Source organism: Pedobacter sp. MC2016-24 (assembly GCF_015223055.1).
Taxonomy (GTDB): Bacteria; Bacteroidota; Bacteroidia; order Sphingobacteriales; family Sphingobacteriaceae; genus Pedobacter.
In genome coordinates, this window is record NZ_JADFBX010000005.1 from 346029 (window position 1) to 403699 (window position 57671).

A 57671-nucleotide genomic window follows, 5' to 3' on the forward strand; every position below is an offset into this window, starting at 1 on the left:
TTGCATTTTCATATTCAGGACGATAGTCAAGCATAAATTTCTCCAGGCTTGCTCCTTTTAAATCGGTATTTTTCTGAATTAAATATTCGTTAAAAAAACCATCGATCTGCGTCTGTTGCAACTCCGTTTCATAGAAACGACCAAATCTTCGGGCATTTTTTGGTGTTCGTCCGAACAATTCATAAACTGCCGTTAAAGGTTTAAAAAGAAAGGCAAGAAAGGGCGGCTTACCTTGATAAAACGATCCTTTATTCCGGTAATCCCGTTTCAAATCGTTCAGCTCTTGTCTTTTACTCTGTCCTTTAATATTAACCTCTTTAAGCGTTCGCCCCCCATTTAGATAAATGATGATGTCTTTGTCTGACACAACAGCAGTCTCGGCATCAGTGTAGCCAGCCTTGATAACCAGCAGGGTATCGCCAACTTTTGCTTTAATCTGGAACAAGCCGAAATCACTACTTGTCACATTTATACCTGTTTTCTTATTGATGACCTGTGCCCCGGCGATCCGATTGGTGGTTCCCCGCTCAAAAATAGCGCCTCCTAAGGAAAAATCCTGTGCAAATAATGAGGCTACAGGACCGAAGATTAGCAACAAAAAAAGAAAAATATGGTGGGGCTTGAATTTCATAACAATGGAATATCAGGTAAAATTAACCATTGTTTGCCAATTCCCTTAGTTAAAAAAAGTTAAATAGACAGGAAAACGCAATAAATTATATCTTTGCACATGATAAAATCAATGACAGGATATGGCCTGGCCTCTGCAGATCATGAGAATGTAAAATTTGCAGTAGAGATCAAATCCTTAAACAGCAAGTTTTTAGAGCTGAGCATTAAGCTTCCTAAGTCTTTTTCAGATAAGGAGCTCTTTTTACGCAACATTTGTAGTAAAGAGATTGAACGTGGTAAAGTAAACGTTTCGATCAATATTGAACGCGGCGAAGAGGCTTTGAAGGGAGCAACCATCAATGCAGCGCTATTGAGCCGCTATTACAAGCAATTGGAGGAAATCAATGTCAATTTAGGGGCTAACTCAACCAACCTGTTACAAGCAGTTTTAAGTTTTCCAGATGTAATTAGTTATGTAGAAGATGAGGTCAGTGAAAATGATTGGAACATCCTTTATAGTACTTTCAACAAAGCATTGGAGAACTTCAATCAATTCAGAGCTGACGAGGGCAATGTTTTAAAACTTGATCTGGAATTGAGAATCAAGAATATTCTTCAGTTTTTTAGTGAGATTGAAGTCCTTGAACCTCTAAGAATCCCGCAGATCAGGGCGCGGTTGAATCAATTTTTAGAAGATAATGTTGGAAAAATAAGTGTAGACCAGAATCGCCTTGAGCAGGAGTTGATCTATTACATTGATAAATTAGACATTACTGAGGAGAAAATCCGATTGAGAAGTCATTGCAATTATTTCATCGAAACCTTAAAAAGCAAGGATGCAAATGGTAAAAAACTTGGATTTATTTCGCAGGAAATTGGTCGGGAAATCAATACCATGGGCGCAAAAGCGAACGAAGCACAGATACAGCAGCTGGTTGTGGGCATGAAAGAAGAGCTGGAAAAGATTAAAGAACAACTATTAAACGTATTGTAAGCCGGAATGAAACAAGGTAAACTGATCATATTTTCTGCACCATCCGGAGCAGGTAAAACCACCATCGTTAAACACTTACTGAAGAAGTTTCCTTCTTTATGTTTTTCTATTTCGGCAACTACCCGGGAATCAAGAGGAGATGAAGTAAACGAAAAAGACTATTATTTCATTTCCAAAGAAGATTTTTTACATCGTGTTGCAAGACAGGAATTTGTAGAGTTTGAAGAGGTTTACAATGGCACATTTTATGGCACTCTAAGGTCAGAAATAGAGCGGATCTGGAACGATGATAAGCATGTTATTTTTGATATTGATGTAGAAGGCGGTTTACGCCTGAAGCGCAAATATGAACAAGATGCCCTGGCCATATTTGTACAGCCTCCATCCCTTGAAGTACTGAAAGAACGCTTAAGCGGCAGAGGTACGGACAGTCAGGAAAAACTACAGGAGCGGTTTATTAAAGCCGAAAAAGAGCTTGGATATGCCGATAAGTTTGATGTTATACTTAAAAACTTTGACTTGGAAACTGCGTGTGCAGAAGCTGAAAAATTGGTTGGAGACTTTATAAAAAGATGAAAATCGGACTATTCTTTGGATCTTTTAATCCCATCCACATTGGCCACTTAATTATCGCCAATTACATGGCTGGTTTTACCGGACTTAAAGAGGTTTGGCTGGTCGTTTCTCCACACAATCCGTTAAAAAATAAAAATGGCCTTTCTAACATGTACGACAGGTTGGAAATGGCCAGATTGGCAATAGAACAAGCGGAGGGGATAAAGGTAAGCGACATTGAATTTGGTTTACCGCAGCCTTCCTATACCATTGACACGCTAACTTATTTACAGGAAAAGTATCCTGGAAAAGAGTTTGCATTAATTATGGGAGCAGATAACCTTGCCTCTTTTAAAAAGTGGAAAAATTACGAAGTAATTTTGAAAAACTATCATTTGTATGTCTACCCCAGACCCGGGGTAGACCTTACTGAATGGCGTGATCATCCGGCGGTTACCGTAACCGAAACCCCGCAAATGGACATTTCATCTACTTTTATCAGAAAAGCTATTGCAGCAGGAAAAAACGTACAGTATTTTGTTCCCGATAAAGTAATCTCATTTATTGAGAGTAAAAATATGTATCGCTAATTGCCTTTATATAAAAGGAAAATTGTTGGCTTCTTGTGTAGGTCTATCCTTTCTTTGCGCCATAAAGCAATTGGCAGAGTCTTCACATATTCTTCCTCAGCAGTCAGGTTGCTGGCAACACAAAGCTGCGTGTGAGCAGAAGTATTTTTTAAAATATCTTCAAAAAGATGGTTGTTTCTAAAAGGGGTCTCGATAAAAATCTGTGTTTGGCGGTTTTTCTCTGAAATTTGTTCTAATTCCTTGATTCTTTTTGAACGATCGGCCTTATCAATGGGAAGATAACCATGGAAAGTAAAGCTTTGTCCATTGAAACCAGAGGCCATTAAAGCTAATAAGATGGAGCTTGGGCCAACTAATGGCACGACCTTAATCCCCCTTTTGTGTGCTTCTGAGACGATCTCGGCTCCTGGATCTGCGACTCCAGGACAACCTGCTTCACTCATCAGACCCACATCTTTTCCAGTCATCAGTTCCTTAAAATATGGAACCATAGAATTTCCACGTTTATGTTTACCGTAATCATGTACTACAAGTTCACTTTGTGGCGTTTTTATGCCTGCTTCCTTTAAAAATTTCCTGGCAGTTTTTTCATTTTCAACAATATACGTTTGTATGGAATTGATGGTTTCTCCTAAATAAGCTGTAAACGATTTCTGCGCTGCATTTTCTGCCAGGGGAACCGGGATCAGAAATAAAGTGCCTTTTGTGATGGGTGTAGTCATTTTTTAATAAAATTAGCCTTGTTAAAATTCAGCAAGTATAATGAGCGTGGATTAACCTACAAAAGAATAAAAATATTTGCGGTAAAGGGCATCTTTCAAAATATAAATCAAAAACTCCTGACAGAAAAGTTATCTGGAAAATATTTTTACGCCATAAAATACGTAATTTTAATGCTACAGTCTTTAACGAAAAATTGGCTTAGACCACGGATAGACTAATATTATTGCGAAATGAATTCCAATGCCAATGTAATATTTTGCAAGCGTGTTAAACTTTAACCCGGTTTTGGAACTCAAATTGATATCATTAAAACGTTAGGTAAATTAAACACACACAAATGAGAAACATGATCAAATTACCGGCTATCGTGCTGGGGCTACTGCTCCTGCTAACCGGGACAACACAAAAGATTATGGCGCAGGGCGAAGACGTATCGCTTCAATCATTTTATGATGAACTGTCGCCTTATGGCACCTGGATACAGGATCCGCAGTACGGATACGTATGGCGTCCCGACGTAGATCAGGCGGATTTCAGACCGTACTATTCGAATGGCCGCTGGGCAATGACTGAATACGGAAATACCTGGGTTTCCAATTACGACTGGGGCTGGGCTCCATTTCATTATGGAAGATGGGTATATAACACTTACGGTCAGTGGGTCTGGATTCCGGATACAACCTGGGGACCAGCATGGGTAAACTGGAGAAGTGGTGGTGGATATTATGGCTGGGCACCTATGGGACCGGGCATGAACATCAACGTCAATATTAATATTCCTTCGCTATGGTGGGTATTTGTTCCACAGAGAAATATTTATTACGATAATTTCCCACGCTACTATTCGAGGAGGAACAACGTATACATTAATAATACAACAATCATTAACAATACCTATGTAAATAATCGTCATACGTATTACAGCGGACCAAGAGCCGATGACATCAGACGTGCTACCGGAAGAGACGTACGGGTTTACAATGTAAATAACTCTGGCAGGCCAAGCCGAAGCAGCATCAATGGCGATAATTTGAATATCTATACACCTAGGCCAACCCGTGGCAATAACAACACCAACCCGGCACCTAGAGATGCCATCAGGGGTGAAGGTTACGCCAGTCCGAGACCTGATCGTGGAACATCGATGCCCGATCGAGGAAATAATGGAAGTGGAGTTACAAGCGGACGTCCATCGAGAGAAACAAATACAGGAAACACAAACATTCCTTCAAGAAACAACAACGGTGGAAACATGGAGAGGCCTCCAAGACCTACGCAAATGAGTAACGATCCGGACCAAAATCCAGCAAGACCTGGCAGAATTGACCGCGGAAATGTAGGCAGCGGAACCACTCAGCCTGTACGTGAAGCCCGCCCGGAAAGGCAACAGAGACCTGAGCAGGTTCAACCACAGCAACAGGCTCAACCACAACAGCGCCCGCAACGTAGTTATGAGGCTCCAAGGCAACAACAACAGCCACAGCGGCAGGAACAACAACCTCAGCAAAGGCCCCAAAGGCAAGAGCAGCCGCAACGACAGGAACAACCACGTCAGGCACCGGTTCAACAATCCAGACCTGAACGGATACAACAAAGTGCCCCACCTGCTCAAAGAAGTGAAGGTGGATCCAGATCGGAAGGATCCCGGTCATCTGAAGGTGGTGGCAGGCCGACGCGCGGAGGACGTTAAAGATTTATAATTTTCATATAAAAACCGGTCAGATCATTGACCGGTTTTCTTTTATATATTTATAATTATCTTTGCAGCTTCATCAAGCACAGATGCTTAATTCTTTATGATCCATCCAGAAATAGAAAAACGAAAAACATTCGCCATTATAAGTCACCCCGATGCAGGAAAAACAACCTTAACAGAAAAATTTCTTTTGTTTGGCGGGGCAATCAATACCGCCGGAGCTGTAAAGCGAAATAAGGCCAACCAAAGCAATACCTCAGATTTCATGGAAATTGAAAAGCAGCGTGGTATTTCTGTTGCCACCTCAGTTATGGGCTTTGAGTACAGTGGTAAACGCATCAATATCCTGGATACTCCGGGTCACAAAGACTTTGCAGAAGATACCTACCGTACTTTATCTGCAGTAGACAGTGTAATTCTGGTGGTCGACTGTGTAAAAGGTGTAGAAGAGCAGACGGAGAAATTAATGGCGGTGTGCCGCATGCGGAATACCCCTGTAATCATTTTTGTCAATAAAATGGATCGGGAAGGTAAAGATGCTTTTGATTTACTGGATGAAATTGAAAGTAAACTCAGCATCAGCTTATGCCCCCTATCCTGGCCTATCGGACAGGGACATACTTTTAAAGGGGTTTACAGTATATATAACAAACATTTAAATCTTTTTGAACCAGATAAGGCAAAAATCAGCGCCCCGGTTATCGAGGTAAGCGACCTGAATGATGAGAACCTGAACAACTTTTTAAAGCCTAAAGAACTGGACGGCTTAAAAAGCGATCTGGAACTGGTTCATGGCGTATATGGTGACCTGGACAAAAGTATGTACATTGAAGGCTTACTTGCTCCTGTATTTTTTGGAAGTGCCATCAATAATTTTGGAATCAAAGAATTACTGGATACCTTCATTAACATCGCACCTAGTCCAAAGAGTCGCGAGGCGGAAGAGCGCGAAGTATTGGTTGAAGAGAAAAACTTTTCTGGCTTTGTATTTAAAATACATGCCAACCTTGATCCAAAACACCGCGATAGGATTGCTTTTTTAAGGATTTGCTCTGGTAAGTTTGAACGCAACAAATTTTATTACCATACCCGCCAGCGTAAAAAACTAAAGTTCTCAAATCCCATGGATTTCATGGCCAATGAGAAAAGTATCGTGGATGAAGCCTGGCCTGGCGACGTTGTAGGCTTATACGACAGCGGAAATTTCAAAATTGGCGACACCCTTACAGAAGGAGAACAATTGCAATTTAAAGGCATTCCTAGCTTCTCTCCTGAAATATTTAAGGAAGTAGAGAACAGAGATCCACTGAAAACAAAACAACTGGAGAAAGGCATCCAACAGCTTACAGAGGAGGGTGTAGCACAGCTGTTCACTGCTCAGCCTGGTAACCGCAAAATCATTGGTGCCGTTGGAGAGCTACAATTCGAAGTAATTGCTTTCCGCTTAGAACACGAATATGGCGCCAAAGCACATTTCAGAACCCTATCTTATGGCAGATCGAACTGGGTGACCTCAAAGGATAAAAAGAAACTGGAAGAATTTCTAAAACGTAAGCAACAACATATTGGTGAAGATAAAGATGGCAACCCGGTATTCCTTGCAGACAATGATTTCATGATCAATATGACCATGCGCGATTATCCGGATATTGAATTCCATAAGACTTCAGAATTTAAATAAATGCATAAAAAACCGCCGGCTATTTGTATGACCGGCGGTTTTTTTATGATAAGTAAATTGACTATTTCAATTTACTTAGCGCCAGTTTAATTCTGGGCATCATATCAACAATATCCTGTAAGGCGCAAGCTCCTACAGATGCGCGGAACCAAGGCATGCTATCTTCATTACCAAAAGCAGAGAATGGCACCAAAGCCGCCTGAGCTTCTTTAATCAAATAAAAATTCACATCAGCACTGTCTTTTAAAACCTGACCCTCAGGTGTGGTTTTACCAATGTAATCAATCTTAATGGTTAAGTAAATGGCACCCATAGGCTCTACAGCTTCAACTTGAAAACCTTCTGACTTTAAATCATTAAAACCTTTATACAAAGCATCCAGACTATCCTGAATCTTTTGTTTAAAGCTATTTAGAAAATCGTCTACCTGAGTTTTATCCTTAAAATATTCCGCCATGGCAACCTGCTCAGCTTTAGGTGCCCAAGCCCCCATGTGCCCAACGAGGGCCTTCATTTTATTAATGATATCGGCCGGTCCAAAACCCCAGCCAACACGTACACCTGTTGCAGCAAGGCATTTTGAACTGCCATCAATAAATATCGTATAATCACGCATTTCCGGGCGTAAGCTTACCGGATTTACGTGTTCCTTACCAAAAGTCAGTAAAGCATACATTTGATCATACATCAGGTACAAAGGCTTCTCGCCGGCTGCCCTGCTTTTATTTTCTTCCAGAACAGCATCACAAATTTCTTCCAGCTGAGTTTTACCAAACATTGTCCCGGTAGGATTCAATGGGGAACACAAAGCCAATAAAGTCGCTCCTTTAAAATGCGGTTTTAATTGCGCTGCAGTTGGCATAAAGTGATTGGCTTCATCCGTTTCCACAGCAACAGCCTTAGCTGATGTCAAATGGCAGTAATGATTGTTATTCCATGATGGCGCAGGAAAAATGACCGTATCACCTGGATCAATCAGCGCCAGATACGTTGCATAGATCAAGGGTCTGGACCCGCCAGAAATTAAAATACTATCGGTCGCGTAATCCAGATCGAAACGGTCTTTCAGCAAGTCTGAAACTGTTTCTCTCAAAGCCAATACGCCATCTGCAGGTGGATAATTGGTCTGATTGTTATGATAAGCTTCAACAATACCTTGTTTTAACGCTGAGGGTATTGGATAGATTGAAGAATCGAAGTCACCAATCGTTAAATTGGCAATTTTCGCTCCTTTACGCTTCATTTCATTGACTTCATTGCCAATTTTAATGATCTCCGAACCAATAAGTGAGCCAGCTAGTACCGATACATTCATTTCTTTTTTTATGATTATGATTAAATATTTAGGCCAGCAGTTCAGCTATAGCCTGGTTAGTTCTCTCAAATTTAAACTGAGCAAGCACTTCTTCCATCATCGATGTAATCTCTTCATTGCAAAGATTTCCGATACTACCTTCATGAGTATGGCTTACTTTCATTTCTGGAGAGAAAGTTCCATTTTCAATGGTTTCACCGACAATCTTATAAGCTTCCCTAAAAGGAGTTCCTTTCAAAGCCAGTTCATTCACCACTTCGACACTAAACAGGTAAGCATATTTCTTATCGGTCAGGATATCGTCTTTAATACTGATGTTTTGCAGCATAAAAGTGGTCATTTCCAGACATTCGTTTAAAGAAGTAATTGCCGGAAACAGGTTTTCTTTGAGCAATTGTAAATCGCGGTGATAGCCAGAAGGCAAATTGGTGGTCATCATGGCAATTTCATTCGGCAATGCCTGTATTTTATTGCAGCGTGAGCGGATCAGTTCAAATACGTCAGGATTCTTTTTATGTGGCATAATGCTCGATCCAGTAGTCAGTTCGTCAGGAAAACTGATAAAGCCAAAGTTCTGATTGATAAACAAACACACATCCATAGCCATTTTTGCTAAAGAAGCCGCTATAGATGACATAGCCTGAGCCAGAATGCGTTCTGTTTTACCACGTCCCATTTGCGCATAAACTACGTTGTAATTCAAGCTTTCAAAGCCAAGCAGCTGAGTAGTCATGGTTCTGTTTAAAGGAAATGACGAACCATATCCGGCTGCAGAACCCAATGGGTTTTTATTGCAAACCTTCCATGCGGCAAGCATCATTTCCATATCGTCCACCAAACTCTCGGCATAGGCACCAAACCACAAGCCAAATGAAGACGGCATCGCAATCTGTAAATGCGTATAACCTGGTAACAATTTTTCTTTATGTGTATTGCTTAACTCAACAAGCTGTGAAAATAATACAGACGTATTACCAACCATTTCGGCTATGCAACTTCTAAAATAAAGCTTCAAATCGACCAGAACCTGGTCATTTCGTGAGCGTCCGCTATGTATTTTCTTTCCGGCTTCGCCGATACGTTGCGTCAACAACCATTCCACCTGAGAATGAACGTCTTCTACAGTATTTTCTATTACAAATTTGCCTTCAGCAATTTCCTTATAGATATTTTTAAGTTCCTTTTGAATCTGTTCCAGTTCATCGGCACTTAACAGTCCGATACTTTCCAGCATTTCCACATGGGCCAGTGATCCTAAAACATCAAAAGCAGCCATCTGCAAATCGAGTTCCCGGTCTTTACCTACCGTAAAAGTTTCAATATCCTTATTTACATCAATATTTTTTTGCCAGATCTTCATTTATTCATCAATTTTGCAGCTCCGGTTTTAGAAGCCAAGCAGGTTACAAAAATACAATTATCGGCCAGAATGTCTAATCCCCGTTAATTACCGGTTTTAACATTTCGATATAGAGCTTTATTCCCTCTTCTATCTCGTTAATATAGACATATTCATCGGCCATGTGTGATCTTGCAGAATCACCAGGGCCAACCTTAAGGGATGGAATACTTAACAAGGCCTGATCAGAGGTTGTTGGAGAGCCGTAGGTTGTTCTTCCCAATGCAATCCCCGATTGTACAAGCGGGTGCTGTTTATCAATAGAAGATGGTTTCAAACGCACAGAACGCGGTTTAACCTCAGCATCTACATTTGTCCGAATAATTTTCAGCACTTCTTCATTGGTATAAGCATCTGTTACACGTACATCAACGGTAAAGGTACAGGTAGCAGGAACCACATTGTGCTGAGAGCCCGCATTGATAATGGTTACTGACATTTTCAATGGCCCAAAAACCTCCGAGATCTTAGAGAACCGGTAATTACGGAACCATTCAATGTCTTTAAGTGCTTTATAAATCGCATTATCACCTTCCTCACGTGCAGCATGACCAGCTTTGCCAGTCGAGGTGCAGTCCAAAACCAATAATCCCCGTTCTGCAATGGCCAATTGCATTTGTGTAGGCTCACCTACGATAGCAAACTCAAGTTGCCCTAAATCCGGGAGTACACACTCCAAACCGTTGTTTCCAGAAATCTCCTCCTCCGCTGTGGTGGCCAGACAGATGTTATAACTCAGGTCTGTCTGCTCATTATAATATAAAAACGTTGCTATGAGCGATACCAAACATCCTCCGGCATCATTACTACCCAATCCATACAATTTGCCTTCTTCTACAGCAGCATCGTAAGGATCACGTGTATAACCTGTATTGGGCTTTACGGTATCGTGATGGGAATTTAAAAGCAAGGTAGGTTTTGCAGCATCAAAATGCTGATTATATGCCCAAACATTATTCAGTTTACGTTTGGTTTTAATGTTGCGTTGCTGCAAAAAACGTTCTATTACATCCGCGGTTTTATCTTCTTCTTTACTGAAAGACTGAATTTTGATCAATTCTTTCAGTAATGCTATACTGTCTTCTTGCAGTTGCTCTATCATGTGCTTATTATTCTTTTGTATATAAAGCTCCTGCTTTAAGGGCAGAAAGCTTGATTCCTTTGATGAGTGAAGAACTGAAGCCATTATGTTCCATTTCATTCAATCCGGCAATGGTACATCCTTTTGGCGATGTCACTTTATCTATTTCCTGTTCCGGATGCGATTGCATCAACAACAACAGATCAGCAGCCCCTTTTGCAGTTTGCACAGCCATTTTAAGTGCTTCATCAGCATGAAAACCAATTTCTACGCCACCTTGTGAGGCAGCTCTGATTCCACGCAGAAAAAAAGCAATGCCACAGGCACATAGAGCTGTTGCAGCCGTCATCAGATCTTCATTAATCTTAACCACAGCACCAACCGTTTCAAACATACGCGTTACCTCCGCTACATTTTCTTCACTGGCGTTATCGGTTGCCACACAAGTCATAGACTGGCCGATGGCAATTGCAGTATTGGGCATTGCCCGAATCACTTGCACATTTTCGCCCAACTTATTCCTGATGTCCTTGCAGTTTACCCCCGAAGCAACGGATATGAAAACCTGTTTTTTAGCATCAACTACCGACTCAATTTCTGCCAAAAGGTGATTTAGCTGTTGTGGCAATACGGCTAAAACAACAATATCAGCAGTAGAAACCACCGTAGCATTATCCTTACTGATTACAAACCCTTGTTCAGCCAGCGTGCTCAAATGGGAAATATTTCTTCTGGTCAGGCTGATCTGACCGGGGCTAGCATAATTTGCCTTAACCAATCCTTTCGCTAAAGAGATACCGATGTTTCCACTTCCCAATATGGCAATACTGCCTGTAAACTTGTTCATAATTATTTGATTAATCTGGTTCCAAAATTATTTCCATTAATTTGAGGCAATTCGTCTGCTTTGCCTATATATACTGCTGTAACTCCACTTTTTATGGCTTCAAAAGCATTGTGCAGTTTTGGAATCATGCCTCCCGAAACCACGCCTTCCTGCTTTAATGTTTCAAATTGACCCATGGGAATTTCAGGCACCAGGGAGTTATCATCATCAATATTGCGCATCACGCCACGCTTTTCAAAGCAATAGATTAAAGTTGTGTCGTATAAGCCTGACATTGCGACTGCGACCGCTGAAGCGATGGTATCTGCATTGGTATTGAGTAATTGCGAATCGCCATCATGTGTAATTGCACACAACACAGGAACTAAGCCTGCCTTTAACAGGCTGTCTAGTGTCCCGGCAGCTACCGAAGCGGCATCCAGATCCCCGACATAACCGTAGTCAATATCTTTTACCGGCCGTTTTACCGCTTTAATGATATTGCCATCGGCACCGGTCAGGCCGATCGCATTACATCCCTTCGCTTGTAACTGGGCAACCATATTTTTATTGATCAGTCCGGCATACACCATGGTCACAATGCGCAACGTCTCGATATCTGTGATTCGTCTGCCTTCTACCATTTTAGATTCAACACCTAAAGAAACACCCAGTTCAGTGGCAATTTTACCTCCGCCATGGATTAAAATTTTATCTCCCGGCAAGGCCTTAAAATCAAGTAAAAACTGATGTAGCTTTTCAGAATTATCGATTACATTCCCTCCGATTTTGATGACGCTTAGTTTCTTCATTTGTTTATTACTTTATTGATAATGTCTTAACTACGCCTGATTAAATTAAGCCTTCCAGCATTTGTTTCAGTACAGCCTGAGCTGCCCATAAACGATTTCCGGCCTCATGAATCACCAGTGAATTGGGGCCGTCCAGAATTTCAGAAGACAACTCCAAATCTCTTCTAACAGGCAGACAGTGCATTACTTTTGCATCATTTGTACCAATTAGTTTCTCATTATTGAGCATCCAGCCTTCAGGATAGGTCAACACTTTTCCATACTCCTGATAGCTCGACCAGTTTTTTACATAAATATAATCAGCTCCGCTTAAGGCCTGATTCAATTCATGTGTAATCGTTGCCCCAGGTGTGAAGTCAGGGTTCAACTCATACCCTTTGGGTTGAGCAATGGTGAAATCAAGCAATCCGTCCTGTTGTGCTTTACACATCCACTCTGCAAATGAATTTGGAACAGCCTGTGGCAAAGCTTTGATGTGTGGTGCCCAGGCCAATACTACCTTTGGCTTTCCTGTACCTTTCCAGGTTTCCTGAATGGTCACCAAATCGGCTAAACTTTGGAGCGGATGACGTGTTGCACTCTCCAGGCTCACTACCGGTACACCACAATATTTGATAAACTTATTAAAAAAGTCTTCATTGTAATCCTCATCTCTATTCAAGAGTTTAGGAAAAGAGCGCAAACCCAGGATATCGCAATACTGCCCCATTACTGCAGCAGCTTCACGGATGTGCTCTACAGTAGATCCGTTCATCACCACACCATCCTGTGTTTCAAGTGCCCATCCTTCTTTATCCATATTCATGACCATCACATTCATTCCCAGGTTAAGCGCAGCTTTCTGCGTGCTTAAACGGGTACGCAGACTTGGGTTTAAAAAAACAAGCCCCAGGGTCTTGTTTTTTCCCAAATGCTGATTAACGTATGGATTTTCCTTTAATGCCAAGGCGTCTTTAACCAATTGGCTGATGTTCTGCACATCATTTACTGAAGTGAATTGATTCATCCTTTTAAAGCAATTTTGAATTTATTTAAGAATTGATCAGCTTGATCTTTAGTTAAATTCAGAGCAGGCAAAAGTCTGATGACATTGGGTTTTGCCTCTCCGGTAAATATGTGGTGTTTAAAAAGCAAGTCTTTCTTCACGCCGGATAAGTGTTCAGGAAGATCTATTCCGATCATCAAACCTCTTCCGCGCACTTCTTTGATTGCTTCTATTTTCTGTAATTCCGAGATCAGATAACTACCAACTTCTTCAGCATTTTGAAGCAGGTTGTCTTGTTCAATAATTTCTAATACGGCTAAAGCAGCAGCACAAGCCAGGTGATTGCCACCAAAAGTGGTACCCAACATACCATGCCAAGGTTTAAACTTAGGTGCGATGGCAATCCCGGCGACAGGAAAACCGTTACCCATACCTTTAGCCATGGTATACACGTCTGCATCTACGCCAGCATAATCGTGCGAATAGAACTTGCCCGTTCTTCCGTAACCACATTGTACACTATCAGCAATATATACAGCATTGTATTGATCACAAAGGCTACGGATTAGCTTTAAAAAACTAACCGATGCTTCTTTAATACCGCCAACACCTTGAATGCCCTCTATAATTACTGCAGTAATCTCATTACCATAAGCTTCAAAAGCAGCAGCTAAAGCAGCCTCATCATTATGAGGCAAAAATAACACATTATCTGTTTCATTAACCGGGGCAATGATTTTTGGATTGTCGGTAGCCGAAACAGCCAGAGATGTTCTGCCATGAAAGGCGCCTTTAAAGGCAATGATCTTTTTTCTTCCATTGTAGAAAGAAGCCAACTTTAAGGCATTTTCGTTAGCTTCCGCACCAGAATTGCATAAAAACAATTGATAATCTGCTTTTCCTGAAACCTCGCCCAGTTTTTTAGCCAGTTCAACCTGCAATGGAATTTTAACAGAATTGGAGTAAAAACCAACTCTGTTGAGTTGATCTGTCACACGTTTTACATAGTGTGGGTGCGTATGACCTATGGAGATCACTGCGTGACCACCATATAAGTCCAGGTATTCTTGCCCTTCGGCATCCCATACGGTACTGCCTTGTGCTTTTGTAATTTCTATATCGTTGAGTGGATAGACATCAAATAAATTCATTTTTCTAGATTTTAAAGGTTAAAGATAAAGCTGGAACTACTCTCCAGCAGGGCGGATCAATGCGCACCGGGTTTAATTAAAACGCCGATGCTTTAAGCCGCAGTCCTGTACCCTCTTCCAATCCGAAGATCAAATTCATATTCTGTACCGCTTGTCCACTGGCTCCTTTTAACAGATTGTCTATAATACTGACAATAAATAGCTTATTGCCATGTTTTTCTACATGTACCAAGCCCTTGTTGGTATTTACAACCTGTTTAAGGTCTATATTGGCTTTACTTACATGCGTAAACACATGTCCGGCGTAGTAATTTTCATATAATACGATGGCTTCAGCTTCGCTCAGGTCACTTTCCAGATAAACTGCAGCCAATATTCCCCTGGTAAAATCACCACGTTGCGGAATAAAGTTAATGGTCTGATCAAAACCTGCATCCAATTTCACCAAACTTTCTCCGATTTCATTCAAATGCTGATGTTCAAAAGCCTTATAGACAGAAAGGTTATTGTTACGCCAGCTGAAGTGGGAAGTTTTAGCCAAACTTTGTCCGGCGCCAGTAGAGCCCGTTGTTGCATTGATATGAACCTCACTATTCAACAAGCCTTTTGCTGCCAGTGGCAATAGCGCCAACTGGATACAAGTAGCAAAACAACCTGGATTGGCAATATAATCTGCTTTAATAATTTGTTCACGGTTCAATTCCGGCAGACCATATACCCAGTCTGTACCGGCATTCGCTTTCAACCTGAAATCCTGACTCAAATCAATGATCTTAATGCCCCTGGCGATTTCATTTGCATCCAGAAATTTTCTGGCATCACCATGACCTACACATAAAAAAAGTACATCAATTTCCTGTGATAGCTGCGCTGTAAAACGCAATTCAGTATCGCCTAAAAGATCGGTATGCACATCTGAGATGAGGTTGCCGGCATTGCTATTGCTGTGTACAAATACAATCTCAACAGCGGGGTGATTGATCAGTAAACGAAGCATCTCGCCGCCTGTATATCCGGCACCGCCAACTATACCTGCTTTAATCTTCATTGCCGTTCACTTTATGCCAGATCATCACCTGATTACCAAAAATCTTAGAGAAACCCTTAACATCTTCACCACTCCAGGCATTGTTCATTTCACCGTAGCTACCAAACTTATTGCTCATCAAATCATGCTCAGACGCTATACCGATGATATTGAAGCGATACGGTAACAGCTCTACAAATACTTTTCCACTCACAACCTTTTGGGTATCTGTCAAAAAAGCTTCGATGTTACGCATAATCGGGTCATGGAACTGACCTTCATGCAACCAGTTCCCATAGAAAGAAGACAATTGCTCTTTCCATGACAATTGCCATTTGGTGAGGGTGTGTTTCTCTAAAGTATGGTGCGCCTTAATGATCACAATTGGTGCTGCAGCTTCGAAACCTACACGACCTTTAATGCCGATAATGGTATCACCAACATGAATATCTCTGCCAATACCGTATGGTTGTGCTATGGCTTGCAATTTTTGTATCGCCCTAACTGGCTCAAAGGTTTCGCCATCAATAGCTACCAATTCTCCTTTTTCAAAAGTTAAAGCCAGTTTACGCGGCGCGGTTTCTGACACCTGTGTTGGCCAGGCCTCTTCAGGAAGGGTTTCATTAGATGTCAAAGTCTCTTTACCACCAACAGATGTTCCCCATAAACCTTTATTAATCGAGTATCTTGCTTTTTCAGCACTATATTCTACACCGTGTTCATTTAAATATTCTATTTCTGCTTCACGGGATAATTTCAAATCTCTGATTGGAGTTATGATTTCTACATTCGGAATGATGATGTTAAAAATCATATCAAAACGCACCTGGTCATTTCCAGCTCCAGTACTACCGTGAGCTACATAATCAGCACCAATTTTCTTTACATAATTGGCAATTGCTGTAGCCTGGCTCACACGCTCGGCACTTACAGAGAGTGGATAAGTCGCATTTTTCAATACGTTCCCGTAAATCAAATATTTAATACAGCTGTTGTAATAATTTTCAGTTTCGTCAACTACCGCATGTGAGGCAACGCCCAAAGCATAAGCACGTTTTTCAATTTCCTGCAGTTCTTCATCAGAAAAACCACCGGTGTTTACAATTACTGAGTGCACTTCCAAACCACGGTCCTGCGCCAGGTAGATACAACAAAACGAGGTATCCAAACCTCCGCTAAAAGCTAAAACTACTTTCTTCTTCATCTTAATATAACAGCTATTTAAATAAAACGGTAAACATTAACAACAGGGACTTCAATCCCCCTTTATTTTGAGGTTTGGCCTTCAAAACCAATCGTTGCTTAATGCGCATGAAACGCTCGTAAAGCTTTGGTTTTTTATTAAGTTCCTCGGCAAATTTCTTAGCTACATCATGTTTTTGCTCAACCGGATCGTACAACATTGCTGTACACATGCAGTTTTTACGTTCTTTCATGGTTAAGATCTCGAAATTCACACAACTCTGGCAGCCCTTCCAAAATTCCTCGTCCTGGGTCAGCTCAGAATAGGTAACAGGCTCATAGCCCAAGTCAGAATTGATCTTCATCACAGCCAAACCGGTAGTCAGTCCAAAAATCTTAGCCTTAGGATACTTCTGTCTGGACAGGTCAAAAATTTTCTCTTTGATGGCATGCGCCAATCCTGCTTTTCTAAATTTGGGGCTTACAATCAAACCTGAATTGGCTACAAATTGTCCGTGCGACCAGGTTTCGATATAACAAAACCCGGCCCATGTGCCGTCCTTATGGAATGCAATCACTGATTTCCCATCGGAAATTTTACCAGCAACGTATTCCGGAGAACGTTTAGCGATACCTGTACCTCGGGCTTTTGCGGATTCAGCCATTTCTTCACAGATCTCTTCTGCAAAAACACGATGTTCAGGAAGTGCAACCTGCACTATAAAATCGTTTATATTCATTAATAGGTTAACGAAAAAAAATAAATGTTCTGATTAATTGTTTTTTGAGAGGCAATCCTCTGTGAAATGCACTGATTTCGAGCATGGTAATCAAATGCGCGGCGTATAGTTTTGCCGGTTCGTGGTCACAGAAAATATGGGTCGCAAACGCTCAATAAACAAATTCCTGGAAGCAATGTTCTTTGCTTCTACGATGGAAAGTTTATGTGTAATGTGCTTGATCATTTTCTGTCTAAAATATTTCTTTGAATAAGTTGAGGCGCAAAGGTTTAAATAAATATTGAGTTACGCAATACGTTTTTTATTTTTTTACATTTTTCAGTTGATTTAAATGCCTTTCTACATCATCCTTAACATTTTAATAATTCTCCCTTTACAATCGTGACGATTCCATTTGCAACATAAACAACTTGAAGCTATAATTGTTATCTAATAAATTCATATCCATGTCTATATTATTTTCCAAACTGAACATTAAAAACGTCATCTTAAAAAACCGGATCGTAGTCTCCCCCATGTGTCAGTATTCCTCAGATGATGGCTTTGCAAACGATTGGCACCTGGTTCACCTTGGAAGCCGGGCGATTGGCGGCGCCGCGCTAATTTTTACCGAAGCAACGGCCATATCACCGGAAGGAAGAATCTCTCCTGATGACCTGGGCATCTGGACCGACGACCATATACAAATGCTCAAACGCATTACCGACTTTATTCATCAGCGTGATGCTGTATCAGGCATCCAACTCGCCCATGCAGGACGAAAAGCCAGTACACAAGCACCCTGGAAAGGCGGAAAACAAATTAATGAAAAAGATGGAGGCTGGAAAACAGTAGCACCTAGTGAAATTGCTTTTCACGAGACCGATGAAAAACCCCGCGCTTTAAGTGGCGAAGAAATTCAAAAAGTGAAATCAGACTTTAAAGCAGCCGCCAAAAGAGCACTCATAGCGGGATTCCAGGTCATTGAGCTTCATGCTGCACATGGCTACCTGTTACACCAGTTTCTTTCCCCATTGAGCAATCATCGTACAGACGAATATGGCGGTAGCTTCGAAAACAGAATTCGCCTGTTACTCGAAATCATTGAAGCTGTACAGGAAGTATGGCCAGCAGAAAACCCTTTATTTGTCCGCATATCGGCAACCGATTGGGCTGAAGATGGGTGGTCGCCAGAAGAATCAGTTCTACTATCCGGTATCCTAAAAACCAAGGGCATAGATCTCGTTGACTGCTCTTCCGGAGGATTGGCAGCACATCAGCAGATTCCGGTAGGACCAGGCTACCAGGTACCTTTTGCCGAAGCCATCAAACAGCAAACCGGTGTATTAACGGGGGCAGTCGGACTAATTACAGAAGCCTCACAAGCAGAAGAAATATTACAAAAAGATCAGGCCGACCTGATTTTCATGGCTCGCGAGCTGCTTAGAGATCCGTATTTCGCTTTACATGCGGCCTCCACGTTAGGAGAAGAACAACAATGGCCAGCACAATATGACCGGGCTAAACCCAGAAAAAGCGACTAGTGCCGGACTGTAGTAAAAGTTCATTTTTCATTTAAATGGAATAGATTAAACCAATTTCCCTTAATTTCGTTTAATATTAAAACACCATACTATGTTCGATAAATTAATGGCGGCACAACAAAAGGCCGATGAAATAAAAAGACGTTTAGATACCGTTTCTGTTTTTGGCGAAGTAGAAGGCGGGGCTATCCGGATTACTGCTACTGCAAATAAAGCCATTACCGCTGTAGAAATTGAAGAAGAATTTTACAAACAAGCCGACAAGGAAGAACTTGAAGAACTCTTGCTTACCGCAATTAACAAAGCTTTAACCCAGGCTGAGCAAGTTAGTGCACATGAAATGCAGGCGGCAACAAAAGACATGCTAGGTGGTCTTGGCGGCATGTTTGGTCAATAATTAAAATCTCATCATTATGAAATATACATATTACGGTCAGTCTTGCTTCCTTCTTGAAGCTGAGGGCAAAAAGTTTTTGTTTGATCCATTCATCACGCACAATCCTTTAGCCAAGCACATTGACATTAAAAGCATACAGGCCGATTACATCCTCGTAAGCCATGGACATGGAGATCATGTGGCTGATCTGGTAGAACTGGCCAATCAGACCAATGCACAAGTTATTGCCATGGTAGAAGTAGCCGGCTGGATAAAAAAGCAAGGTGTAAAAAATGTAGTTGATGTCAACTTTGGCAAAAGCACTTTCGATTTTGGTAGCTTAAGGACGGTTTGGGCTGTTCACAGTAGCAGTAATCCTGACGGAAGCTACGGTGGCAACCCTGCAGGTTTTGTATTGGAACTTGGTGGCAAAACAATCTATTTCGCCGGGGATACGGCATTGACACTGGAAATGAAGCTTCTGGCTGATTTGTACAACCTGGACTATGCCATACTGCCAATCGGAGGCCATTATACGATGGATGTTGACGATGCGATCATTGCGACCAAGTACCTGGATTGCGAGAAAGTGATTGGTGTACATTACAATACCTTCCCTCCGATTAAAATTGACACGGAAGAGGCTACAGCAAAATTCAAAAGAGAAAACAAGATATTGTTACTGCCAGCCATTGGGGAAACAATAGAACTTTAATTATTTACCTTTCCTCGCCAGAAACAGTACCGCTATTTTTGGTATAAGATTTTACAGAAAAGCCCCGATGTGATGAGACGACATACAAAGCTAGCCCTTTTCAGGGCCAAAGCTTTGAGTAGACGAGTCACATGAGGGCTTTTGTTGTCGTATATTATTAAATCCTAATGCGCTTCCAACCAGTTGTTACCCTGACCAATCTCGACTTCGATAGGTACCGTTGTAGGAATCGCAGTTTTCATCCTGTACGCAATAATCTGTTTCATTGCATCAACTTCCGACTTTAATACGTCGAAGACCAACTCATCGTGTACCTGCATGGTCATTTTAGATTGCAGCTTCTGATCCTTCATATCCTTGTGAATATTAATCATCGCTACCTTGATCATGTCCGCAGCAGAACCCTGTATCGGCGCATTGATTGCATTTCGTTCTGCAAAGCCGCGCACTGTCTGATTGGCCGAATTGATATCCCTTAAATACCTTCTTCTACCTAGAATTGTCTCGACAAAGCCGTTTTCACGTGCGGAATTCATCGTGTCTGACATATATTTTTTGATACCCGGATATTGCGCAAAATACTGTTCAATAATTTCAGCAGCTTCTTTACGGGATATACCCAGGTTTTGAGACAATCCAAAGGCCGACTGCCCGTAAATAATACCAAAATTCACTGCTTTTGCGTTTCTCCTTTGCGTACTGTCCACTTCTTCTATTGAAATACCATATACCCTTGCAGCAGTAGCGGTGTGAATATCAATGCCTTTGTTAAAAGCATCCAACATGTTTTCCTCCTTACTGATATCGGCAATGATGCGCAATTCAATCTGAGAATAATCCGCAGAAAGTAACACATGGTTTTCATCTCTTGGGATAAAGGCGCGACGTACTTCGCGACCGCGCGCTGTCCGGATCGGTATATTTTGCAGATTTGGATTATTGGAACTTAGTCTTCCGGTTGCAGCCACAGCCTGATTAAAACTGGTGTGAACACGACCAGTTTTAGGATTAACCAATAAAGGCAAAGCATCTACATAGGTTGATTTGAGCTTCTGCAACTGTCGAAAATCTAGGATGTCCTGTACAATATCACTCTTGTGCGCCAAAGCGAGCAGCACGTCTTCACCAGTCTGGTATTGTCCAGTCTTGGTTTTTTTGGCCTTAGGGTCTAGTTTTAACTTATCAAACAACACCTCCCCCAATTGCTTAGGCGATGCCAGATTAAACTGTACACCACATTTGTCATATACGTTTTGCTCAAACTTCCGGATATCCTGCTCCAGCTCTAACGAGTAGGCATTCAAAGTATCAACATCAATCTTTACCCCCTCTACTTCAATATCCGCCAGCACGTAAATCAATGGATTTTCTACCTCAGCAGCAAGCTTATCGGCATTGAGGGTCTTCAGCATTGGTTCAAATACATTGGCTAGTTGTAGAGTGACATCTGCATCTTCCGCAGCGTAATCCACTACCTTCTCTACCGCAACATCCCGCATGGTACCCTGATTTTTACCTTTTGCCCCAATTAAAGCAGTGATTGAAATCGGAGAATAGTTTAAGTAATTTTCTGAAAGCACATCCATATTGTGACGGGTATCCGGATCAATGAGATAATGTGCCAGCATGGTGTCAAAAAGCTCTCCCTTAACAGAAACACCATACCATTTTAAAATCAACATGTCATATTTAATGTTCTGCCCAATCTTTTTGATGCCTTCATTTTCAAGTACCGGCCTGAATTCTTCTACAATCGCTTGCGCTGCGACGCTGTCTTCCGGTACCGGGATATAATAACCTTCACCAGGCTTAATGCTAAATGACAGACCAACAAGTTCGGCCAGATTGGCATCAGTTCCGGTAGTTTCTGTATCAAACGAAATGCTTTCCTGCTGCATTAAAAGCGCAACCAACGCTTTCCGCGATTCAGGAGCATCAACAAGCTGATAGTTGTGTGGTGTATTTTCAATGGTACTGAGTGGCACAATGGTCTCAGGTACAATTTCTATCGGAGGAGGAGGATGAATTACAACCTGGACAGAACGTACTTCAGTTACGTTTCCAAACAGATCTGTTTGCTGAGAAACCACAACAGAACTACTTCTGATAAAGTCATCCCCAAACACCCTTTTTCCAATTGTTCTAAATTCCAGTTCAGCAAACAGGGGCTCCAGCAATTCACGGCTTGGTTCTTCCAGTTCCAAGGAAATTTCATCAAATTCAACGGGTACATCCAAAATAATGGTGGCCAGCTTTTTAGAAATCATTCCCTGCTCAGCGTATGTTTCTACATTTTCGCGTTGTTTTCCTTTCAGTTCATGCGCATGTGCAATGATATTTTCTACAGATCCATATTGTCTAATCAGTGATTTTGCAGTCTTCTCACCAATTCCAGGAATACCAGGAATATTATCTACGGCATCACCCCATAAACCGAGGATATCAATCACCTGAGTTACATTTTCGATTTCCCACTTCGCCAAAACCTCAGGCACACCCAAAATTTCCATATCATTACCCATTCTGGCGGGCTTATAAATGAAAATGTTGTCTGATACCAATTGAGCAAAATCTTTATCGGGAGTCATACAGAATACCTGAAAGCCTTTTTTCTCCGCTTCTTTGGCTAGCGTGCCAATAATATCATCAGCTTCATAGCCATCTTTAGTGATCACCGGTATCTTAAAGCCTTCAATCAGCTTAAAAATATAGGGAAGGGCTGCAGATAAATCTTCCGGCATAGCCTGTCTGTGTGCCTTATAAGCCTCAAAATCGGTATGTCTTTCTGTTGGTGCTTCCGTATCAAAAACAACCGCGATATGCGTTGGTCTTTCTTTTTTAAGCACCTCCATGAGGGTATTTGCAAATCCCATTACCGCAGAAGTGTTGATGCCTGTAGAGGTGAACCTTGGATTTTTACTGAGCGCAAAATGCGCTCTGTAAATCAGCGCCATACCGTCAAGAAGGAAGAGTTTTTTCATCTTTTTATTTTTGTTTTCAATCGTAATAAAGTGATCATGATGTTTTCATCACAATATTATGTTACCCGATAAAGATACTAATACTCTCCCGATCCCATTAACCAGCAACAAAAAAATATTAAATTGGTATGGAATTTCAGCAGGACTTTCATCTTTATCTAAAACCAACCTCATGAAAAAAACGCTTACCCTATTTATTGCTGTAGCAAGCCTTTGTGCCAAAGCACAGCTACCATCAACAGAATTACTTAAAGCAGCTACTTTTGCCGGACTCACTAATGAAGTTAAAACAGGGTATGGCACCACCGCCGATGATCCGATCCCATCGGGTGCATTTATGAATATCACAGACAAAGGGAATACCCAAATGCTCAAATTAAAAAATAGCTACCGTTGGCCAACAGGCGAAAGTCTTGATTTTTCTAAAAGGTTTAGCACGCGGGGAAAAACAGGAATTGTAGATTGTTATACGTTAGTCAGAACTGGAAGCACGGATACTGTCAGGCTATTTGTAGACCCATATCATGTCGCAACTCAGTATTTTGTACCAGCAGGACTGACCGCAGTTACCAGAGAAAGACTAGCTGTTGAACTTGCGCCCTATGTCAAACAAACCGAAACCTTAATGGCTTCGCCAGATGCAACACTGCTTACAGAGACATATGATCAATTGGCGAGCTATTTGATTACACATTTCGGTACCACACCTTTTCTTGATCCGGAGATGATCAAAGACGTTGCTTTAGATGAAGAAGCAGACAAGAAACTCCGTAACTTTTTAATCGGAAGTTATGTAACCGGAAAGTTCTATGCACAGGCTAAAGACATGGCCGATCCAAAACAGTACGCATTCAATTACATGAAATCCAGTTTCAAAAAGTATGTACCCTTATATCCGGAAACAAAAACAGGGATTTTAAAAACAACCCTACAATAATTGTTCAGTTACCTTTACAACAAACAACAAATAAATTCCGTTATTTGGGTATGATGAAGTTGATTAGACCATTTATTTTAATGCTGTTGCTTATGCTGGTTTTTGTGAAAAGCCAGGCGCAGGATGCCATCACCATTTCACCTGGTAATTTCATTCGCGGAACCATACAAGGAACGGATTACGCTACAGTGGTGATGAAGAACGATGATGAATCTATTACCCAGTATAAAGCGAAAGACATTCAGGAGTTTCTGTGGAACGGAGAAACCTTTGTGAGTAAACCGATTGTGATCAGGAAAAAGATGGAATTCCGCTTTTTTAAAGTTATAGAACTTGGAGCGGTAAATCTTTATACCATTGGAGGTGGAAACACCAATGTTACAGATGCAGCACCAAAGCGTGCGCGCGTCAGCCCATCATTTGGAATTGGTGGCGGCACAGGAGGTTTTGGAGGCATGGGCGGAGGTATAGGCATCACACTGGGTGGTGGCGGCCGGAATAGGCAAGATGCGGCATCTGCACAAGCGGGTCCAGCGACCTATTTTATAGAAAAATTTGGAACCGGCCCAATACAGGAACTTCCGGTTGAACCCGGCAATTCAGCGGGAAAAAACCAGCTGATTAGAAATGTACTATTACAAAAACTGACCAACGATGAAGATTTAGCGGAACGCATCAAAGCAACCGAATCCTTTGATGCCAAATTGGTCAGGGCTTTTGTTGCCGCATACAACGGCATGCATAAATAAATTAACCCTGTTTACAGATGCAATTGTCCAGATGGTCGTTGACCATTCCCGTAGCCTGCATATGTGCATAACAAATGGTGGTTCCGAAAAATTTAAAGCCTCTCTTTTTCATATCCTTGCTGATCGCATCCGAAAGCTCGGTACGGGCCGGCACATCACCCAAGGTTCTGACTTTGTTTACAATCGGCTTTTTATTGGGAGCAAAGCCCCACATATAGTCTGAAAAAGAGCCAAACTCATCCTGGATCGCCATGAAAAGTTTAGCATTGTTGATTGCAGCTTTAACCTTCAGTTTATTTCTGATAATTCCCGGGTCATTCATCAACCGGTCTTCATCAGCCTCAGTAAATGCAGCAACCTTAGCGACATCAAAGCCAGCAAAAGCATTCCGATAGCCATCTCGCCTTTTCAAAATGGTAATCCAGCTTAAACCAGCCTGGGCACCCTCCAGAATCAAAAATTCAAATAAAATCTGATCATCGTAAACTGGCTTACCCCATTCTTCATCGTGGTATTTAACATACAACGGATCTGTACCGCACCATCCACACCTGATTTGTTCTGTCATGTTACAATTCTTTTAATGGATCCCAAAGTAAGGTTTTAAAATCACGCACTTTGTCATTTTTTACTTCGACCCCTTCTTTTTCCAGGAGTTCCTGCATCAACCCCGGTGTTTTGAAATGAAACCTTCCGGTTAACAGCCCGCTGCTATTTACCACCCGATGTGCGGGAACCGGTGGATCGGCTGCACCGGCATGGGCCATAGCATATCCCACCATACGAGCAGAGCCACCAGCACCTAAACTTCTGGCAATTGCACCGTAAGAAGTAACCCGACCTTCGGGGATCAATCGTGCCAATTCAAAAACCTGATCATAAAAAGATTGTTCCATTCGATGAGGAAAAGTTTAGGATTTTACATTATACCAAGGAGAATTGGATATAATTAATGTTTTTGTCATGTTTCAGGTAAATCCGCTCATAATGCGTTTTTATGGACAACACCTCATCATAAAACTCAGATTTATACAACTGGTCAGTATTCTTATAACAAGGTAAACCCAGTTCCTGAACCTTTTCAACAGTATAAAGATACAAACCATCGTTATCTGTTTTCAGGTTTATTTTACCTCCCGGCTTTAAAAAAGTTTTATACTTCTCCAGAAAGCCAGGAAAAGTAAGACGCTTTTTCTCACGGCTCTCCTGAGGCTGAGGGTCAGGAAAAGTGATCCATATTTCATCGATCTCATCTTCTCCGAAATAATCCACAATATCTTCAATCTGTATCCTTAAAAAAGCCAGGTTAGCAATGCCTTCATCCATTCCTGTCCTAGCACCACGCCAAATCCGGTTACCTTTCAGATCAACACCAATAAAGTTCTTCTCCGGAAAAAACTTAGCCAGGTTTACAGAATATTCTCCTTTACCACAAGCCAGTTCCAATACAATCGGATGGTCATTTTTAAAATGCTCAGAAGCCCATTTCCCTTTTAAAGGCTTACCCTCATCCAACTGGTATACATTTGGGAAGGTGTCTATCTCTGCAAACTTTCTTAACTTATCTTTACCCACTACTTAATTTTTTATACAAATTTAGCCAAAAATACAATTAAATCCTTCGAGTCGCTATGCTCGATCTGATTTTGTACTTTTGTAATATTATACAATAAAGATCTTGGAAAAAAACGCAAAAATATACGTAGCTGGTCACCGTGGAATGGTTGGTTCAGCCATTTACCGCAAATTGCTTAACGAAGGTTTTACCAATCTCCTCGTAAAAACTTCTTCAGAACTTGATCTTCGGGATCAAAATGCAGTAACCGATTTTTTTGAAACTGAAAAACCAGAATACGTGTTTTTAGCCGCGGCAAAAGTTGGTGGAATTGTGGCCAACAACACCTACCGTGCCGATTTTCTATATGAAAACCTCTGCATCCAGAATAATGTTATCCATCAATCTTATAAAAACGGGGTAAAAAAACTCATGTTCCTGGGTTCAAGTTGCATCTATCCAAAACTTGCGCCACAACCTTTAAAAGAAGAATACCTGTTAACCGGCCTGCTCGAAGAAACCAATGAACCTTATGCCATTGCTAAAATTGCAGGAATCAAAATGGCCGATGCTTACCGTGCACAGTACAATTGCAATTTCATATCGGTAATGCCAACCAACTTATATGGTTATAACGACAATTACCACCCTCAAAACTCTCACGTATTACCAGCGCTGATCCGCAAGTTTCATGAAGCGAAAGTTAATGGAACTTCAGTAGTAAACATCTGGGGTTCCGGATCTCCCATGCGGGAATTTCTTTTCGCAGATGATCTGGCCGATGCCTGTTATTTCCTGATGCAAAATTACAACGAGCCTGGATTGGTGAACGTAGGAACTGGCGTAGATCTGACCATTAAAGATCTCGCCTTACTCATCAAGAGCATCATTGGTTTTGAAGGAACGCTAACATTCGACAGCAGTAAACCTGATGGCACACCGCGTAAACTGATGGATGTTTCTAAACTACATGCCTTAGGCTGGAAACACCAGATTGAATTGGAAGAAGGCATCAAACTCGCCTACCGCGATTTTTTAAGTAAACACATTTAACCCCATAAAGGAGCTGCTAAAAACAGCTCTTTTTTTACTTACATCATAATCAAAATTGATACCTTTACAAACTAAAGATCAATTTTAATTATGACCCTGGTTCAATTGGAGTATATCGTCGCTGTAGATACCTACCGAAGCTTTGTTGGCGCTGCAGAAAAGTGTTTTGTTACCCAGCCAACTTTAAGTATGCAGGTACAAAAACTAGAAGAAATGCTCAAAGTAAAAATTTTCGACCGCAGCAAACAACCTGTTGTGCCTACCGAAATCGGCTCACAGATCATTGAACAGGCTCGTCTGGTCTTACAGGAAAGTCATAAAATCAAAGAAATCATCAACAGTCAGCAACAAGAAGTAACCGGCGAACTGAAAGTAGGGATCATTCCTACTGTAGCCCCGTATTTACTCCCTAAAGTAATTGCAGCGATGATGGAAAAATATCCTGATTTAAAACTCCTCATTTGGGAATACACTACAGAAGATATCATACACCATTTAAAAACTGGGATCCTCGACTGTGGTATACTGGCTACTCCGCTGGCAGACAACGCCATTGAAGAAACACCGCTGTATTATGAAAACTTTGTAACCTATATCAGTAAGAATAGCAAGCTCTATAAGAAAAAAACCATTGATGCTAACGATTTAGAAGATGAGAACATCTGGTTACTTAATGAAGGGCATTGCATGCGCTCACAGGTCCTGAACATCTGCAGGTCTACTAAAAACAATCGCTTGCAAGGCTTAACCTATAATACCGGAAGTGTAGAAACTCTGATCCGGATGGTGGACATCAATAATGGCGCTACCTTACTTCCCGAACTGGCGTTGGAAGAACTCAGCAGTAAGCAGCTCAGTAAAGTAAGATATTTTAAGTCGCCGGAACCTGTTCGTGAAATCAGCCTGGTTACCCATAAAAACTTCATCAAAAGAAGAATGCTAAATGCCTTAAAAGAAGAAATTCTGGAGGTGGTGCCAAAAACGATGAAGCAGAAAAAGAAAAAGGATGTCATAGGAATATAAATGCGATCCCCATGTCTAACAAATCTAAACCAATCGGCCTGTCCTGCTGGAAATCTATTATAGTTCTGTTTTGCCTGCTGAACACATTGGCTTCAAAAGCACAGGAGCGGGTTTTACTACAGGACGGGATCAGCAAACATATCTTCATTTATAAGGAAATAGAATCTTTTGTAGACACCACCAACAAGCTTACCATCAAAGATGTGATCAAGCCTGCATTTTCTGACAAATTTAAACCCAGTAAAACCTTTACGCCTACCAACTATCAATATCTGCACAATGGCTGGTATAGAATTAAAATAAACCATAGCCAGGCCGTAAAAAATAGCTGGATCCTAGAATTTTTTGACCAGACCATAGAGGAAATACATTTTTACACCCCCGATCATCAGGGAGCATACTCGCAACAGAGCTTTGGTGCGGCTAGACCATTTGACCAAAGATTTTATTTCCATAAAAACTTTGCATTGAACTTGGATACCGCATTTAAAGGCGACCGTATTTATTACTTTTCAGTCAAATCAAGTCACCCGTCCAATGTGATGGTTGTCCTTAAACCTGTAGTATCCTATTTTAAATATGCGTTAAAGGAATATTACCTATTTGGAATATACTACGGCATGATCCTGATCTTTAGTCTGTACAATTTCATGATGTTTCTTGCGGTTAAACAAAAGCAATATATCTATTACATCATCTACAATTTAAGCATAGGGATGTTTGAAATGAGTTCTAACGGAATTGCCTATCAATACCTATGGCCCGATTCTCCGGAATGGAATGGAATTGCCTTTGGGGTGATGCTTTACCTGGCCAGCATTTCTTCCATGCTGTTTACCCGTGAGTTTTTATACACCAAGACAAAAGCCCCAACTCTAAATAAACTGATCCTTGTAGCAATTGGTATCAGGACACTGTTTTTTGGGGCATGTTTATTCATAGACGAACAGTTATTTAACTACAAATATATTGAGATTATTCCGCTCGTCATCTGCTATTTTACCGGTTGGTACGTATATAAAAAAGGTTACCGCCCGGCAAGGTTTTTCGTTGCTGGTTACACATTCCTGGTTTTGGGCGTACTGATTAGGGTCGTAAAAACAGTTTACCCCTATAATCTTCCTTTTGGACCAGCAAACTTTTATAGCCTTAGTTTTTGCTTTATCATGGAAATGCTATTTGTTTCGTTCGCCATTAGTGACAAGGTGCGTCTGCTAAAAAAGAAAAAGGACAAAGCCCAATCGCGTATGTTCCAGGAAATAAAGCTAAATCAGCTCTTAAAGGACAATCAGAATAAAGAGCTGGAAAAACAGGTATTGCTAAGAACCAAAGAGGTGATCGCGCAATCCGAGATCATTAAATCTCAAAACGAAGAGTTACTTAATATGAATGAGTTACTCAATCTTAAAGCAGAAGAGATCAATAAAATAAATGAATTTCTAAAAAGAGATAACATCGAGCTGCAAACAGACATTGAAAAAGTAAGCCAAGCTAGGGTAATGTCTAAAGAAGTTGATTTCACCGAGTTTAGTAAAATATATCCAGATAACAACGCCTGTTTTAAATTCCTTGCAGAACTGAAGTGGAATGATCAATATCAATGTCGAAAATGCGGTAATGTGCATTATTTTGAAGGCATTTCGCCTCATAGCAGAAGATGCTCTAAATGTGGCTATGATGAATCTGTAACAACGAATACGATCTTCCACAACAGCAAAATCCCCATCAATAAAGCATTCTATATCATCTTCTTAATGTATTCCAGCAATGGAAAAATCTCTTCTTACAAACTATCCGAAATTCTTTCCATGCGCCAAGGAACCTGCTGGGCCTATAGCAACAAAGTCAAAAAAATAATGGACGAGCGGAAGAAAGAGCTGAAAAATGCCGGAGAAAAGGGATGGAGCAAGCTCGTTCTGTTGTAAGTCCTATTTTTTTTAAAATTTATTGATGTGTATTAAAGTCAAATGTTACGATTTGGCAAAAGGGCGTTTTGCGCCTGTATATCAGCCTAAAAGCGCAACTGTCTTAATGCCACCAAAGCGTCTTAAACAACCTGCAACTATCTATAAATTAGAATGTTGCAGCAAAATAAACTTGTTTTATTAGCGCACAGTATCATACATTTGTACAAATAACCAAATACAAACCACCACATTATCATTTCATGAAACGGAAATCCTCATCAGCATTAGTCTTTGGCCTGCTTCTATTTTTCACCATTTCCAAAGTACAAGCCCAAAACGATTTGATTACCAACACAGCCGCACGTCAGTCTTTGAGTTTAAATGGAAAATGGGAATACATTATTGATCCATACGAAACCGGTTTCTATGACTACCGGTTTAAGGAACGGGCGGCGGGCGACCGGGAAGCCTACTGGAATTCGGACGTACCGGATAACAAACTAGATCGTAAGGAGCACGGCTACATTTCAAAGTATAGCATCAATGTTCCTGGCGACTGGAATTCGCAGGATCCCAAGTTTAAATATTATGAAGGAACTGTTTGGTATAAAAAATCTTTTGATTTTAAAAAGAAAAACCCATCAGATAAGCTGTTCCTCTATTTTGGAGCAGTAAACTACAGAACCGATGTATATTTGAATGGAAAGAAACTGGGTAGCCATAAAGGCGGTTTTACCCCATTTAATTTTGAAATTCCGGATTCTGCTTTAAAGGACGAAGCAAACTTCTTAATCGTCAAGGTCGACAATAAGCGCTATGCTGATGAAATACCAACGCTAAATACAGATTGGTGGAATTACGGTGGTATCACACGTGATGTACTCCTCATCAGCCTTCCAAAAGCATATATCAAGGATTATGTGATCCAACTCAACCCAAAAAATCCTGCAGGCAATGAGGTTTTAGGGAATGTGAAATTTGATGGCCCGGTAGCAGACAAAATGGTAAGTATAGAAATTCCGGAACTTAAGCTCAAAAAGCAATTTAAAGTCATCGGGAATGAAGCTAAAATCAATTTTACCCTTCCCAAATTCCAGCGCTGGTCGCCAGAAATGCCAAAACTATATGAAGTTATAGTTTCTTGCCAAACTGATCAGGTAAAAGAAAAAATCGGTTTCCGCAGTATCAAAACCGAGGGGATTCAATTGATCTTAAATGATAAACCTATCTTTCTAAGAGGCATCAGTATTCATAGTGAAATCCCTCAGGAATCCAGAAGGGCCTATAGCCAGAAAGACGCGGAGCAATTGCTCGGCTGGGCTAAAGAATTAGGTTGTAACATGGTTCGCCTGGCACATTATCCCCATGATGAAAAAATGACCAGATTAGCAGATTCCCTAGGTTTAATGGTATGGTCAGAGATTCCTGTATACTGGACCATAAACTTTAGCAGTCAGAAAGTGTTGCAAAAAGCAAAGAAACAACTGGATGAAATGATCACCAGAGACCATAACCGGGCCAGCGTTATCATCTGGTCGGTAGGAAATGAAACACCGGTTAGTGAAACCAGGACAAACTTCATGAAATCCTTATTAGCAACAGCCAAAAAGGATGATCCAACCCGCCTTGTAGCGGCTGCCCTGGAAGTGAATTACCATTCCGCTGAAAACCTGAGAACAATTGATGATCCGCTTGGAGAATTTGTTGACATTGTGGCTTTTAACCAATACCTGGGCTGGTATGGCGGCACACCCGAAAGCTGCAGGGAAGCAAATTGGGCAACAAAATACAAGAAACCCTTATTTATTAGCGAAACGGGCGCTGAAGCTCTGGGCGGTTACCATGGTGATCGTACAACCTTGTGGACCGAAGAGTTTCAAGAGTGGTTTTATCAGGAGCAGATCGCTATGCTGAAGCGTATGCCTGCCAATTTTGTGGGTATCTCGCCCTGGATCCTGGCCGACTTCCGTTCACCGAGAAGAAACAATCCAACCTATCAGGACGGCTGGAACAACAAAGGCTTCATCGACCAAAATGGCAGGAAAAAGAAATCCTTTTTCATCTTAAAAGAGTATTACAAAGAAATCCAGCAAACACAAAAATAAATATGAACAGATTAATCATACCATTTCTACTACTACTCCTACTGACCAGCTTTAACCAAAAAACACTTGCCCAAAGCAAGGGCTTTTTCAAGACCAACAAGGAAGAAATTATTGGTCCGGACGGCAAACCATTCCTCATCAAAGGAACCAATCTGGGCAACTGGTTGGTTCCCGAAGGTTATATGTTTAAATTTAAAAACACAAACTCCCCGGCAAAAATCCATGAAACAATTGCTCAGCTCATCGGTCCAGAACCAGCTAAAGAATTCTGGAAAAAATATTTGAACAATTACGTTACTGAAGCAGATATCCGGTACCTAAAAAAAATCGGTGTGAATTCCATCAGAGTGCCCTTCAATTACCGTCTTTTCAGCAATGAAGAATACCTGGGAGAAAACAATGCTACCAGGGGTATGGAATTACTTGACAGGGTCATTAAATGGTGTAAAAACGAAGGTTTATTTGTCATCCTTGATATGCATTGTGCACCAGGTGGTCAAACAGGGGATAACATAGACGATAGCTACGGATACCCGTTCCTTTTTGAAAACCAGGCAAATCAGCAACTCACCATTGACATCTGGAAGAAAATCGCTACACGTTATAAAAATGAACAGACCGTAATGGGTTATGACCTATTAAATGAGCCGATCGCCCATTATTTCAATGCTGACTCTTTAGATCACCTGCTGCTCCCACTATACAAGAAAATCGTGAAAGAAATCAGAAGCATCGATAAAAATCACATCATCTTCCTGGGCGGTGCACAATGGAATACGAACTTCAAAGTATTCAACGATTTTTTTGATTCCAATATCGTTTACACTTTTCACAAATATGGCGATCAACCTTCATTGGGCAGCATCAAAAGATTCATTGAATTTAGAGCGAAGCAAAAAGTGCCGATATATATAGGCGAAACTGGCGAAAATACAGACGAGTGGATAAAAGAGTTCAGAACAGTACTTGAAAACAACAACATCGGCTGGCACTTTTGGCCCTATAAAAAAATGGACAGTCCGAAAAATATCGCCTCGATTGTTCCGCCTCAAAATTACAACCTGCTGATTGATTACGCAGAAGCGCCAAAAAACAGTTACAAAGAAATTCGCGAAATCAAAGTTGACCGGATCAAAATCAAGCAAGTACTCAGCGACTTCCTGGAAGCCTGTAAGTTTGAGCGATGCCAATTTAACAAAGGCTACATCACAGCACTTGGGCTTCATGCCGGCTAACTGCCTTTTACTTACGTAACAAATAACCAAATATAAACTACTAAACAAACTTGTATGAAGAGAATTAGACTAATGCAATTATGCAGTCTCTTGATGATCTTTTATTTGTGCCTATCAACTGCGCTGGTGTCCGCGCAGGAGAACCGTACCATTAAAGGTGTTGTAAAAGGTTCAGATGACAATCTGCCACTACCTGGTGTTGCCGTGTCTGCTGTCGGAGTTCCGGGTAATGGCACTACTACAGATCAAAACGGGCAATTCCAAATCACGGTTAGCAAATCCGTAAGTGCTTTGCTTTTCAGAAGTATCGGAATGAATTCCAAAGAAGTATCGATACAAAATAACCAAACACTCGAGGTAAGCCTTAGCCCAGCTACACAATCCTTAAATGACGTAGTTGTTGTTGGATATGGCACTCAGAAAAAAAGTCTAGTAACCGGAGCAATAAGCTCAATCAGTACAAAAGATCTGGAAGTTGCTGGCTTAATGCGTGCAGATCAGGCGCTGCAGGGGAAAGCCGCAGGTGTAAGTGTAATGATGAATAGTGGGCAGCCAGGCGCGGGCGTCAGTATCCGGATCAGGGGGATTGGCACCAACGGTTCAAATGATCCGCTTTACATCGTAGACGGTTATCCTGCCGGGGACCTGGAGTCAATCAACCCCAAAGATATAGAAACCATGGAAGTGCTTAAAGATGCCGCTTCAGCTGCAATCTATGGCGCAAGAGGCGCAAACGGAGTGGTGATCGTGACTACAAAAAGAGGTAAAAACGGGCAGTACAAAGTAAATTACGACTACTATTATGGAATCCAGAACGTAAGAAAGTATATCGATGTGCTTGATGCCACACAATATGCCAGAATTCAAAATGAAGCTTATTTCAACTCCAACTTACCGCTGCCGTTCTCCATTGATGAAATTTCAAAAATGGGCGCTGGTACCAATTGGCAAGATGAAGTAAGTTATCACAATGCACCTATACAAAGTCATCAGGCAAGCTTATCCGGAGGTTCTGATCGTTCTACATTCAACACTTCATTTTCTTATTTCAGTCAGGATGGAACATTGGCTAAAGGAAAATCAAAATTTGACCGCTATACAGGTCGCGTCAATACCGAACAAAAATACCTGGATGGCATGCTGACAACCGGGGTAAACCTCAGTTTTACCAATGTAAAAAGAGCATCAATCACCTCAAACTCGGGAAATGCAGGCCCGATCTTAAGTGCAATCAACATGGATCCAGTTACCCCGGTTATGAAAGATGATGGCACATTCGCCATTTCCAGATATGTATCTCAGGAGATCGTAAACCCTGTTGCCAGAATATATTACTCAAACGGAACGTCAGGGTACACCCGTTTAATCGGAAATGCCTTTGGAGAACTCAGTATCCTAAAAAACTTAAAACTTCGGAGCACCTTAGGTTACACTTTCCAATACGATCAGGGAGACAACTACATTCCCATATATTACCTCAATTCAACCAATTTTACACTGGCATCTGGAACCAGCAAAACTTCGGCTGAAAATAAATACCTGAATTTTGAGAATACCCTTACGTATAACGAAACCATTCAAAAAAACAGTTTCTCACTCCTTATTGGAAACACCATTAACAAAGGCCAGGGAAGTAATATTTCAGCCTCAAAAAACGGTCTTTTATACGATGATCCCGCTTATGCTTATCTTGACCTCGCCAAAGACAACTTAAGTGCCTCAGCTTCAGGTGGAGCATTTCATAGTGCCTTCCTCTCGTATTTTGGCAGATTAAACTATGATTACGATGGCAGGTTTATGGCCACAGCAACATTTAGAGCAGATGGCTCGTTCAGGTTTGGACCAAATAATAAATTTGGTTACTTCCCATCCATCTCAGCCGGATGGAACATTTCCAAAGAACATTTTATGGAAAATCAACAGTGGATAAACAACTTAAAATTAAGAGCCAGTTGGGGTCAGACGGGAAATGACAGGATAGATGATTATAAATTTGTATCTACCATCAGTACCTATGCGCGCAATTACTACTGGGGGCCCAACACCCAAATGATTGGCGCCTCGCCAAACGGTGTTTCCAATAACGATTTGAAGTGGGAAACATCAGAACAAACAAACATTGGTTTTGATGCTGATTTTTTAAGCGATTTCAATGCAACATTCGATTGGTACTCAAAGAAAACCAAGGATTTGTTACTCACCATTCCCATCCCATTATATGTGGGTAATGGTGCGCCGACAGGCAACGCGGGAAATGTAGTCAATAAGGGTGTTGAACTGACATTGGGCTATAAAAAAGATTTTGGCAAACTCAATGTAAGCCTGAATGTAAATGGCGCCTACAACTACAACAAGGTAACTTTTGTAGGCAATGCAACTGGTTTTATTCCTGGTAGTGATGCCAGTAATCAAATGCAAGGAGTAACACGTATGGAGGCTGGATATCCGATCGGGTACTTCTGGTTATATACTATGGATGGTATTTTCCAGAATCAATCGGAAGTCAGTCAGCATGTAGGACCAAATGGAAATAAAATACAACCCAATGCAGTTCCCGGAGACATTCGCTACAAAGACCTGAACGGTGATGGCATCATTGACAACAGAGACCGCTCTAATGTGGGCAGTCCGCATCCAAAATACAATTATGGATTTAACCTCAGTATGCGCTATGCCAATTTCGACCTGAATGTTTTCTTCAATGGCTTAGCCGGAAACAAAATCTTCAATAGTTTACACCGATGGGATCTGCCTACGGCCAATTATCCTGTTGCCGTTTTAAACAGATGGCACGGTGAGGGGACATCAAATACCTTCCCAAGAGTATCCGCAGGAGATGCCAATGGCAATTTCACCAACCCATCTGACTTTTTCCTTGAAGATGGAAGCTACCTGCGTTTAAAAAACCTCTCTTTGGGTTATACCATCAAGGGCTTATCTAAATACAAAATCAATAATCTCCGTTTATATGCCACAGGCACAAATTTATTTGTCCTTACCAAATACACCGGTTTTGACCCCGAAGTTTCCGGATCAGCTTTAGGCTTAGGTATAGACCGCGGGGTTTATCCACAGCCAAGAACATTCATTTTCGGCGCAAGCATTGGATTTTAACAATAAACAGATATGAACAGATATATAAAAGTAACTGCATTTTTATGGATACTAAGTTCAGTATCATGCAGTAAACAACTTGATTTAAAGCCCATCACAAGCGATGTGGAAACAAACTTCTATAAAGATCAGAAAGACTGCCTGCAGGGTTTGGTTGCAGCCTATAACGTTTTGCTATGGGATGCACCCCAGAATCAAAATGCCCCATTTCAATTGATCAGTGAAGTACTGGGAGATCATTGCTTTACCGGTGGCGCTTCCGTAACGGATTTGCCATCTGTGGCCAGAATAGACAAGGCAGAGATTCGGCCTGACGACCTTGGACCAAAAGCCCTTTGGTATAAATACTACACCGGAATTTACCGTTGCAACCTGCTTCTTGAAAAAATGCCCGATGCCACTTTTGATACACCTGGCCTTAGGGAGCGGTTTACCGCAGAATGCAAATTTTTGCGAGCCTATTATTATTTTGACCTTGTACGCCTTTTTGGCAACGTACCGCTCATTCTTAAAACCCTGTCCGCTTCAGAATACAACCAAAAGCAAAGTAATCCAGAAGCGGTATACACCCAGATTTCGGCAGACCTGACAGCAGCGATCGATGTACTACCAGCTTATAAAAACATGCCCGCAACCGAACTCGGCAGGGTAACTGCTGATGCGGCAAGGGGCTTGCTAATGCGCGCCTGGTTATATTACACAGGCTATTATAAAAAGTCAGAATTGCCAGGTGTAAATGCACAAAAGATCCTTGAAATTAGCGAAACATTGATCAACAATAGCGGACATGACTTACTCAGCAATTTTGGAGATGTCTTTACGCCAATCCCTCCTTTCAACAACAACAACAAGGAATCTGTTTTTGAAATTCAGTATTCCAGTCTTGCCTACAGCGGAAACTTCAGTTATCGCGAAGAAGCCAATGGCAACCTTAGCGTAATGCTTTGGTCGATGCGCGACCCCAACTCTGCTTCTCCGTATGCAGCAGGCTGGTCTTTTGCTCCAATTGACCAGACATTTTACAATCAGTTTGACAATACAGACTTACGCAAGGCTGCGACTTTCCTGCTCCCTAAAACACAATCAGTCTCCTTTACCCAAGGTTATCAGAACACCGATATTTTTCCTCAGAAATGGGTAGCCCTTAAAGTAAACAACTCCCCGAAGGGAAATGTAGGTTTGAATTATCCGAATCACTTTATTTCCATACGGTTTTCAGATGTGCTGCTCATGGCCGCCGAATTGCAGCTCTTACATGGCGGCTCCGCTGCCAAGGCCCAACAATACTTTGAAAGAGTAGCCAAACGCGCCAGACCTGCCGGATATACGCCGCCCACCGTATCTTTGGACGTAATTTACAATGAACGGGACCTCGAACTGGCACTTGAAGGTGTTCGTTACTGGGATTTGATGCGAAGAGGCATAGACTATGCCGCCAGTAAAATTAACATCAACAGAGCTGAGCCTTTCGTAAGCAAATTTAACACGGCAGCTGCCGGATTATTTCCAATCCCCGATTCAGAGATTATTCTATCTAAAAACACCCTAGTTCAAAACCCTGGCTATTAACCTCATGGATATTCTAAACCTAACTCAGATGAGATACATCATACTAGCGGCTATGGCATCGATCATTTGCTTATCGTGTACAAAAAAGCCTGGTCTTGAGGATCCAATTCCTTCAGATGAAGTCAATATCATCGTGCAAAAAACGGACACCTTAAACGTATATCGTTTCATCAATGCAAAAATAGGGAAAACAGCTACCGCACGCTGGGACCTTGGCAACAATCAAAAGGCAGTTGGCGATACTGTAATTGGCCGTTATCCTTTTAAAGGGAATTATACGGTGACCTTATCCGTTTTCAATGGATTAACTGCGGTAGACAAATCCGTACTGGTTTCATTCAACCAGGATAATATCAATCTGGATCCCGTCTATGGCTTTCTTACCGGCGGACTTAGTGTTACCGCAGGAAAAACCTGGGTACTTGACTCGCTGACGGATGGGCATGTCAGACTGATCAATTCTGGTTCTAACACCCCATGGAATAAGCTGTCAAAAACCGGGAAGGGCGTATACGACGATGAACTGAACTTTAAGCTCGCCGGATATGAATGTACCTATAACAACCACAACACCTCGTATGTACATGGGGGAACCATAGATGGAATTACCCAGTTTCGTTTAAAAGAGCTTAATGCCAACTGGGGAACGGCAACCAATCCTACTGCAGACGGAGGCGATTTGATGATCAATTACACGCCATCAAAACCCGTTCAAAAATGGACTATGGAAATCAGAAATGGCAAACATTACCTTAGGCTTTACAACGGCGCTTTCTTCTTTTTTTACCGGGGCTGTTCAGATGTCATTGAATACGAGATCAGTTCAATTTCTGAAAATGAAATGACGGTAACCCATACAGAAACCCTACCAGCTTCCAGGGTAGCAAGTGCCTGGAGAGATGTCTATTTATTAATCCGTAAAGGTTACGTAAGATAAACACAATGAAAAGAAAACATTTTTTTATAAAGGTCATTTGCCTGGGTATCCTGGCAATGACCATACTCCAGGCCTGTAAAAAAGACAATGATCAACCCAAATCATTGCCGGATCGCATGGAGATCATCGACACAAAATCAACCATTGACGGAAACCTGGTAGAAAGTTTAGCCCTAAATGCCAACAATACTTTCACCTTGTCTTTCAAAAATGCACCGACGGGGACATCGGCCGTCATAAGTGCAGAAGCCGTAAACGGTATTTCCATTCCTGAAAGCACCGTGGAACTCAATGGCACGACCAGCGTAACTGTGCCCCTCAATGGCAAGCCGGGTACAGACGGAACTTTTGTCCTGGTCGTAAATGTCAAGGTTAACGGTACCACTTATGTTTGCAGTAAAGAATTCTATGTCGATTTGGCCACGGTGACAGCCATAGAATTCCCTTTGGCAGAAACCCCAATATTCAATGTAAACAAGGTAACTGATATTGATTTTGACATTTACCCAAAATCTACTGCATTTACCATCGTCACAGCACCGAATTTAACGGCAGAAATCATCAATGTGTCAGCGACCAAAAGAACGCTGAGGATCACACCAAATGGGCAGTTTACTACGGGCACAGTAGCGGTTACAGCTAATTTCATGGCCATCACACCAGTTACCCGAACCATCAGTTGTAATGCATTTGCTGCGGGTTCTGGAACTGTAGCAGCACCATTCGAAATACCGGATGCTGATCGCATGAACAGAATTGCTTCCGCTTTAACCAGCAATTTTAAATTAACCAATGATTTTACACAAATCACTGCAACCACTTCAGGAAGCACCTTTAGCGGGACTGTTGATGGCAACGGCAAAACCATTACCGGTCTTATGCTGACCTCTATTACAGATAAATCAGGACTATTTGCTGAACTTGGCGAAAGTGCTTCCATTAAGAACCTGATCCTCAAAAATGTGAATATAAGCGGTCAGAATAATACGGCGGCACTAACTGGTGTCAACCGCGGCAGTGTAAGTAATGTAACGGTTAGCGGAACAGTTAGCGGCGGCTTGTTTGTCGGTGGCATTTCCGGAAACAATTATGGTTCCATTACCACATCTGATGTAAGCGGACTAAACATAAAAGGGCTGAACAACATCGGCTCCTTAACGGGAGGTGTCAATTCTGGATCAACACAAACTTCCAACGTTACTTTGCTACTCCCAGAAACCTTCCCGACGGAAGTGTATGGCATTGCATCGGCTAAAACCGCTGACTTTACTTTCGCACCTTCTGATGGTACAATTGCCGTTCTGACTACGCCTGCCTTGTTAACTGCAAGCCCTGTAGCCGGGCAACAAAAGCTAAACTTAACACCACAGGCTGGATTTTTAAGTGGGGATCTACAAATATCCATGCAAAAAAATAATTTATCAGCCATCAGAACCGTTAAAATATTCTCGAAGCAGGCAGGTTCGTTTTTTGACGGTGGAGACGGATCTGTAGTTAGTCCATATATTATTTCTAACGAGTCGGCACTGGATTATGTCAGAAATGATGGCACTAAAAATTATAAAATCGTAGCAAACATCACTTTAACTAAAGTGTGGACACCCATACCGGCGTTCAGTGGAACCCTGGATGGCGGGAAATTTAAAGTGACAGGTTTAACCATCAATTCAACTCTTGCCAATGATGGCTTCATCAATACCAATACCGGCACAATCAAAGACATCCAATTCCTGAATGTCGATTGCAAAACCGGTGCAGCATTTGGGGTAGTCACAGGTAAAAATGCTGGTGGAACCATTCAAAATGTAGTGGTTACCGGCGCTGTCCTTTCTACCAATACCGGTGATCTTTTGGGTGGCATTACTGGCGAAATATCTGCAGGTGGTAAAATTACACAGTGTTATACCAATCTTAACATGTCTGCCTCCTGTGGAATGGTTGGCGGAATTGCAGGCAGATTAACGACCTCCACCGGAGCAATCACAGAAATTTCTTATTGTACCAGCACTGGAAACATCGAAATCACGGCTTCTAAAAATCGGATTGGAGGTATATTAGGCCGAGCAGAAGGAACGGTATCCGGGGGTATCATTAAAAATTGCCTTTCGACCATAAACATTACGACCACAACAGCTGCATCAACTACAGTAAATGGCGTCGGTGGTATCTTTGGTGCAGATCAGAATGCCAACATTGTCCCTATCGATCAATGTATGTTTAGCGGATCGATAACTGCAGGTTTCTCCATTGGGGGTATCGCTGGCGTAGGATCCTCGATTACCAATTGTATGGTAAAAGGTAAAGGTCCATTAGCTGCCCAGCCGATGTTAAGCGCTACAAGTACAACACCTGCAACAGGAAACATCGGCGGTATTGCTGGAACCAACAAAACCAGACTGGAAAACTGCGTGGTTAGAGAAGCGACCATTAAATCGGTGATTACGCCAGCAAGCCTGCCAAATGGCGGTATTACAAGCACTTATCAAAACAATGGATACACGAGGAACAGTTTCATTGCAAATACTTCTATCGAAGGTTCAAACTCCGCACCAAACTGGGACAATAATTTTCGGATTTCAGGAACGCCTGCTAATGGAAACGGAGCTAATGGCAACAACTATGTAGGCACAGGAGTAAGCATTGCGGGACGTACAAGCACCATTGGTGATGATCAGAACGGTTTAGATGGGCAGGTGAAAACCCAGGCACAACTTACACAGAGCTTTTTTCAGGGTATTGGTTACGATTTTGCAATCTGGAAGATAGATACAGATGGCTATCTGTCCTTAAGAAACGTCGGTTATAACGGTAGCCTTCCAACACCATAATAAAGATATCAGTTCACGATTAAATTAAATAAGATGATTAAGATTTTAAACCTGTTCTTTATCGGTTGCTGTTCAGTCCTGCTGGGCTGCTCAAAAAGCAATGTATATGTACCAACAAAAGCCGTATCAGGCAATTATACCGCCAAAGGCAAAAAAGGCGCAGATTTCAGCACCAATAACAAAAATGGGACCTGGTGGGGCAATACCATTTCCCTGCAAAGTCATTGGTTTTATACCTGGGGCACATCAGTCCCATTTGAGCTGGTGCCACAAAATGCTGAATTTGTCCCGATGTTTTGGAGTAAAGCCAATGTAACAGATGCAAACATTGCCTATGTAAAGCAGTTAAAAGATCAGGGAAGAGCCAAATATATCCTTGGTTTCAATGAACCCGATCTGGCCGACCAGTCCAACATGACCGTACAAGATGCCCTGGCTTTATGGCCACAACTGGAAACCATTGGATTGCCCCTAGGCAGCCCGGCAGCTTCCTGGCCAACCAGACAATGGATTTATGACTTTATGGATCAAGCCATTGCTCAAAAAAGGCGGGTTGATTTTATCTGTGTGCACATGTATGTCGGTACTGATGATGTTGCTTTCATAAACGTATTACAGGATTTATACAACAAATACCATAAACCCATCTGGATTACTGAGTTTGCAACGGTGGCTGATAAAGCCACAACTATGGCCGAAAATCCTTATACACCAGATATGGTTTTAGGCTTTATGCAGCGCTTGCTGCCCAAACTCGAAGCGCTTGATTTTGTACAGCGATATTCCTGGTTCTCGGGCTCCCCAACCAGCGCACGCCTATGGCCCTCAGCTTTGATTGATGCCAATGGCAATTTAACCAAGCTTGGAAAATGGTATTCAGAATTTACGCCCAATACGGAAATCAAAAGATAGATCATCCGGGGCATTCAATACTGGCAAAATAAAAAAACTGACTGCCATAGGGCTGTCAGTGGCGGGTCTTTTATTTGTATTGTAGAAACAAGACACCCTTAAACAAAGACACCATGACAACAAGCAACACAACCGAGACCACCTTATTTATGACGACCGAGAATCTGCTATCTCAATGGCAAGGGCATCGCCGCTTAACCAGAAGAGTTATTGAAGCTTTTCCAGAAGATAAACTATTTGACTATAGTATCGGCGGAATGCGCACTTTTGCGGAGATGATGAAGGAAATCATAGACATTTCTGGTCCGGGAATTAGAAGTATTGCAACCGAAAATTGGGAAAACACAGGTGGTTTTGATAAGCACACCCTTGATCCGGAGTACCAAACCAAGGCCGGACTACTTAAACTGTGGGATCAGGGCACTGAACTCATCAATGCTTATTTACCATTAATTCCGGAATCACGGTTCCAGGAGAACATTGTGGTTTTTGGCCAATATGAAGGCATTACCTTTTCCAGTATCCTGTACTTTATCGACAATGAAATACATCACCGGGCACAAGGTACGGTTTACCTGCGCAGCCTGGGCATTGAACCACCGGCATTCTGGAACAGGGACTAGTTTGAAAAATAAAACGGCTTGCAAGATTGATCTTACAAGCCGTTTTTTATAGCATTGATCCTGTATATACAGGCAGTAAATTACGCTTTTTTGAAACGTTCTGCTACAGCATCCCAGTTTACTACATTCCAGAAAGCTGAAATATAATCAGGACGTCTGTTTTGATACTTTAAGTAATAAGCATGTTCCCATACGTCCATCCCTAAAATTGGCGTACCTTTTACTTCAGCGATATCCATTAATGGATTGTCCTGATTTGGCGTAGAAGAAACCACTAATTTTTTATCAGCGCCAACACTTAACCAAGCCCATCCGGAACCGAAACGGGTTGCGCCAGCTTCAGCAAATTTAGTTTTGAAATCAGCGAAAGAACCAAAAGCAGCATTGATTGCATTAGCAAGTTCACCTTTAGGCTCACCACCTTTGTTTGGACCAATTACTTCCCAGAATAGAGAGTGGTTATAATGACCACCACCATTGTTTCTTACAGCAGCAGGAAATTTAGAAATGTTTTTAACAATTTCTTCGATGCTCTGGTTTGCCTCTGGTTTGCCTTCTAAAGCTTTATTCAAATTGGTAACGTAAGCCTGGTGATGTTTTCCATGGTGAATTTCCATAGTTTGTTTATCGATATGCGGTTCTAATGCGTCTGTTGCGTAAGGTAACGCAGGTAATTCAAAAGCCATATTATTATTTATTTAAAGGTTAAAATTATTCGTATATCGGCAATGCAACTTCATTCTGCCCCTATCATTGAACAAAACCTGTTCATTTAGTGTTGCTGTATTGCAAATATAACAATCGGAGGTTAAGTTTTGTTCAATACTTTGTCAAGTTTAGCCTCTTTTGTTTTCAAAAAAGCGTTTCATCAATGCTCCGCAATCCGCAGCCAGGACATTTCCTTTTAAAATTGTCTTGGGATGCAGTAAATTACCATTTTTAGTCGTAAAGCCTCGCTTTGGTTCCGGAGCTCCATATACCAGTCGGCCAATTTGCGTCCAATAACTCGCTCCGGCACACATAACACAAGGTTCAATGGTTACATAAAGCGTGCAATCTTTCAGATATTTGCCCCCAAGCGTTTGTGCCGCAGCAGTAAAAGCCTGCATTTCAGCATGGGCAGTAACGTCATTCAATTGCTCTGTCAGGTTATAGCCACGACCAATAATCTTACCTTTACACACTACCAGTGCACCTATAGGAATCTCCTGTGCATCATATGCTTTCTGTGCTTCCTGCAAAGCCAGGCGCATGTAATGTTCATCTTCAGCTGCCGGATCTGTTTCTTCCGAAAAATTATAAAAGCTCATGCCCCAAAGATATCATTTATATCATTTTACTTCCATTTGGTACCTTACCTTTTAAGGTCGTCAGCACAATATCTCCATTTTCATCCGCAAATCCGGTGACCAAAAACTCCGACATAAATTTCCCGATTTGTTTCTTCGGAAAATTAACCACCGCCACAATCTGCTCTCCCACCAACGCTTCCTTCGTATAATGCTTAGTGATCTGGGCCGAACTCATCCGGACACCAAAATCACCAAAGTCTACTTTAACCTTATACGCAGGCTTCCTGGCTTCTGGAAAATCAAACACTTCCAATATCGTTCCAGCCCTTAGCTCTACTTTTTCAAAATCATTCCAGGTTATCTCTTCCATAAAAATCAGGTTCAAATCGTAAAAGTACTAAAAACTAATAAAACACCTCCTATCTGCCTTATCAGCTCCTCAATCTTCAAAAAAACAGCTTCTCAGTGAAGTCCCAGACGCTGTGGCCCATTTCGCATAGCGGGCAACAGATGCCAGACTTCGAAGAGAAAGCTGTTTTTTTCTTTTATCTTTGCACCATGATCGATGTAATACTTAAAAAAGGCAAAGAAAAAGCGGCCATATTGCGCCACCCATGGATTTTCTCCGGAGCAATTGAGAAGATTAAAGGAAAGCCAGAAAACGGCGAATTGGTAAGCGTAATATCCGCAAATAAAGAATTTCTCGCCTATGCTTATTATAACGATCAATCCAGGGTGGCCTTGCGATTATTGGAATGGGACGAGAACACCAATATAGATCAGGAATGGTATGCACAAAAGTTAAAAAGTGCAATTGCAGCGCGTGCACACATCCTAAACGAAGAGACGAACACCTGTCGCCTGGTATTTAGTGAAGCTGATTTTTTACCGGGTTTAATCGTTGATCAATACGCAGATTTCTTGTCTTTACAAATCCTGAGTGCAGGTATGGAAAACATCAAAAAAGAAATCATCAATATTCTCAGAACAGAACTCAACCCGAAAGGAATTTTTGACAAGAGTGATGCAGGTGCCCGTAAGCATGAAAACCTTGAACCGACACAGGGCTTACTTTGGGGCGAAGCTCCCCCGGAATTTATTGAAGTAAAAGAAAACGGGATTCTATACCACATCAACATTGCTGACGGTCAAAAATCTGGTTTCTACTGTGATCAGCGCGACAACCGATTAATCCTGGCAGAATATACAAAAGACAAAACGGTACTGGATTGCTTTTGCTATAGCGGCGGTTTTACTTTAAACAGCCTAAAACAAGGAGCTGCGCAGGTCACGAGTGTAGACAGCTCAGGGCTGGCTCTTGAAACCCTGCAGCACAACCTGAATTTGAATGGTTTTTCAGCAGACCAACACAGCAGCATTCAATCTGACGTAAACAAGCAATTGCGCACGTTTAAAGAAGAAGGAAAGCTATTTGATGTGATTGTACTGGACCCACCCAAATATGCGCCCTCACGCTCCGCATTAGACCGCGCAGCAAGAGCTTATAAAGACCTGAATAGATTAGGAATGCTGCTACTTGAAAAAGGCGGTATACTGGCCACCTACTCTTGCTCTGGCGCAGTAGATATGGAAACATTCAAACAGATCATTGCATGGGCTGCGTTAGATGCAGGAAGAGAAGTTCAGATCATTAAACAATTCCACCAGCCAGAAGATCATCCGGTACGGATTTCTTTCCCAGAAGGAGAATATTTAAAAGGGCTGTTATTAAGGGTTTTATAGAAAGCATTACCCATCAGAAAAGAGAGGTATCGTACTGACACCTCCCTTTTCTGATGGGTAATATGATAATTTGCTTAGTCTTCTGGCAACTTATCGTATTCTCCTTTCAGGGCATAATATCCAAAAATCACCAGGCCCGCGCTAATTGGGATGAAGATGAATAAAATAATACCCCATTGTAAGGCCGTATTGGTCTTGTGCACACCTTCTTCGGCAAGGCCTACCTTCTCGATAGCCTGCATAAACATAAAAATAATGGATGCCGGACCCAATATGATCCAAAACAATCCCAATGCTTTTTTTAATCCGTTCATAATTTGTACGTGTTTAAATTGATTCCGTTTCAGCCTCAGAATGGTCAGGCTTCTTGTTTGACAAATAAATTGCGCCGATTATAAAACTTAGAGCGGCAATACCAATTGGATACCACAAGCCCGACAAAGGCATCGCACCGGAGAAACTAGCAATCAGGGTTGCTATAAAGGGCACCAGGCCACCAAAAACACCATTACCTACATGGTAAGGCAATGACATGGATGTATATCGGATTTTCGTTGGAAAAAGTTCGACCAGGAAGGCAGCAATTGGTCCATAAACCATGGTCACCAATAAAATCTGGAAAAAGATCAGTCCCACAAACTTCCAGAATACCCCGGTAGAGAGTTTTTTATCTTTATATACTTCTGGCAGTACCGTAGGCGTTTTACTCGCATCTGCATATTGAGTATGAGACTGGACCTTTTGGAAAGAGGCACCATTCAATAAAATAACGGTTGAACTGGTCGTAATCAAACTATCTGCTGTGCCAGCCACAGCAGTACGGGTAATCACAGGATTGCCCACCTCCTGAATATCTTTTTGTTCTATTTTAGAAACATCTGTATCATCCAAAAAGACCTGGTAAATGGGTCTGTAGAAAATCACGCCCAACAGCATTCCGGTAAGCATAATCCATTTCCGGCCAACTTTATCGCTCCAGGAACCAAAAATAACAAAGAAAGGTGTAGCAAAGGCAATCCCCCAGAGTAGAATATACCTGGAATCGTTAAAATCAACGTGACAGGTATTTTCCAGGAACGACTGTGCATAAAACTGTCCGGTATACCAAATCACCCCCTGCCCCATTGTAGCACCAAACAAGGCCAGTAAAACCATTTTGAAGTTTGCTTTATTAGCAAAACTATCCTTTAAAGGGTTTTTGGAAACTTTACCTTCTGTTTTTAACTTGGTAAACATTGGGGATTCATGCATTTTCATGCGGATGTAAATAGAGACACCCACCAATAAAATAGAAAGCAGGAATGGAATCCTCCAGCCCCAATCGGCAAATGCTTCTGCACCAAGGATATTTTTAGTCAGTACAATAATACCCAACGACAGGAAAAGACCACCTGTTGCCGTGGTCTGTATCCAGCTGGTAAAATAACCTCGTTTATTTGCAGGAGCATGTTCAGCTACATAAGTTGCTGCGCCACCATATTCTCCGCCCAGTGCAAGGCCTTGTACCAGTCTCAGAATCAAGACCAGAATTGGTGCGGCATAGCCGATACTGGAATAAGAAGGGATTAATCCGATCAAAAAGGTGGAACCACCCATTAGGACCAGCGTTAACAAAAAGGTATATTTTCGCCCAATGAGATCACCCAGTCTGCCAAAGACCAATGCGCCGAATGGCCTGACAATAAATCCGGCGGCGAATATCGCCAGGGTATTGATCAGTGCCGAAGCACCAGCATCAGCAGGGAACAACTGCGATCCGATGATGGTGGCTAAACTCCCGAAAATGTAAAAATCATACCATTCAATCAGTGTCCCCAGTGAAGAGGCACCGATGACTTTAAAAATACTACTTTGTTGTGGTTCTTGGTTCATACTTGGTTTAAAAGGTTTTGACTTAAATGTTAAATCTACAATTTATTATGAATTATATATCAGCCACTTTAACGAAATTCACAAAAAAACTTAAAGAAATTTTAAAGTATCCAAACAATTCTTCCTTTTTCTTTGTAGATTGATACTAGAAGAAAACACACCCCCTCATGCTCATCACGCATAACATCAAACTCAGCAGAATTTTAATCAATACCTGGCAGGTAGATCTCATCATGATCGTTTCTTGTGCGGTCACCTATTTTGCAAGAGAATTTCTAATTACCCATAACCTTGATATTCCGCCAATTATACCAGGGGTACTGGGAACGGCTATTGCCTTCTTTATTGGCTTCAACAACAACCAGGCTTATGACAGGTGGTGGGAAGCACGTAAAATCTGGGGGATGCTTGTAAATGATTCTCGTTCCTGGGCAAGAAGCCTGATCAATTATGTAGAAATTAACGAAGACTCAAAGCCAATGGTCAAAAAAATGGTCTGCAGGCACATTGCATTTCTATATACACTCAAAGGAGCCCTGCGCAATTATGACGACAGCATCTATACCAAGTACCTGACCGAAGAAGAACTCAAGGAAATTAAAAAACACAGCAATATGCACAATGCCATCCTTAACATCCAGTCGAGGGATCTCCAAACACTTTCCAAGGATGCTTACATTGATGGATTTAGATTTATAGAGCTGAATAAACTTCTGGTTAACTTTTCCAGTCAGATGGGCATGTGCGAGCGAATTAAAAACACAGTATTCCCCACAACTTATACCTACCTCACCAAGGTTTTCATTTGGCTATTTGTAGTTTCGATAACGCTGGTGATCAGCTCTTACGTAGAATACTGGTCAATATTTATCGGCTGGCTGCTGGGTTTTGTCTTTGTATCCACACAAATTAATGGAATGGGTTTAATCAATCCTTTCGAGAATAATTCCGCTTCTATTCCTTTAAACCAGATCACAAGGACCATAGAAATCAATCTGCTGGAGATGCTCGGTGAGCCCAATATTCCTGAGCCCATAAAACCGATCAATAATGAGTATATTCTGTAAGGACTATTCCTCTTCCTTAAAATATACTTTATAATAATTCATATACTTATCGTCGTCAAATCCTTTTTCGATAAGTTCTTTGTCGCCATGAATATAGATGTGGAAGTTTTTGTCCAGTTTAAGTACGCTTTTATAAGTCCGCGCCTGCTTTTTTACTGCCGCGCCAGAGATGTCAAAGCTGTCCGGAATAGGCTGGTCAAACTCTTCTTCAAAGTTCTTTTTATAACTTTTAAAAGATTCTATCCCTTCCGCGTTGCCAATCACCTCGTTTGAAAACTCCTCCAGATCAAAACTCTCTTTTTCCTTAAAATACTTCATTGATTTATTAAGCAAATCAATTTTATCAGCCTTTGAGATATCGAATTCTTCATCCAGCTTCTCCGTTACAAAGTTCTTGTAGACACCAAGTACACTGGCTGTCTGATTGAAACTGTCATTCCTGATCTTAAGCTTCAAAAATTCATCTTTCCAATACACAGAATCCGCACTCTTCTGATCAATTACGGCCACTTTAAAGCCTTCTTCTTTTTCAGTATTGAAAATCAGACAGCCTTTGTCCAACTTATTGATATTGATTGCCTCTTCTTCGTAACTTAATCCAAAGCCATTCTTTTCCGGAAAAACCTTTAAATAACTTTCCTTATTTTCAGACTTAAAAATGCCGATCGCATCGTGCAGTTCCCCTTCTATCTGCACATTCTCGAAATAAGCCACATACAATTCACCGGCTTTAATTTTTGGATGACCAGAAACATCGTACAGGTATTTAGCCAGCTCCTTGCTGTTTTCATGAAAAGTCTCGCCACTAGCAAAAATCTCCGCAGCAAAATGATGGGCTTCATTCAAGTTTAAATCCCCATTTGGATGGATGAACCGGTAAATCTCGTTTACTTTCTCATATGGCCCTAAAAAATAGGTCTGTAATAATCTGCTTAAGGTGATGTCCCGGATCGCAATAGACTGATCAGATAAGACATAAAACTCGTCCTGGGATTTGTTCCCAATGCGGTGTATAGAAAGCTCGGCCAGTGAGGCCTCAAAAAAAGAAATCATTAAAGAAATTTAGTTTTCGTTTTGATTAGGTGTATTGCGTAGCTCCACAGGCTTATTAGTATTTTTCTTCATTCTTAAATTTAGCATTTCAACTAAAACAGAGAAAGCCATCGCAAAATAAATATATCCTTTTGGAATGTGTTGGTCCAATCCTTCGGCAAGTAATGAAACTCCAATCAGCAGTAGGAACGACAAAGCCAACATTTTTACTGTAGGGTGCTGGTTGACAAAATTACTGATAGCCGATGCAGAGACCATCATCACAATTACCGCAATAATGACCGCGGCAATCATAATTTCAACATGATCGGCCATGCCAACCGCAGTGATTACAGAATCCAAAGAAAAGACAATATCCAGCAACAGAATCTGAAGAATCACGCCGCTAAAGGAGTAGACTTTGCCTTTCACTTCCTTTTCTTCTTCACTTTCCAATTTATCATGAATCTCGTGGGTACTCTTATAAATCAGGAACAATCCACCTACAATTAGAATGAGATCGCGGCCAGAAATGGCCAGTTTGTCCAGCCACTCGGTACTTGTAATGTTAAACCACGATCCCAGGTTAAATAGCGGAGTAGTCAAAGTCATCACCCAAGTCAGTGACAGCAGCAACAAAACACGTGTAATCATAGCCAGAGCTAAACCAAGCTGACGACCTTTTTTTTGCTGGTGCTCAGGAAGTTTTCCTGATAAAATAGAAATGAAAATGATGTTATCTATACCTAAAACAATCTCCAGAACAGTTAAGGTTAAAAGTGAGATCCAGGCCTCAGGGCTACTTAATAATTCCATGTGCTCGATAAATGTATGCGAAGATATAAAAACAATATTATAATTTGATTGCCAGTAAATAGGGAAACCTTGCGAGATTTTTAAAATAAGGCCCCTTTGTCAAAACTTTTATCAATATAACAAGCTAAATGCCCGCAAGTTTGAAATATCCCGTTCAAAATGAATATTTTTGCTACCTAATACTTTAATACTAATGTTAAGAACAACTACTTGCGGAGCTCTGACAATTGAGAACCTTGGAGAAAATGTAACCCTCTGTGGATGGGTGCAGAAATCAAGAGATTTAGGCGGAATGACTTTTATAGACATCCGCGACAGGTATGGCATCACTCAATTGGTTTTCAATATGGATGATAACAGGGAATTGTGCGAAGCCGCCCGTAACCTGGGCCGTGAGTTTGTCATTAAAGCTTCTGGACTTGTTGTAGAACGCTCTAATAAAAACCCTAAAATGCCAACCGGTGAGGTTGAAATCAAAATCACCGGTCTGGATATATTAAATGCGGCGAAGTTGCCACCTTTCATGATTGAAGATGAAACGGACGGTGGCGATGACCTGAGAATGAAATACCGTTATTTAGATTTGCGCAGAAACCCGGTACGTAACAATATGGTACTGCGCCATAGAATGGCACAATCTGTTAGACGCTATCTGGATGCACTCGATTTTATCGAAGTGGAAACACCGGTGCTGATCAAATCTACCCCTGAAGGTGCCCGGGATTTTGTAGTGCCTAGCCGCATGAACGAGGGGCAGTTTTATGCCTTGCCACAATCGCCTCAAACCTTTAAGCAATTGCTAATGGTATCGGGATTTGACCGCTATTTTCAAATTGTAAAATGCTTCAGAGACGAGGATTTACGTGCCGACAGGCAGCCTGAATTTACTCAGATCGACTGTGAGATGTCCTTCATTGAGCAGGAAGACATCCTGAATACTTTTGAAGGCCTGATCCGGACTTTGTTTAAAGAAGTTAAGAATTTTGATCTTCCAGAAGTACCTAGAATGCAATATGCTGACGCCATGCGTTTTTATGGTTCAGACAAACCGGATACCCGCTTTGACATGCGTTTTGTGGAATTGACAGACCTCGTTAAAGGAAAGGACTTTCCTGTGTTTGACAATGCAGAATTGGTTATTGGTATCAATGCTACCGGATGCGCAGCTTACACGCGTAAACAGGTTGATGAACTGACCGATTTTATCAAACGTCCACAGATTGGTGCAACTGGTCTGATCTATATGCGACACAATGAAGATGGCTCTTTAAAGTCATCCGTTGATAAATTCTATAACGAAGAAGAGCTGAAACGCTGGTCGGCCGCCTTGAATACAAAACCTGGTGATTTAGCCCTGGTTATGGCAGGTACTACCGACAAAGTACGCAAACAATTGAGCGAACTTCGTTTGGAAATGGGAACACGCCTGGGTTTACGTGATAAGAACGTATTTAGCGCGCTGTGGGTCCTTGATTTCCCGCTATTGGAGTGGGATGAGGATACTGAACGTTATCACGCTATGCACCATCCTTTCACTTCTCCAAAGCCGGAAGATATTGCCCTATTAGACACTGATCCAGGAAACGTAAGGGCAAATGCCTATGACATGGTCGTGAATGGAACCGAAATTGGCGGCGGGTCAATTCGTATCCACGACAGAACTTTACAGGCCTTGATGTTCAAACACCTTGGTTTTTCTCCTGAAGAAGCACAAAAACAGTTCGGCTTTTTAATGGATGCCTTTGAATTCGGAGCACCTCCACATGGTGGTATTGCCTTTGGATTTGACCGTCTTTGCTCTATTTTTGCAGGGCTCGACAGTATCCGAGACGTAATTGCCTTCCCAAAAAATAACTCTGGAAGGGATGTAATGATAGACAGTCCAGCAACAATTGACCAGAAACAACTGGATGAGTTGAGAATAAAAACCATAGTATAAATGTTTTATACCTGCTATGACAGGTGTATCAACAAAAAAGGAGTATCGTTTGATGCTCCTTTTTTGTTGATACAATTTAATAGGCTTCGCTGTCGGGTGGTATCCCATAGTCAACGTAACCTTCAGCTTTTTCTTTCTTCTTTTTAGAACCGCTAAACCAGGACTTTACAGAATTGAATATTGCCGATAAATGCTCGGCATCAAGGCTTTTACCTACTTTATTGGAAGCAAGCCCTACCAGAGTTTTAGTTAAAAAACCAGAGCCCCTGAAGAGCGTGGAGTTCATAATAAATGGCAATACCATAGACATAATACTACTGCTGATGTTCAGTTTATCATCCACCTTTAGTAGGGCAGAAGGTGTAGCATACTTTTTAATAAGTCCGCCTAAGGTAAACTGATGCAGGTATTTCTTGCTATCATCAACCAGTATGGTGCCTTTTTGCTTGTGTTCCGCCCTCAACTGACACACCATGGCATGCAGTTCCTCACGGTTATTGATGTTATACCTTCTGCTCATCTTCTTCCTCCTCTTTATCTACTAGTTTATTAAAGTAATTTTTGATGGTGAAATTGATAATAGCTTTCTCAATAAATTTTTCCTTAGTATAATACACTATTAGCGCCAGCAAAACATAGATAACGGCTACACAGCCAAAACCCCGGGCATAACTACCCAATACATCAGATAGGAAAAGTGCAAGCGTAAACGTTCCGAACAGGAAGGCAAGAATAAAGCAGATGATTACTGCAGCATTGGTCACAATGTCAGCAAATATTTTAGATACCTGTTCAACCAGATATAGCCTGGTGTATTCTACACGGGTATCCAGATAGCTTTTCGCATCATCAAACAGATCTTTGAGGTCTTTTTCTTTATTATCTTCCATTATACTGGTTTGGTTTTAGCAAAAATCTTATGCGTGCTCTAAATCATCATCCACAAATTCGTCCTCACCTTGACGAAGCTTGTTTTTAACAGAACTCACTACCTTATCTTTTAAGCCTGCCAAATGGTTGATTTCATCAGCAGCTCTATCTTTAATGGAATCACCAAGGTCTTTTAAAGACTGGTTCAACCGATCTCTAGTCTCACTCCCTTTTTCAGGGGCAAATAGCAAACCCAAAGCAGCGCCAGCTGCCAAACCTGCAAGTAATCCTACCAATACTTTTGAATTATCATTCATGATTATATAAATTTACAGTTAACAAATACATTTCATTAGGGACATGCTGCCATTATAACTCCTGGCATTTGAAAATTGTTTTAATTCTTTCCAATTTCCCCAATAAGGGGCTACCAATAACTAAGCCAATTCCACTGTACAGGAAAGAAATGAGCAGCTATTTTTCCAAATCGATCGCTTTCATCTTATTGTAAAGTGTTTTGCGATCTATATTTAACAGCTGGGCAGCCTTGGTTTTATTGAAATTAACTTCCCTCAATACTTTTAAAATAGCATCATATTCAGCTTCCAATGCCGCATTCTTTAATCCTCTCGGTCGTTCTGAACGCGAAATTGTATGTTCTAAAGCACTGGCCCTGGCATAGGTTGAAATCTCTAAAGGAAGCGCTTTCAACTGAATTTCGCCCGAGTCCGTCAACAAGGTTGCCCTTTTGATCACATTTTTCAGTTCACGAACATTTCCCGGCCAGTTATAGGTTAAAAAGCAATCCTCGACCTCCGTAGAAAAGCCGGTAATGTTTCTGTTTAATTCCCCATTGGCTACCTTAAGAAAGGTATGGGCAAAGATCATGATGTCATGCCCACGCGCACTAAGCGGCGGTAGATTAATCGAAAACTCGTTAAAACGATGGTACAGATCCTCTCTAAATCTTCCATTCTGTATGGCCGAACCTAAGTTTTCATTGGTTGCAATGATGATCCGTACGTCAAGGTCAATTTCCTTTGTACTTCCAATCCGTTTGATTTTTCGCTCCTGAACCGTCCTTAGCAATGCGGCCTGGATGTCATAAGATAGATTTCCAACCTCATCTAAAAACAAGGTCCCGCCATTGGCCATTTCAAAATGCCCAATCTTAGTATATAGCGCTCCGGTAAAAGATCCTTTCTCATGACCAAAAAACTCACTACCCGCCAATTCTTTAGTTAAAGAGCCACAATCCATCGCTACAAAAGGCTTGTTCTTTCTTGGACTATTCAAATGGATTGCCATGGCTACAGACTCTTTACCCGTACCACTTTCGCCCAATAAAATTACACTGTAATTAGTGGGAGCAACCACCTCAATCTGCTTCAGTAGCTCTTTGGATGCGATGCTTTGCCCTACAACAAAGTTCTCCTGCTCACTATAAACCTGGTGATTTCCCTTTTCTTTCACCACTTCGCTCACCTGACGTGGAACATCAACAGCTAAAGCAATTTGGGTCTCTATGGCTTTATTGATTGTATTTAAGATCTCATCTGGATACAGGGGTTTCGTGATATAATCGTAAGCGCCAAGTTTAATCAGCTCAACAGCCAGTTTGATATCAGAATATCCCGTAATGATGATAACGCCAGTATTGGGGTACTTTTCTTTGATCTTGACCAACATTTCCTTACCGTCAGTATCTTCCAAGCGATAATCACAAAGCACAAGGTCATAAGTCTCTTTAGAAAGACATTCCATCGCCGTGAGACCACTAGATGCTGTAGATACACTAAATGAATTTCTCGTCAAGAATTTAGATAACAGAATACCAATATTTACCTCATCATCAACAATCAATATTTTTCTCATAGGAAAATGATTTATTATACAATAGTGAGTCTAAATATAGGAAAATATTTTTTTACTGGGCAATATTTTCTACACTTTACAAGTGCGAATGAGGACAGATTTGTGCTTAAAACGATTACTTTCCTGTAAAAACAGGCTTTCGTTTTTCCAGGAAGGCTGTAGTCCCCTCTTTGAAATCGGCCGTATCAAAACACTGGCCAAAAGCTTTAATCTCCGCCTCGAAACCATTTACATCAAAACTAAGCGAAGCATTAACTGCTTCAATCGCACAGGCAACAGCTAAAGGTGCCCTCAGTTTAATCTTTGTAAGAAGCTCCTCGGCCTTAGCCAGCAGTTCCGTTTGTGGAACCACATAATTAACCAATCCTATTTTTTCAGCCTGATCAGCTGTAACCATATCAGCGGTTACAATCATTTCAATAGCTTTCCCCCTGCCCACAAGTTGCGTAAGTCTTTGCGTACCACCATATCCCGGGATTAGGCCCAAAGACACTTCTGGCAAGCCCAAACGGGCATTTTCTGAAGCAATACGGATATGGCAGGCCATGGCCAATTCCAATCCCCCACCAAGTGCGAAGCCATTTATAGCCGCAATAACGGGTTTAGGACAATTAGCAAGGGCATCAAAAACATTTTTTTGTCCATTTCTAGCTAACTCTTCTCCATTTTCAGCAGAATAATCTGCAAATTCAGAAATATCAGCACCCGCAACAAAGGCCTTTTCTCCAGCCCCGGTTAAAAGTACTGCCCGAACATCCTCCGTCCTACCCGCGTAAGCGATCACATCGGCCAGTTCTGCCAGCGTTTCTTTATTCAGGGCATTTAATTTCTGCTCCCGGTTAATCGTAATGTATAATACGCCTGATTTCAATGCTGATAAAATGTTTTGGTAAGTCATATTTAGAAATTTCTATGTTCAGTAACCCAGTTTTTAATATAATTGACGATGGTTTCCATTGTTGTTCCCGGTGCAAATAGTTCGCCAACTCCAATTGCTTTAAGTTTGTCCATATCACCTTCAGGAATAATTCCGCCACCGGTAAGCAACACATCAGTAACCTGTTTTTGTTTCATAATCTCTACAATCTTAGGAAAAACAGTCATATGTGCACCAGATAAAATAGAAACTCCAATCGCATCCACATCTTCCTGCAAGGCTGCATTAACCACCATTTCCGGAGTTTGGCGTAAACCAGTATAAATCACCTCCATTCCGGCATCTCTTAAAGAAGTAGCAATTACTTTTGCGCCCCGGTCATGGCCATCTAGTCCGACCTTGGCCACCAAAACCCGGATAGGCCTGTTTAATGCTTTGCTCATATTTTATGCTAATAAGTCGGTTGTAAATGTAAGTAAATTAGCGCTTTTATGTTAACTTTGAGCACTAAAATTACAGTTTTTATGAGTGAGGAAAGATCATTGAACTTTATTGAAGAGATCATTGAAAACGATTTAAACAGCGGAAAATACGAGACCCTAATTACCCGTTTTCCACCAGAGCCCAATGGTTATTTGCACATTGGACATGCCAAGGCAATTTGCCTGAACTTTGGTTTAACCCAGAAATACGGCGGTTACACCAACCTGAGATTTGATGACACCAATCCGGTAACGGAAAAAACAGAATATGTAGACAGCCAGCAGGAAGACATCA

General features: G+C 41.4%; 54 protein-coding genes (2 of these 54 cut by a window edge). 25 read left to right on the forward strand and 29 right to left on the reverse strand.

The features are described 5' to 3' along the window. Positions 1-631: the 5' portion of a hypothetical protein gene (locus tag IM797_RS14710; protein ID WP_194127898.1), read on the reverse strand. 86 nt of this gene lie to the left of the window's left edge; 631 of the gene's 717 nt are visible here — the first part of the coding sequence; it begins with the start codon at positions 629-631; its stop codon lies beyond the left edge, outside the window. Between the two features lie 111 nt (positions 632-742). Between IM797_RS14710 and IM797_RS14715 the strand changes: the two genes are divergently transcribed. Genes IM797_RS14715 through nadD form a run of 3 tightly spaced genes read left to right on the forward strand, consistent with a single transcriptional unit; the run spans position 743 to position 2751 of the window. Beyond that, entirely contained in the window at positions 743-1606 is an 864-nt protein-coding gene (locus IM797_RS14715) for a YicC/YloC family endoribonuclease (protein WP_194128048.1), read from the forward strand. 6 nt (positions 1607-1612) lie between these two features. After that, on the forward strand, positions 1613-2182 hold the full coding sequence (gmk, locus tag IM797_RS14720) for a guanylate kinase (protein ID WP_194127899.1): 570 nt from the start codon (positions 1613-1615) through the stop codon (positions 2180-2182). Continuing rightward, on the forward strand, positions 2179-2751 hold the full coding sequence (gene nadD / locus IM797_RS14725; RefSeq protein WP_194127900.1) for a nicotinate (nicotinamide) nucleotide adenylyltransferase: 573 nt from the start codon (positions 2179-2181) through the stop codon (positions 2749-2751). The genes gmk and nadD overlap by 4 nt, the downstream gene beginning before the upstream one ends. Here the strand turns inward: nadD and IM797_RS14730 are convergent. Next, positions 2748-3461 (reverse strand): SAM-dependent methyltransferase, encoded by a 714-nt coding sequence (locus IM797_RS14730; RefSeq protein WP_194128049.1) that lies wholly within the window; start codon positions 3459-3461, stop codon positions 2748-2750. The genes nadD and IM797_RS14730 overlap by 4 nt on opposite strands. 350 nt (positions 3462-3811) lie before the next feature. On the opposite strand from IM797_RS14730, the gene IM797_RS14735 reads away from it, so the two are divergent. Beyond that, positions 3812-5164, forward strand: a complete 1353-nt coding sequence (locus IM797_RS14735) for a DUF6600 domain-containing protein (RefSeq protein WP_194127901.1) — start codon at positions 3812-3814, stop codon at positions 5162-5164. Positions 5165-5270: 106 nt separating this feature from the next. Next, positions 5271-6851 (forward strand): peptide chain release factor 3, encoded by a 1581-nt coding sequence (locus IM797_RS14740; protein ID WP_194127902.1) that lies wholly within the window; start codon positions 5271-5273, stop codon positions 6849-6851. A 61-nt stretch (positions 6852-6912) separates the two neighbouring features. Here the strand turns inward: IM797_RS14740 and IM797_RS14745 are convergent, their stop codons facing one another. The 10 genes from IM797_RS14745 to IM797_RS14790 form a co-directional block, all read right to left on the reverse strand. Then, positions 6913-8166, reverse strand: coding sequence for a pyridoxal phosphate-dependent aminotransferase (locus IM797_RS14745; RefSeq protein WP_194127903.1), 1254 nt, complete (start codon positions 8164-8166; stop codon positions 6913-6915). 28 nt (positions 8167-8194) lie between these two features. After that, positions 8195-9526 (reverse strand): argininosuccinate lyase, encoded by a 1332-nt coding sequence (argH, locus tag IM797_RS14750; protein ID WP_194127904.1) that lies wholly within the window; start codon positions 9524-9526, stop codon positions 8195-8197. Between the two features lie 73 nt (positions 9527-9599). Then, complete coding sequence (locus tag IM797_RS14755) at positions 9600-10667, reverse strand: M20 family metallo-hydrolase (protein ID WP_194127905.1); 1068 nt, start codon at positions 10665-10667, stop codon at positions 9600-9602. 7 nt (positions 10668-10674) lie between these two features. Continuing rightward, on the reverse strand, positions 10675-11493 hold the full coding sequence (proC, locus tag IM797_RS14760) for a pyrroline-5-carboxylate reductase (RefSeq protein WP_194127906.1): 819 nt from the start codon (positions 11491-11493) through the stop codon (positions 10675-10677). Positions 11494-11495: 2 nt separating this feature from the next. After that, on the reverse strand, positions 11496-12284 hold the full coding sequence (gene argB / locus IM797_RS14765; RefSeq protein ID WP_194127907.1) for an acetylglutamate kinase: 789 nt from the start codon (positions 12282-12284) through the stop codon (positions 11496-11498). Between the two features lie 40 nt (positions 12285-12324). Further along, the gene (locus IM797_RS14770) at positions 12325-13290 is read right to left on the reverse strand and encodes an acetylornithine carbamoyltransferase (RefSeq protein WP_194127908.1); all 966 of its coding nucleotides are present in this window, start codon (positions 13288-13290) and stop codon (positions 12325-12327) included. Then, complete coding sequence (locus tag IM797_RS14775) at positions 13287-14420, reverse strand: aspartate aminotransferase family protein (protein WP_194127909.1); 1134 nt, start codon at positions 14418-14420, stop codon at positions 13287-13289. The genes IM797_RS14770 and IM797_RS14775 overlap by 4 nt, the downstream gene beginning before the upstream one ends. A gap of 76 nt (positions 14421-14496) precedes the next feature. Next, the gene (gene argC / locus IM797_RS14780) at positions 14497-15468 is read right to left on the reverse strand and encodes an N-acetyl-gamma-glutamyl-phosphate reductase (protein WP_194127910.1); all 972 of its coding nucleotides are present in this window, start codon (positions 15466-15468) and stop codon (positions 14497-14499) included. Then, positions 15458-16651, reverse strand: a complete 1194-nt coding sequence (argG, locus tag IM797_RS14785) for an argininosuccinate synthase (RefSeq protein ID WP_194127911.1) — start codon at positions 16649-16651, stop codon at positions 15458-15460. The genes argC and argG overlap by 11 nt, the downstream gene beginning before the upstream one ends. Before the next feature lie 13 nt (positions 16652-16664). Next, entirely contained in the window at positions 16665-17369 is a 705-nt protein-coding gene (locus IM797_RS14790; RefSeq protein WP_194127912.1) for a GNAT family N-acetyltransferase, read from the reverse strand. Between the two features lie 446 nt (positions 17370-17815). Here IM797_RS14790 and namA point away from each other — a divergent pair, with 446 nt between their 5' ends. From namA to IM797_RS14805, 3 genes are all read left to right on the forward strand, one after another. Next, positions 17816-18892: an NADPH dehydrogenase NamA gene (gene namA, locus IM797_RS14795; RefSeq protein ID WP_194127913.1), complete on the forward strand. Its 1077-nt coding sequence runs from the start codon at positions 17816-17818 to the stop codon at positions 18890-18892. Between the two features lie 91 nt (positions 18893-18983). Further along, the gene (locus IM797_RS14800; protein WP_194127914.1) at positions 18984-19289 is read left to right on the forward strand and encodes a YbaB/EbfC family nucleoid-associated protein; all 306 of its coding nucleotides are present in this window, start codon (positions 18984-18986) and stop codon (positions 19287-19289) included. A 16-nt stretch (positions 19290-19305) separates the two neighbouring features. Then, complete coding sequence (locus tag IM797_RS14805) at positions 19306-19983, forward strand: metal-dependent hydrolase (RefSeq protein ID WP_194127915.1); 678 nt, start codon at positions 19306-19308, stop codon at positions 19981-19983. Between the two features lie 164 nt (positions 19984-20147). Here the strand turns inward: IM797_RS14805 and polA are convergent, their stop codons facing one another. Then, positions 20148-22964 carry a DNA polymerase I gene (gene polA, locus IM797_RS14810; RefSeq protein ID WP_194127916.1) on the reverse strand — a complete coding sequence of 939 codons (2817 nt, stop codon included), beginning with the start codon at positions 22962-22964 and terminating at the stop codon, positions 20148-20150. Between the two features lie 172 nt (positions 22965-23136). Here polA and IM797_RS14815 point away from each other — a divergent pair, with 172 nt between their 5' ends. Continuing rightward, positions 23137-23901 carry a hypothetical protein gene (locus IM797_RS14815; RefSeq protein ID WP_194127917.1) on the forward strand — a complete coding sequence of 255 codons (765 nt, stop codon included), beginning with the start codon at positions 23137-23139 and terminating at the stop codon, positions 23899-23901. A 50-nt stretch (positions 23902-23951) separates the two neighbouring features. Next, positions 23952-24650 carry a hypothetical protein gene (locus IM797_RS14820; RefSeq protein ID WP_228098871.1) on the forward strand — a complete coding sequence of 233 codons (699 nt, stop codon included), beginning with the start codon at positions 23952-23954 and terminating at the stop codon, positions 24648-24650. A gap of 1 nt (position 24651) precedes the next feature. Here the strand turns inward: IM797_RS14820 and IM797_RS14825 are convergent, their stop codons facing one another. The 3 genes from IM797_RS14825 to trmB are packed head-to-tail and all read right to left on the reverse strand — an operon-like array spanning position 24652 to position 26225. Continuing rightward, positions 24652-25218 carry a DNA-3-methyladenine glycosylase I gene (locus IM797_RS14825; RefSeq protein ID WP_194127918.1) on the reverse strand — a complete coding sequence of 189 codons (567 nt, stop codon included), beginning with the start codon at positions 25216-25218 and terminating at the stop codon, positions 24652-24654. Between the two features lies 1 nt (position 25219). Then, positions 25220-25546 (reverse strand): MGMT family protein, encoded by a 327-nt coding sequence (locus tag IM797_RS14830; protein WP_194127919.1) that lies wholly within the window; start codon positions 25544-25546, stop codon positions 25220-25222. 28 nt (positions 25547-25574) lie between these two features. After that, positions 25575-26225: a tRNA (guanosine(46)-N7)-methyltransferase TrmB gene (gene trmB, locus IM797_RS14835; RefSeq protein ID WP_194127920.1), complete on the reverse strand. Its 651-nt coding sequence runs from the start codon at positions 26223-26225 to the stop codon at positions 25575-25577. A 103-nt stretch (positions 26226-26328) separates the two neighbouring features. On the opposite strand from trmB, the gene IM797_RS14840 reads away from it, so the two are divergent. The 11 genes from IM797_RS14840 (at position 26329) to IM797_RS14890 (ending at position 43511) form a co-directional block, all read left to right on the forward strand. Then, a complete protein-coding gene (locus IM797_RS14840; protein WP_194127921.1) occupies positions 26329-27258 on the forward strand; it encodes a GDP-L-fucose synthase in 930 nt (309 codons plus the stop codon). Positions 27259-27348: 90 nt separating this feature from the next. Further along, complete coding sequence (locus tag IM797_RS14845; protein WP_194127922.1) at positions 27349-28281, forward strand: hydrogen peroxide-inducible genes activator; 933 nt, start codon at positions 27349-27351, stop codon at positions 28279-28281. An 11-nt stretch (positions 28282-28292) separates the two neighbouring features. Further along, the gene (locus IM797_RS14850) at positions 28293-30206 is read left to right on the forward strand and encodes a 7TM diverse intracellular signaling domain-containing protein (RefSeq protein ID WP_194127923.1); all 1914 of its coding nucleotides are present in this window, start codon (positions 28293-28295) and stop codon (positions 30204-30206) included. Between the two features lie 242 nt (positions 30207-30448). Beyond that, the gene (locus IM797_RS14855) at positions 30449-32293 is read left to right on the forward strand and encodes a glycoside hydrolase family 2 protein (RefSeq protein WP_194127924.1); all 1845 of its coding nucleotides are present in this window, start codon (positions 30449-30451) and stop codon (positions 32291-32293) included. Between the two features lie 2 nt (positions 32294-32295). After that, positions 32296-33528, forward strand: coding sequence for a glycoside hydrolase family 5 protein (locus IM797_RS14860; RefSeq protein ID WP_194127925.1), 1233 nt, complete (start codon positions 32296-32298; stop codon positions 33526-33528). Between the two features lie 54 nt (positions 33529-33582). Further along, entirely contained in the window at positions 33583-36642 is a 3060-nt protein-coding gene (locus IM797_RS14865; protein WP_194127926.1) for a TonB-dependent receptor, read from the forward strand. A 12-nt stretch (positions 36643-36654) separates the two neighbouring features. Next, positions 36655-38211: a RagB/SusD family nutrient uptake outer membrane protein gene (locus IM797_RS14870; protein ID WP_194127927.1), complete on the forward strand. Its 1557-nt coding sequence runs from the start codon at positions 36655-36657 to the stop codon at positions 38209-38211. A 28-nt stretch (positions 38212-38239) separates the two neighbouring features. Further along, the gene (locus IM797_RS14875) at positions 38240-39148 is read left to right on the forward strand and encodes a hypothetical protein (protein ID WP_194127928.1); all 909 of its coding nucleotides are present in this window, start codon (positions 38240-38242) and stop codon (positions 39146-39148) included. Between the two features lie 5 nt (positions 39149-39153). Then, positions 39154-41976 (forward strand): hypothetical protein, encoded by a 2823-nt coding sequence (locus IM797_RS14880; RefSeq protein WP_194127929.1) that lies wholly within the window; start codon positions 39154-39156, stop codon positions 41974-41976. A 33-nt stretch (positions 41977-42009) separates the two neighbouring features. Continuing rightward, entirely contained in the window at positions 42010-42888 is an 879-nt protein-coding gene (locus IM797_RS14885; RefSeq protein WP_194127930.1) for a glycosyl hydrolase, read from the forward strand. 113 nt (positions 42889-43001) lie between these two features. Beyond that, a complete protein-coding gene (locus IM797_RS14890; protein ID WP_194127931.1) occupies positions 43002-43511 on the forward strand; it encodes a DinB family protein in 510 nt (169 codons plus the stop codon). 80 nt (positions 43512-43591) lie between these two features. Here IM797_RS14890 and IM797_RS14895 read toward each other — a convergent pair whose 3' ends face one another. The 3 genes from IM797_RS14895 to IM797_RS14905 form a co-directional block, all read right to left on the reverse strand. Further along, complete coding sequence (locus IM797_RS14895) at positions 43592-44197, reverse strand: superoxide dismutase (RefSeq protein ID WP_194127932.1); 606 nt, start codon at positions 44195-44197, stop codon at positions 43592-43594. A gap of 150 nt (positions 44198-44347) precedes the next feature. Beyond that, positions 44348-44821, reverse strand: coding sequence for a nucleoside deaminase (locus tag IM797_RS14900; protein ID WP_194127933.1), 474 nt, complete (start codon positions 44819-44821; stop codon positions 44348-44350). Positions 44822-44837: 16 nt separating this feature from the next. After that, a complete protein-coding gene (locus IM797_RS14905) occupies positions 44838-45173 on the reverse strand; it encodes a tRNA-binding protein (protein ID WP_194127934.1) in 336 nt (111 codons plus the stop codon). Between the two features lie 188 nt (positions 45174-45361). Between IM797_RS14905 and IM797_RS14910 the strand changes: the two genes are divergently transcribed. Beyond that, positions 45362-46546: a class I SAM-dependent rRNA methyltransferase gene (locus IM797_RS14910; RefSeq protein ID WP_194127935.1), complete on the forward strand. Its 1185-nt coding sequence runs from the start codon at positions 45362-45364 to the stop codon at positions 46544-46546. A 74-nt stretch (positions 46547-46620) separates the two neighbouring features. Here the strand turns inward: IM797_RS14910 and IM797_RS14915 are convergent, their stop codons facing one another. Beyond that, complete coding sequence (locus IM797_RS14915) at positions 46621-46860, reverse strand: DUF6814 family protein (protein WP_194127936.1); 240 nt, start codon at positions 46858-46860, stop codon at positions 46621-46623. A 13-nt stretch (positions 46861-46873) separates the two neighbouring features. Then, the gene (locus IM797_RS14920; protein WP_194127937.1) at positions 46874-48418 is read right to left on the reverse strand and encodes an MFS transporter; all 1545 of its coding nucleotides are present in this window, start codon (positions 48416-48418) and stop codon (positions 46874-46876) included. A 167-nt stretch (positions 48419-48585) separates the two neighbouring features. Between IM797_RS14920 and IM797_RS14925 the strand changes: the two genes are divergently transcribed. Next, on the forward strand, positions 48586-49485 hold the full coding sequence (locus IM797_RS14925) for a bestrophin family protein (RefSeq protein WP_194127938.1): 900 nt from the start codon (positions 48586-48588) through the stop codon (positions 49483-49485). A 3-nt stretch (positions 49486-49488) separates the two neighbouring features. On the opposite strand, the gene IM797_RS14930 is transcribed toward IM797_RS14925, so the two are convergent. Together IM797_RS14930 and IM797_RS14935 are read right to left on the reverse strand one after the other, a co-directional pair. Then, complete coding sequence (locus IM797_RS14930) at positions 49489-50538, reverse strand: nucleoid-associated protein (protein ID WP_194127939.1); 1050 nt, start codon at positions 50536-50538, stop codon at positions 49489-49491. Positions 50539-50547: 9 nt separating this feature from the next. Next, positions 50548-51333, reverse strand: a complete 786-nt coding sequence (locus IM797_RS14935; protein WP_194127940.1) for a TerC family protein — start codon at positions 51331-51333, stop codon at positions 50548-50550. Positions 51334-51526: 193 nt separating this feature from the next. Here IM797_RS14935 and aspS point away from each other — a divergent pair, with 193 nt between their 5' ends. After that, complete coding sequence (gene aspS, locus IM797_RS14940; RefSeq protein ID WP_194127941.1) at positions 51527-53272, forward strand: aspartate--tRNA ligase; 1746 nt, start codon at positions 51527-51529, stop codon at positions 53270-53272. Positions 53273-53348: 76 nt separating this feature from the next. Here the strand turns inward: aspS and IM797_RS14945 are convergent, their stop codons facing one another. From IM797_RS14945 to IM797_RS14970, 6 genes are all read right to left on the reverse strand, one after another. After that, positions 53349-53792 (reverse strand): hypothetical protein, encoded by a 444-nt coding sequence (locus tag IM797_RS14945; protein ID WP_194127942.1) that lies wholly within the window; start codon positions 53790-53792, stop codon positions 53349-53351. After that, complete coding sequence (locus tag IM797_RS14950) at positions 53776-54162, reverse strand: phage holin family protein (protein ID WP_194127943.1); 387 nt, start codon at positions 54160-54162, stop codon at positions 53776-53778. Before IM797_RS14950 ends, IM797_RS14945 begins: the two co-directional genes overlap by 17 nt. 27 nt (positions 54163-54189) lie before the next feature. Further along, positions 54190-54459 (reverse strand): YtxH domain-containing protein, encoded by a 270-nt coding sequence (locus tag IM797_RS14955; RefSeq protein WP_194127944.1) that lies wholly within the window; start codon positions 54457-54459, stop codon positions 54190-54192. A 157-nt stretch (positions 54460-54616) separates the two neighbouring features. After that, positions 54617-56017, reverse strand: coding sequence for a sigma-54 dependent transcriptional regulator (locus tag IM797_RS14960; RefSeq protein WP_194127945.1), 1401 nt, complete (start codon positions 56015-56017; stop codon positions 54617-54619). Between the two features lie 115 nt (positions 56018-56132). Further along, positions 56133-56915 (reverse strand): enoyl-CoA hydratase/isomerase family protein, encoded by a 783-nt coding sequence (locus IM797_RS14965; RefSeq protein ID WP_194127946.1) that lies wholly within the window; start codon positions 56913-56915, stop codon positions 56133-56135. A 2-nt stretch (positions 56916-56917) separates the two neighbouring features. Beyond that, complete coding sequence (locus IM797_RS14970) at positions 56918-57337, reverse strand: cobalamin B12-binding domain-containing protein (protein ID WP_194127947.1); 420 nt, start codon at positions 57335-57337, stop codon at positions 56918-56920. A gap of 81 nt (positions 57338-57418) precedes the next feature. Between IM797_RS14970 and IM797_RS14975 the strand changes: the two genes are divergently transcribed. Beyond that, positions 57419-57671: the 5' end (the start) of a glutamine--tRNA ligase/YqeY domain fusion protein gene (locus IM797_RS14975; RefSeq protein WP_194127948.1), read on the forward strand. The gene runs 1409 nt beyond the window's last position; 253 of the gene's 1662 nt are visible here — the first part of the coding sequence; its start codon is at positions 57419-57421; its stop codon lies beyond the right edge, outside the window.

Coding starts and splice junctions, on each gene's coding strand:
- IM797_RS14855 (WP_194127924.1), top strand. CDS start 30,449: ATGAAACGGAAATCCTCATCAGCATTAGTCTTTGGCCTGCTTCTATTT.
- gmk (WP_194127899.1), top strand. CDS start 1,613: ATGAAACAAGGTAAACTGATCATATTTTCTGCACCATCCGGAGCAGGT.
- namA (WP_194127913.1), top strand. CDS start 17,816: ATGTCTATATTATTTTCCAAACTGAACATTAAAAACGTCATCTTAAAA.
- IM797_RS14895 (WP_194127932.1), bottom strand. CDS start 44,197: ATGGCTTTTGAATTACCTGCGTTACCTTACGCAACAGACGCATTAGAA.
- IM797_RS14880 (WP_194127929.1), top strand. CDS start 39,154: ATGAAAAGAAAACATTTTTTTATAAAGGTCATTTGCCTGGGTATCCTG.
- IM797_RS14740 (WP_194127902.1), top strand. CDS start 5,271: ATGATCCATCCAGAAATAGAAAAACGAAAAACATTCGCCATTATAAGT.
- IM797_RS14970 (WP_194127947.1), bottom strand. CDS start 57,337: ATGAGCAAAGCATTAAACAGGCCTATCCGGGTTTTGGTGGCCAAGGTC.
- IM797_RS14770 (WP_194127908.1), bottom strand. CDS start 13,290: ATGAATCAATTCACTTCAGTAAATGATGTGCAGAACATCAGCCAATTG.
- IM797_RS14755 (WP_194127905.1), bottom strand. CDS start 10,667: ATGATAGAGCAACTGCAAGAAGACAGTATAGCATTACTGAAAGAATTG.
- IM797_RS14800 (WP_194127914.1), top strand. CDS start 18,984: ATGTTCGATAAATTAATGGCGGCACAACAAAAGGCCGATGAAATAAAA.
- IM797_RS14925 (WP_194127938.1), top strand. CDS start 48,586: ATGCTCATCACGCATAACATCAAACTCAGCAGAATTTTAATCAATACC.
- IM797_RS14885 (WP_194127930.1), top strand. CDS start 42,010: ATGATTAAGATTTTAAACCTGTTCTTTATCGGTTGCTGTTCAGTCCTG.
- IM797_RS14870 (WP_194127927.1), top strand. CDS start 36,655: ATGAACAGATATATAAAAGTAACTGCATTTTTATGGATACTAAGTTCA.
- IM797_RS14775 (WP_194127909.1), bottom strand. CDS start 14,420: ATGAATTTATTTGATGTCTATCCACTCAACGATATAGAAATTACAAAA.
- IM797_RS14960 (WP_194127945.1), bottom strand. CDS start 56,017: ATGAGAAAAATATTGATTGTTGATGATGAGGTAAATATTGGTATTCTG.
- IM797_RS14825 (WP_194127918.1), bottom strand. CDS start 25,218: ATGACAGAACAAATCAGGTGTGGATGGTGCGGTACAGATCCGTTGTAT.
- argG (WP_194127911.1), bottom strand. CDS start 16,651: ATGAAGAAGAAAGTAGTTTTAGCTTTTAGCGGAGGTTTGGATACCTCG.
- IM797_RS14890 (WP_194127931.1), top strand. CDS start 43,002: ATGACAACAAGCAACACAACCGAGACCACCTTATTTATGACGACCGAG.
- IM797_RS14715 (WP_194128048.1), top strand. CDS start 743: ATGACAGGATATGGCCTGGCCTCTGCAGATCATGAGAATGTAAAATTT.
- IM797_RS14850 (WP_194127923.1), top strand. CDS start 28,293: ATGTCTAACAAATCTAAACCAATCGGCCTGTCCTGCTGGAAATCTATT.
- aspS (WP_194127941.1), top strand. CDS start 51,527: ATGTTAAGAACAACTACTTGCGGAGCTCTGACAATTGAGAACCTTGGA.
- IM797_RS14920 (WP_194127937.1), bottom strand. CDS start 48,418: ATGAACCAAGAACCACAACAAAGTAGTATTTTTAAAGTCATCGGTGCC.
- IM797_RS14845 (WP_194127922.1), top strand. CDS start 27,349: ATGACCCTGGTTCAATTGGAGTATATCGTCGCTGTAGATACCTACCGA.
- IM797_RS14915 (WP_194127936.1), bottom strand. CDS start 46,860: ATGAACGGATTAAAAAAAGCATTGGGATTGTTTTGGATCATATTGGGT.
- argB (WP_194127907.1), bottom strand. CDS start 12,284: ATGAAGAAACTAAGCGTCATCAAAATCGGAGGGAATGTAATCGATAAT.
- argC (WP_194127910.1), bottom strand. CDS start 15,468: ATGAAGATTAAAGCAGGTATAGTTGGCGGTGCCGGATATACAGGCGGC.
- IM797_RS14965 (WP_194127946.1), bottom strand. CDS start 56,915: ATGACTTACCAAAACATTTTATCAGCATTGAAATCAGGCGTATTATAC.
- IM797_RS14815 (WP_194127917.1), top strand. CDS start 23,137: ATGAAAAAAACGCTTACCCTATTTATTGCTGTAGCAAGCCTTTGTGCC.
- IM797_RS14955 (WP_194127944.1), bottom strand. CDS start 54,459: ATGAATGATAATTCAAAAGTATTGGTAGGATTACTTGCAGGTTTGGCA.
- nadD (WP_194127900.1), top strand. CDS start 2,179: ATGAAAATCGGACTATTCTTTGGATCTTTTAATCCCATCCACATTGGC.
- IM797_RS14790 (WP_194127912.1), bottom strand. CDS start 17,369: ATGAATATAAACGATTTTATAGTGCAGGTTGCACTTCCTGAACATCGT.
- IM797_RS14735 (WP_194127901.1), top strand. CDS start 3,812: ATGAGAAACATGATCAAATTACCGGCTATCGTGCTGGGGCTACTGCTC.
- IM797_RS14945 (WP_194127942.1), bottom strand. CDS start 53,792: ATGAGCAGAAGGTATAACATCAATAACCGTGAGGAACTGCATGCCATG.
- IM797_RS14745 (WP_194127903.1), bottom strand. CDS start 8,166: ATGAATGTATCGGTACTAGCTGGCTCACTTATTGGTTCGGAGATCATT.
- IM797_RS14950 (WP_194127943.1), bottom strand. CDS start 54,162: ATGGAAGATAATAAAGAAAAAGACCTCAAAGATCTGTTTGATGATGCG.
- IM797_RS14935 (WP_194127940.1), bottom strand. CDS start 51,333: ATGGAATTATTAAGTAGCCCTGAGGCCTGGATCTCACTTTTAACCTTA.
- IM797_RS14910 (WP_194127935.1), top strand. CDS start 45,362: ATGATCGATGTAATACTTAAAAAAGGCAAAGAAAAAGCGGCCATATTG.
- IM797_RS14875 (WP_194127928.1), top strand. CDS start 38,240: ATGAGATACATCATACTAGCGGCTATGGCATCGATCATTTGCTTATCG.
- IM797_RS14865 (WP_194127926.1), top strand. CDS start 33,583: ATGAAGAGAATTAGACTAATGCAATTATGCAGTCTCTTGATGATCTTT.
- IM797_RS14900 (WP_194127933.1), bottom strand. CDS start 44,821: ATGAGCTTTTATAATTTTTCGGAAGAAACAGATCCGGCAGCTGAAGAT.
- polA (WP_194127916.1), bottom strand. CDS start 22,964: ATGAAAAAACTCTTCCTTCTTGACGGTATGGCGCTGATTTACAGAGCG.
- IM797_RS14805 (WP_194127915.1), top strand. CDS start 19,306: ATGAAATATACATATTACGGTCAGTCTTGCTTCCTTCTTGAAGCTGAG.
- IM797_RS14860 (WP_194127925.1), top strand. CDS start 32,296: ATGAACAGATTAATCATACCATTTCTACTACTACTCCTACTGACCAGC.
- proC (WP_194127906.1), bottom strand. CDS start 11,493: ATGAACAAGTTTACAGGCAGTATTGCCATATTGGGAAGTGGAAACATC.
- IM797_RS14905 (WP_194127934.1), bottom strand. CDS start 45,173: ATGGAAGAGATAACCTGGAATGATTTTGAAAAAGTAGAGCTAAGGGCT.
- IM797_RS14820 (WP_228098871.1), top strand. CDS start 23,952: ATGATGAAGTTGATTAGACCATTTATTTTAATGCTGTTGCTTATGCTG.
- IM797_RS14830 (WP_194127919.1), bottom strand. CDS start 25,546: ATGGAACAATCTTTTTATGATCAGGTTTTTGAATTGGCACGATTGATC.
- IM797_RS14930 (WP_194127939.1), bottom strand. CDS start 50,538: ATGATTTCTTTTTTTGAGGCCTCACTGGCCGAGCTTTCTATACACCGC.
- argH (WP_194127904.1), bottom strand. CDS start 9,526: ATGAAGATCTGGCAAAAAAATATTGATGTAAATAAGGATATTGAAACT.